Annotated in this window: 60 protein-coding genes and 3 pseudogenes (1 of these 63 only partly in view); 39 read left to right on the top strand and 24 right to left on the bottom strand. The window is 66.6% G+C overall.

What is annotated here, in order from left to right:
• Positions 1-44: 44 nt before the first annotated feature.
• The 6 genes and pseudogenes from CWS39_RS29535 to cobF all read right to left on the bottom strand — a co-directional run bounded on the left by CWS39_RS29535 (position 45) and on the right by cobF (position 3,284).
• Positions 45-407, bottom strand: a complete 363-nt coding sequence (locus tag CWS39_RS29535; RefSeq protein WP_102143282.1) for a hypothetical protein — start codon at positions 405-407, stop codon at positions 45-47.
• Between the two features lie 36 nt (positions 408-443).
• On the bottom strand, positions 444-1,193 hold the full coding sequence (locus tag CWS39_RS12685) for an SDR family oxidoreductase (protein ID WP_102143283.1): 750 nt from the start codon (positions 1,191-1,193) through the stop codon (positions 444-446).
• Between the two features lie 9 nt (positions 1,194-1,202).
• The gene (locus CWS39_RS29540; protein ID WP_233213497.1) at positions 1,203-1,670 is read right to left on the bottom strand and encodes a zinc finger domain-containing protein; all 468 of its coding nucleotides are present in this window, start codon (positions 1,668-1,670) and stop codon (positions 1,203-1,205) included.
• A 153-nt stretch (positions 1,671-1,823) separates the two neighbouring features.
• Positions 1,824-2,066, bottom strand: a pseudogene (locus tag CWS39_RS29545) (DNA-formamidopyrimidine glycosylase family protein); the annotation flags it as partial.
• A 13-nt stretch (positions 2,067-2,079) separates the two neighbouring features.
• Positions 2,080-2,457 (bottom strand): phage holin family protein, encoded by a 378-nt coding sequence (locus tag CWS39_RS12695; RefSeq protein WP_102143386.1) that lies wholly within the window; start codon positions 2,455-2,457, stop codon positions 2,080-2,082.
• 77 nt (positions 2,458-2,534) lie between these two features.
• Entirely contained in the window at positions 2,535-3,284 is a 750-nt protein-coding gene (cobF, locus tag CWS39_RS12700) for a precorrin-6A synthase (deacetylating) (RefSeq protein WP_199178098.1), read from the bottom strand.
• Positions 3,285-3,421: 137 nt separating this feature from the next.
• Between cobF and CWS39_RS12705 the strand changes: the two are divergent.
• A pseudogene (locus CWS39_RS12705) lies at positions 3,422-4,321 on the top strand (AurF N-oxygenase family protein); the annotation flags it as partial.
• A 2-nt stretch (positions 4,322-4,323) separates the two neighbouring features.
• The gene (locus CWS39_RS12710) at positions 4,324-5,076 is read left to right on the top strand and encodes a DUF4873 domain-containing protein (protein WP_142386842.1); all 753 of its coding nucleotides are present in this window, start codon (positions 4,324-4,326) and stop codon (positions 5,074-5,076) included.
• Here CWS39_RS12710 and CWS39_RS12715 read toward each other — a convergent pair.
• Together CWS39_RS12715 and CWS39_RS12720 are read right to left on the bottom strand one after the other, a co-directional pair.
• Positions 5,007-6,215: an MFS transporter gene (locus CWS39_RS12715; RefSeq protein WP_102143288.1), complete on the bottom strand. Its 1,209-nt coding sequence runs from the start codon at positions 6,213-6,215 to the stop codon at positions 5,007-5,009. The genes CWS39_RS12710 and CWS39_RS12715 overlap by 70 nt on opposite strands.
• An 18-nt stretch (positions 6,216-6,233) precedes the next feature.
• Entirely contained in the window at positions 6,234-6,524 is a 291-nt protein-coding gene (locus tag CWS39_RS12720; protein ID WP_199178099.1) for a DUF4235 domain-containing protein, read from the bottom strand.
• 48 nt (positions 6,525-6,572) lie between these two features.
• Between CWS39_RS12720 and CWS39_RS12725 the strand changes: the two genes are divergently transcribed.
• Positions 6,573-7,439 carry a TIGR03619 family F420-dependent LLM class oxidoreductase gene (locus tag CWS39_RS12725; RefSeq protein WP_102143290.1) on the top strand — a complete coding sequence of 289 codons (867 nt, stop codon included), beginning with the start codon at positions 6,573-6,575 and terminating at the stop codon, positions 7,437-7,439.
• Here the strand turns inward: CWS39_RS12725 and CWS39_RS12730 are convergent.
• On the bottom strand, positions 7,423-8,952 hold the full coding sequence (locus CWS39_RS12730; RefSeq protein ID WP_102143387.1) for a sensor histidine kinase: 1,530 nt from the start codon (positions 8,950-8,952) through the stop codon (positions 7,423-7,425). The genes CWS39_RS12725 and CWS39_RS12730 overlap by 17 nt on opposite strands.
• Before the next feature lie 2 nt (positions 8,953-8,954).
• Positions 8,955-9,725 (bottom strand): response regulator transcription factor, encoded by a 771-nt coding sequence (locus CWS39_RS12735; protein WP_102143291.1) that lies wholly within the window; start codon positions 9,723-9,725, stop codon positions 8,955-8,957.
• Positions 9,726-9,884: 159 nt separating this feature from the next.
• Between CWS39_RS12735 and CWS39_RS12740 the strand changes: the two genes are divergently transcribed.
• From CWS39_RS12740 to CWS39_RS12750, 3 genes are all read left to right on the top strand, one after another.
• Entirely contained in the window at positions 9,885-10,907 is a 1,023-nt protein-coding gene (locus tag CWS39_RS12740) for a chemotaxis protein CheB (protein ID WP_102143292.1), read from the top strand.
• A gap of 13 nt (positions 10,908-10,920) precedes the next feature.
• Complete coding sequence (locus CWS39_RS12745; RefSeq protein ID WP_102143388.1) at positions 10,921-11,658, top strand: STAS domain-containing protein; 738 nt, start codon at positions 10,921-10,923, stop codon at positions 11,656-11,658.
• 87 nt (positions 11,659-11,745) lie between these two features.
• The gene (locus CWS39_RS12750) at positions 11,746-13,557 is read left to right on the top strand and encodes a CheR family methyltransferase (RefSeq protein WP_233213498.1); all 1,812 of its coding nucleotides are present in this window, start codon (positions 11,746-11,748) and stop codon (positions 13,555-13,557) included.
• Here CWS39_RS12750 and CWS39_RS12755 read toward each other — a convergent pair.
• The 4 genes from CWS39_RS12755 to CWS39_RS12765 form a co-directional block, all read right to left on the bottom strand.
• Positions 13,544-13,912 carry a hypothetical protein gene (locus CWS39_RS12755; protein WP_102143294.1) on the bottom strand — a complete coding sequence of 123 codons (369 nt, stop codon included), beginning with the start codon at positions 13,910-13,912 and terminating at the stop codon, positions 13,544-13,546. The genes CWS39_RS12750 and CWS39_RS12755 overlap by 14 nt on opposite strands.
• A gap of 1 nt (position 13,913) precedes the next feature.
• A complete protein-coding gene (locus CWS39_RS12760; protein ID WP_233213487.1) occupies positions 13,914-14,690 on the bottom strand; it encodes a helix-turn-helix transcriptional regulator in 777 nt (258 codons plus the stop codon).
• Positions 14,687-14,914 carry a hypothetical protein gene (locus CWS39_RS29550; RefSeq protein ID WP_233213488.1) on the bottom strand — a complete coding sequence of 76 codons (228 nt, stop codon included), beginning with the start codon at positions 14,912-14,914 and terminating at the stop codon, positions 14,687-14,689. Before CWS39_RS29550 ends, CWS39_RS12760 begins: the two co-directional genes overlap by 4 nt.
• Positions 14,915-14,994: 80 nt before the next feature.
• Positions 14,995-17,310 carry an ATP-dependent DNA ligase gene (locus CWS39_RS12765; protein ID WP_102143295.1) on the bottom strand — a complete coding sequence of 772 codons (2,316 nt, stop codon included), beginning with the start codon at positions 17,308-17,310 and terminating at the stop codon, positions 14,995-14,997.
• Between the two features lie 34 nt (positions 17,311-17,344).
• Here CWS39_RS12765 and CWS39_RS12770 point away from each other — a divergent pair, with 34 nt between their 5' ends.
• Positions 17,345-17,563, top strand: coding sequence for a hypothetical protein (locus tag CWS39_RS12770; RefSeq protein WP_102143296.1), 219 nt, complete (start codon positions 17,345-17,347; stop codon positions 17,561-17,563).
• 138 nt (positions 17,564-17,701) lie between these two features.
• Positions 17,702-18,553 carry a hypothetical protein gene (locus tag CWS39_RS12775; protein ID WP_102143389.1) on the top strand — a complete coding sequence of 284 codons (852 nt, stop codon included), beginning with the start codon at positions 17,702-17,704 and terminating at the stop codon, positions 18,551-18,553.
• A gap of 73 nt (positions 18,554-18,626) precedes the next feature.
• Here the strand turns inward: CWS39_RS12775 and CWS39_RS12780 are convergent, their stop codons facing one another.
• The 5 genes from CWS39_RS12780 to CWS39_RS12800 are packed head-to-tail and all read right to left on the bottom strand — an operon-like array spanning position 18,627 to position 23,833.
• Positions 18,627-19,706 (bottom strand): ABC transporter ATP-binding protein, encoded by a 1,080-nt coding sequence (locus CWS39_RS12780; protein WP_102143297.1) that lies wholly within the window; start codon positions 19,704-19,706, stop codon positions 18,627-18,629.
• Positions 19,707-19,718: 12 nt separating this feature from the next.
• Entirely contained in the window at positions 19,719-20,567 is an 849-nt protein-coding gene (locus tag CWS39_RS12785; protein WP_102143298.1) for a carbohydrate ABC transporter permease, read from the bottom strand.
• Complete coding sequence (locus tag CWS39_RS12790) at positions 20,567-21,520, bottom strand: carbohydrate ABC transporter permease (RefSeq protein ID WP_102143299.1); 954 nt, start codon at positions 21,518-21,520, stop codon at positions 20,567-20,569. The genes CWS39_RS12785 and CWS39_RS12790 overlap by 1 nt, the downstream gene beginning before the upstream one ends.
• On the bottom strand, positions 21,517-22,854 hold the full coding sequence (locus tag CWS39_RS12795) for an ABC transporter substrate-binding protein (RefSeq protein WP_102143390.1): 1,338 nt from the start codon (positions 22,852-22,854) through the stop codon (positions 21,517-21,519). Before CWS39_RS12795 ends, CWS39_RS12790 begins: the two co-directional genes overlap by 4 nt.
• A 7-nt stretch (positions 22,855-22,861) precedes the next feature.
• Complete coding sequence (locus tag CWS39_RS12800) at positions 22,862-23,833, bottom strand: sugar-binding transcriptional regulator (protein ID WP_102143300.1); 972 nt, start codon at positions 23,831-23,833, stop codon at positions 22,862-22,864.
• Positions 23,834-23,932: 99 nt separating this feature from the next.
• Here CWS39_RS12800 and CWS39_RS12805 point away from each other — a divergent pair, with 99 nt between their 5' ends.
• The 6 genes from CWS39_RS12805 to ku all read left to right on the top strand — a co-directional run bounded on the left by CWS39_RS12805 (position 23,933) and on the right by ku (position 29,023).
• The gene (locus tag CWS39_RS12805; protein WP_102143301.1) at positions 23,933-24,934 is read left to right on the top strand and encodes an NAD(P)-dependent alcohol dehydrogenase; all 1,002 of its coding nucleotides are present in this window, start codon (positions 23,933-23,935) and stop codon (positions 24,932-24,934) included.
• Entirely contained in the window at positions 24,931-26,349 is a 1,419-nt protein-coding gene (locus tag CWS39_RS12810) for a mannitol dehydrogenase family protein (protein WP_102143302.1), read from the top strand. The genes CWS39_RS12805 and CWS39_RS12810 overlap by 4 nt, the downstream gene beginning before the upstream one ends.
• Positions 26,346-27,290: a carbohydrate kinase family protein gene (locus CWS39_RS12815; RefSeq protein ID WP_102143303.1), complete on the top strand. Its 945-nt coding sequence runs from the start codon at positions 26,346-26,348 to the stop codon at positions 27,288-27,290. The genes CWS39_RS12810 and CWS39_RS12815 overlap by 4 nt, the downstream gene beginning before the upstream one ends.
• Before the next feature lie 118 nt (positions 27,291-27,408).
• Positions 27,409-27,639: a ribbon-helix-helix domain-containing protein gene (locus CWS39_RS12820; RefSeq protein ID WP_102143304.1), complete on the top strand. Its 231-nt coding sequence runs from the start codon at positions 27,409-27,411 to the stop codon at positions 27,637-27,639.
• Positions 27,640-28,068 (top strand): TA system VapC family ribonuclease toxin, encoded by a 429-nt coding sequence (locus CWS39_RS12825; protein WP_102143305.1) that lies wholly within the window; start codon positions 27,640-27,642, stop codon positions 28,066-28,068.
• Positions 28,069-28,120: 52 nt separating this feature from the next.
• The gene (gene ku / locus CWS39_RS12830) at positions 28,121-29,023 is read left to right on the top strand and encodes a non-homologous end joining protein Ku (protein ID WP_102143306.1); all 903 of its coding nucleotides are present in this window, start codon (positions 28,121-28,123) and stop codon (positions 29,021-29,023) included.
• Here the strand turns inward: ku and CWS39_RS12835 are convergent, their stop codons facing one another.
• Positions 29,024-29,464, bottom strand: a complete 441-nt coding sequence (locus CWS39_RS12835) for a glucose-6-phosphate dehydrogenase (RefSeq protein ID WP_233213489.1) — start codon at positions 29,462-29,464, stop codon at positions 29,024-29,026.
• Between the two features lie 35 nt (positions 29,465-29,499).
• On the opposite strand from CWS39_RS12835, the gene CWS39_RS12840 reads away from it, so the two are divergent.
• The 14 genes from CWS39_RS12840 to CWS39_RS12905 all read left to right on the top strand — a co-directional run bounded on the left by CWS39_RS12840 (position 29,500) and on the right by CWS39_RS12905 (position 40,518).
• Positions 29,500-29,853, top strand: a complete 354-nt coding sequence (locus tag CWS39_RS12840) for a thioesterase family protein (protein ID WP_102143308.1) — start codon at positions 29,500-29,502, stop codon at positions 29,851-29,853.
• A 130-nt stretch (positions 29,854-29,983) separates the two neighbouring features.
• Complete coding sequence (locus CWS39_RS12845) at positions 29,984-30,775, top strand: SDR family oxidoreductase (protein ID WP_102143309.1); 792 nt, start codon at positions 29,984-29,986, stop codon at positions 30,773-30,775.
• A 10-nt stretch (positions 30,776-30,785) separates the two neighbouring features.
• A complete protein-coding gene (locus CWS39_RS12850; protein WP_102143310.1) occupies positions 30,786-31,862 on the top strand; it encodes an NAD(P)H-dependent amine dehydrogenase family protein in 1,077 nt (358 codons plus the stop codon).
• 30 nt (positions 31,863-31,892) lie between these two features.
• The gene (locus CWS39_RS12855) at positions 31,893-32,189 is read left to right on the top strand and encodes a hypothetical protein (protein WP_102143311.1); all 297 of its coding nucleotides are present in this window, start codon (positions 31,893-31,895) and stop codon (positions 32,187-32,189) included.
• Positions 32,190-32,199: 10 nt separating this feature from the next.
• A complete protein-coding gene (locus CWS39_RS12860) occupies positions 32,200-32,427 on the top strand; it encodes a hypothetical protein (RefSeq protein WP_102143312.1) in 228 nt (75 codons plus the stop codon).
• On the top strand, positions 32,424-32,705 hold the full coding sequence (locus CWS39_RS12865; RefSeq protein WP_199178100.1) for a hypothetical protein: 282 nt from the start codon (positions 32,424-32,426) through the stop codon (positions 32,703-32,705). Before CWS39_RS12860 ends, CWS39_RS12865 begins: the two co-directional genes overlap by 4 nt.
• A 65-nt stretch (positions 32,706-32,770) precedes the next feature.
• Positions 32,771-34,006 carry an Nramp family divalent metal transporter gene (locus CWS39_RS12870; RefSeq protein WP_255413010.1) on the top strand — a complete coding sequence of 412 codons (1,236 nt, stop codon included), beginning with the start codon at positions 32,771-32,773 and terminating at the stop codon, positions 34,004-34,006.
• Between the two features lie 10 nt (positions 34,007-34,016).
• On the top strand, positions 34,017-35,108 hold the full coding sequence (locus tag CWS39_RS12875) for a poly-gamma-glutamate hydrolase family protein (protein ID WP_102143315.1): 1,092 nt from the start codon (positions 34,017-34,019) through the stop codon (positions 35,106-35,108).
• Between the two features lie 42 nt (positions 35,109-35,150).
• Positions 35,151-36,458 carry an NAD(P)/FAD-dependent oxidoreductase gene (locus tag CWS39_RS12880; RefSeq protein WP_102143316.1) on the top strand — a complete coding sequence of 436 codons (1,308 nt, stop codon included), beginning with the start codon at positions 35,151-35,153 and terminating at the stop codon, positions 36,456-36,458.
• The gene (locus CWS39_RS12885; RefSeq protein ID WP_102143317.1) at positions 36,452-37,195 is read left to right on the top strand and encodes a DUF1365 domain-containing protein; all 744 of its coding nucleotides are present in this window, start codon (positions 36,452-36,454) and stop codon (positions 37,193-37,195) included. Before CWS39_RS12880 ends, CWS39_RS12885 begins: the two co-directional genes overlap by 7 nt.
• Positions 37,192-38,451, top strand: coding sequence for a class I SAM-dependent methyltransferase (locus tag CWS39_RS12890; protein WP_102143318.1), 1,260 nt, complete (start codon positions 37,192-37,194; stop codon positions 38,449-38,451). The genes CWS39_RS12885 and CWS39_RS12890 overlap by 4 nt, the downstream gene beginning before the upstream one ends.
• Complete coding sequence (locus CWS39_RS12895) at positions 38,448-39,233, top strand: DUF1295 domain-containing protein (protein ID WP_102143391.1); 786 nt, start codon at positions 38,448-38,450, stop codon at positions 39,231-39,233. The genes CWS39_RS12890 and CWS39_RS12895 overlap by 4 nt, the downstream gene beginning before the upstream one ends.
• Positions 39,230-39,811 (top strand): sigma-70 family RNA polymerase sigma factor, encoded by a 582-nt coding sequence (locus CWS39_RS12900; protein WP_102143319.1) that lies wholly within the window; start codon positions 39,230-39,232, stop codon positions 39,809-39,811. Before CWS39_RS12895 ends, CWS39_RS12900 begins: the two co-directional genes overlap by 4 nt.
• Positions 39,808-40,518, top strand: coding sequence for an anti-sigma factor (locus tag CWS39_RS12905; protein WP_102143320.1), 711 nt, complete (start codon positions 39,808-39,810; stop codon positions 40,516-40,518). Before CWS39_RS12900 ends, CWS39_RS12905 begins: the two co-directional genes overlap by 4 nt.
• Here CWS39_RS12905 and CWS39_RS12910 read toward each other — a convergent pair.
• Complete coding sequence (locus tag CWS39_RS12910; protein ID WP_102143321.1) at positions 40,515-41,618, bottom strand: glutamate--cysteine ligase 2; 1,104 nt, start codon at positions 41,616-41,618, stop codon at positions 40,515-40,517. The two genes, CWS39_RS12905 and CWS39_RS12910, sit on opposite strands and share 4 nt — an antisense overlap.
• A 122-nt stretch (positions 41,619-41,740) precedes the next feature.
• On the opposite strand from CWS39_RS12910, the gene CWS39_RS12915 reads away from it, so the two are divergent.
• Both CWS39_RS12915 and CWS39_RS12920 read left to right on the top strand, forming a co-directional pair.
• The gene (locus tag CWS39_RS12915; protein WP_102143392.1) at positions 41,741-42,562 is read left to right on the top strand and encodes an LLM class F420-dependent oxidoreductase; all 822 of its coding nucleotides are present in this window, start codon (positions 41,741-41,743) and stop codon (positions 42,560-42,562) included.
• A gap of 20 nt (positions 42,563-42,582) precedes the next feature.
• Positions 42,583-42,882 (top strand): ANTAR domain-containing protein, encoded by a 300-nt coding sequence (locus CWS39_RS12920; RefSeq protein WP_233213490.1) that lies wholly within the window; start codon positions 42,583-42,585, stop codon positions 42,880-42,882.
• 494 nt (positions 42,883-43,376) lie between these two features.
• Here the strand turns inward: CWS39_RS12920 and CWS39_RS12925 are convergent.
• Positions 43,377-43,544 (bottom strand): annotated as a pseudogene (locus tag CWS39_RS12925) (acyl-CoA dehydrogenase C-terminal domain-containing protein); the annotation flags it as partial.
• A gap of 291 nt (positions 43,545-43,835) precedes the next feature.
• Between CWS39_RS12925 and CWS39_RS12930 the strand changes: the two are divergent.
• Together CWS39_RS12930 and CWS39_RS12935 are read left to right on the top strand one after the other, a co-directional pair.
• Entirely contained in the window at positions 43,836-44,684 is an 849-nt protein-coding gene (locus CWS39_RS12930; protein ID WP_102143323.1) for an SDR family NAD(P)-dependent oxidoreductase, read from the top strand.
• A 23-nt stretch (positions 44,685-44,707) separates the two neighbouring features.
• Positions 44,708-45,496 carry an SDR family NAD(P)-dependent oxidoreductase gene (locus CWS39_RS12935; RefSeq protein ID WP_102143324.1) on the top strand — a complete coding sequence of 263 codons (789 nt, stop codon included), beginning with the start codon at positions 44,708-44,710 and terminating at the stop codon, positions 45,494-45,496.
• 16 nt (positions 45,497-45,512) lie between these two features.
• Here the strand turns inward: CWS39_RS12935 and CWS39_RS12940 are convergent, their stop codons facing one another.
• On the bottom strand, positions 45,513-46,838 hold the full coding sequence (locus CWS39_RS12940; RefSeq protein WP_158240340.1) for a PucR family transcriptional regulator: 1,326 nt from the start codon (positions 46,836-46,838) through the stop codon (positions 45,513-45,515).
• A gap of 115 nt (positions 46,839-46,953) precedes the next feature.
• Here CWS39_RS12940 and CWS39_RS12945 point away from each other — a divergent pair, with 115 nt between their 5' ends.
• The 5 genes from CWS39_RS12945 to CWS39_RS12965 all read left to right on the top strand — a co-directional run bounded on the left by CWS39_RS12945 (position 46,954) and on the right by CWS39_RS12965 (position 54,026).
• Positions 46,954-48,474 (top strand): WS/DGAT/MGAT family O-acyltransferase, encoded by a 1,521-nt coding sequence (locus CWS39_RS12945; protein WP_102143325.1) that lies wholly within the window; start codon positions 46,954-46,956, stop codon positions 48,472-48,474.
• Entirely contained in the window at positions 48,471-50,096 is a 1,626-nt protein-coding gene (locus tag CWS39_RS12950; RefSeq protein ID WP_199178101.1) for a long-chain fatty acid--CoA ligase, read from the top strand. Before CWS39_RS12945 ends, CWS39_RS12950 begins: the two co-directional genes overlap by 4 nt.
• Entirely contained in the window at positions 50,093-50,689 is a 597-nt protein-coding gene (locus CWS39_RS12955) for a hypothetical protein (protein WP_102143326.1), read from the top strand. The genes CWS39_RS12950 and CWS39_RS12955 overlap by 4 nt, the downstream gene beginning before the upstream one ends.
• A gap of 69 nt (positions 50,690-50,758) precedes the next feature.
• Entirely contained in the window at positions 50,759-53,089 is a 2,331-nt protein-coding gene (locus CWS39_RS12960; protein WP_102143327.1) for an arylsulfatase, read from the top strand.
• A 271-nt stretch (positions 53,090-53,360) separates the two neighbouring features.
• Positions 53,361-54,026 carry a TetR/AcrR family transcriptional regulator gene (locus tag CWS39_RS12965; protein WP_102143328.1) on the top strand — a complete coding sequence of 222 codons (666 nt, stop codon included), beginning with the start codon at positions 53,361-53,363 and terminating at the stop codon, positions 54,024-54,026.
• A 26-nt stretch (positions 54,027-54,052) separates the two neighbouring features.
• Here CWS39_RS12965 and CWS39_RS12970 read toward each other — a convergent pair whose 3' ends face one another.
• The gene (locus CWS39_RS12970; RefSeq protein ID WP_102143329.1) at positions 54,053-54,889 is read right to left on the bottom strand and encodes an SDR family NAD(P)-dependent oxidoreductase; all 837 of its coding nucleotides are present in this window, start codon (positions 54,887-54,889) and stop codon (positions 54,053-54,055) included.
• 83 nt (positions 54,890-54,972) lie between these two features.
• On the opposite strand from CWS39_RS12970, the gene CWS39_RS12975 reads away from it, so the two are divergent.
• Together CWS39_RS12975 and CWS39_RS12980 are read left to right on the top strand one after the other, a co-directional pair.
• Positions 54,973-55,284 (top strand): hypothetical protein, encoded by a 312-nt coding sequence (locus CWS39_RS12975; RefSeq protein ID WP_102143330.1) that lies wholly within the window; start codon positions 54,973-54,975, stop codon positions 55,282-55,284.
• A 341-nt stretch (positions 55,285-55,625) separates the two neighbouring features.
• Positions 55,626-55,755: the 5' end (the start) of a nuclear transport factor 2 family protein gene (locus tag CWS39_RS12980; RefSeq protein WP_102143331.1), read on the top strand. Its footprint extends 329 nt past the window's final position; 130 of the gene's 459 nt are visible here — the first part of the coding sequence; its start codon is at positions 55,626-55,628; the stop codon falls past the right edge of the window.

Here is a 55,755-nt window from a genome sequence, read left to right on the forward strand (position 1 = left end):
CGATACAGCCCGCTCACCGCGACTGCGCGCGCCGAAATCACCCGTTAGGGAGCGACGGTGGCACAGCCGACATTCGGAATGCAGCCGGTGGCACCCTCAGGCCCGGCCGTACCGCCCGGACCGCCTGGGACCGCGCCCGTGGCACCGCCCGGCCCGACTGCGGCTTCGGGCCCGCCAGGAATGTCAACAGTCGCGCCGCCAGGGCCGACCGCACCCTCTGGACCACCGGGAATGTCGACAGTCGCACCGCCGGGGCCAACCGTCCCGACGTCCGCGCACGGTGTGCCGTCGGCGTTCACGCAGGGCGGCGGTGGCGGATCAGCGATGGAAATGGGTGCAACGGCGATCGCAGCTGCCGCGGCGCCCGTGAACAACATGGGCATCGTCTTCGTCAGTTTCACGATCATGTAGTTCGGCTACCCACGATCGCCGGACGCCTAAACTCAGGCGAAGCGTTTGGTCATCCGCGGCGGCATTACCCGCATCACCTGCACCAACGGCGCCCACGGCCACCGCGGCACCACCGCGCGCCCCTTCTCGCGCTCGATTGCGTCGACAATCGCCTTCACGCCGGTCTCGTTGTCCACCATCAGCATGGTCGTGGCCGACTTGGCCGTCATCTCCGATTCGATGTAGCCCGGCTCGATCACCGTGACCCGGATCGGGCCCTTCGCGTATTCGGCGCGCAGCGATTCACCCAGCGACGAGACCCCCGCCTTGCTCGCGGCGTAGGCCGCCTTGACGCCGGGCACACCCTTGTTGCCGAGCACGGACGAGATCAGCACCAGATGCCCCGAACCCGCCTTCTTGAACATCTCCAGCGCGGTCTCGATCTGCACGAGCGCCGACACCAGATTGGTGTTGATGGTGGCTTTGTTGGCCCAAAGTTTGCCTCCACCAAGGTGATAGCCCTTGCCGATGCCGGCGTTGACGATGACGCGGTCGATGCCGCCCAGCTCGTCGGCCAGCTCGGCGAAGACCTTGGGCACCTGCTCGTGGTCGTCGACGTCGAGCGCTGCGACGGCAACCTTGATGCCGGGATGGCGCTCGAGGAGTTCGGCCTTGAGTTCGTCGAGCCGGTCGACGCGACGGGCGCACAATGCCAGGTCGCGGCCCTTGGCGGCGAAGGCGCGGGCCATGCCGGCGCCCAGGCCGGAGCTTGCACCGGTGATGAGGATTTTCTGCCGAGTCACACGTGGAGCTTATTTGAGCAGCCGCGACAGCCGACGGTCGGCCAGCACTTTGCCACCGGTCTGGCACGTCGGGCAGTACTGGAACGACTTGTCGGCGAACGACACCTCGCGCACGGTGTCCCCACACACCGGGCACGGCAGTCCGGTGCGAGCGTGAACCCTTAAGCCGGAACGCTTTTCGCCTTTGAGCGTGGCGGCCTGCTGGCCCACGGAGCGGGTCACCGCGTCGGTCAGCACCGAGATCATCGCGTCGTGCAGCGCCGCCAGCTGCGCGTCGGTCAGCTTGCCGGCGGTGGCGAACGGCGAAAGCTTTGCCACATGCAGGATTTCGTCGCTGTAGGCGTTGCCGATGCCGGCGATGACCTTCTGGTCGGTGATGACGGTCTTGATGCGTCCGGTCTGGCCCTTGAGCGCGGCCGCCAGCTCCTCCGGTCCGAGCGACAGCGCGTCGGGACCCAGCGCCGCGATGCCCGGCACCTTGACAGGATCGTCGACGAGCCACACCGCCAGCCGCTTCTGCGTGCCCGCCTCGGTGAGGTCGAAACCCGGTGCGTCACCGGGTGTTCCGAGATGAACTCGCAACGCGATCGGGCCCTTGCCCGGTTTGAGCGGGGCCGCGGACAGCTTGTCCGACCAGCGCAGCCAGCCCGCCCGCGACAGATGGGTTATCACCGACAGCTCGCCGGCCTGCAACCCGAGGTACTTACCCCACCGCGCGGCACCGGTGACGGTCTGACCGTGCAGGGCCGAGATCGGCGGGTCGAACGTCTTCAGCACCGACAACGCGGCGACGTCGACGCGACCGATCGGCAGACCGACCGCGTGCCGACGCAGGTGGTCGGCCAGGGCTTCGACCTCGGGCAGCTCGGGCATGAACCCAGTCTGCCTAAGCCCGCACCACCAGCGACAGCGCCCAGCTCACAATCGACAGCACGATCGCGGCCCAGATCGCCGTCCACCAGAAGTCGTCGATGTAGAGGCCCCAGTGTGTGGTGTGCTCGGTGATCCACGACGTGATCCAGAGCATCAACGCGTTGATGACGATGTGGATCAAGCCGAGGGTGAGGACATACAGCGGAATCGAGATGATCTGCACGATCGGCTTGATGATCGCGTTGACGAGCCCGAAGATCACCGCGACGACGAAGATGATGCCGATCTTCTGCCACGTCTCCTCCCCGCCGACGAAGCGGATGCCGTCCACCACGAGGGTGACGATCCACAGAGCGAGTCCGGTCAACGCGGCGCGCAGCAGAAAGGCCATGCGGCTGATGTTGCCATGGCGCGCAGTCATTCATCGAGATTGCGTACAGGGTTGCGAATTCGGCCGGAGAGCGACCGTCAGCGCAATCTCAACAGGTAGGTGTCCATGATCCAGCCGTGCCGGGCGCGGGCCTCGGCGCGCATCTCGGCGATCTTCTCGCCGACCTCGCCGACGCTGCCCGCCGCCAGCAGCTCGTCGGGCGTGCCGAGATATGCGCCCCACCAGATCCGCGTCTGCGGCGGGCAACCGAGAAACGAGCACTCCCCGTCGAGCATCACCACCGCGGTGCCGGACAGCCCGTGTTCGCGCAGTTGCCGACCGGTCGTGATGAGCACCGGTTCGCCGACGTCGTTGAGCGGGATGCGATGGCGCGCGGTCAGCGCCTGGATGGCGGTGACACCGGGGATGACGTCGTAGTCGAAGTCGACGTGCGCGGCGACGGCGTCGAGGATGCGCAGCGTGCTGTCGTAGAGCGACGGGTCGCCCCACGCGAGGAAGGCGCCGACGCCGTCGTCGTCAAGTTCCGTGGCGATGGCGTCGGCCCACACCCGCGCCCGCGCGGCATGCCAATCCGCGACGGCCTGGCGGTAGTCGCCGTCCTTGGCGCGCGGCGGGTCGGGCAGTTCGACGAAGCGATAGTCAGACCCGTCGATGAACCGCTCGCAGATCAGCCGGCGCAGGGCCACCAGATCGTCCAGATCGTCCTTGAGGCCACCCTTGTCCATCGCGAAGAACACCTGGGTGTGGTTGAGCGCCCGGACCGCTTCGGCGGTCACGTAATCGGGGTCGCCGGCGCCGATGCCGATGACGTGGATGCGTCGGGTCACGCAGGTGAGTATGCGCCGCCATCCCCCGTGACGTGGATCACAAGCCATACCCCAGGTATGCGGTACCCTGAGTATTGACTCTTCACGTAGGGCTACTTACCTTCAAGAGCACAGCGGCAACGGAGGGAACGTCAAGGATGACTGCTTCGGCTACGACGGGCACCACGCACGCGGAATTCTCCGAGCGGCTGCTGAAAGGCTCGGTCAAGAAGTCCTACGCGCCGATCGTCGACATCGACTGGGACGCGCCGCTGGACCCCGACAAGTTCTTCCTGCCGCCGAAAGCGGTCTCGCTGTACGGCACCGAACTGTGGGACAAGATGTCTCGCGAACAGCAGATCGAGCTGTCCCGCCAGGAGTTCGTGAACACGCTGTCGGCCGGTATCTGGTTCGAGAACATCCTCAACCAGGCCCTGCTGCGCAAGATGATGCACCAGGATCCGACCGCGCGGGCCACCCACTACGAGCTGACGGAACTGGGCGACGAGACCCGCCACATGATCATGTTCGGCAAGGCGATCGAGTACGTCGGCGCCAAGCCGGTGCGGCCGCGGCTGTATCAGCGGCTCATCATCAACCTTCTGCCGCTGGGCTTTTGGGGTTCGGTGATCTGGGTGGCCGCCCTCATCGGTGAGGAGATCTTCGACTCCATCCAGCGCCAGATGATGGACGATCCCGAGCTGCAGCCAATGGTGCAGCGACTCATGCGTATTCACGTCACCGAGGAAGCCCGCCACATCCAGTTCGCCCGCGACGGGCTGCGCAAGCGAGTGCCACATATGCGGCGGCTCAACAGGATCTGGGTCTCCAACCTCAACGGCGCCGGTGGGTTGTTCTTCCGCTACCTGTTCACCAACAAGGTGCCCTACGCCCGCGCCGGGCTGAACCCGCGTGAGGCGCGCCGCATCGCGCGTAACAGCCCGCACCGCCGCGAAGTGCAGGTGGCCGGTTTCGCGCCGCTGGCCGCCTTCCTCGAGGAGGTGGGCCTGATGGGTCCGATCGCGCGACGGCTGTGGCGGCGCACCGGCTTCTTGCCGCAATGACCTACGACGTCGCCGTCATCGGGGTGCCGCGCGCCGAAAAGGCTTTGCGTGATGCCGGATTCGCCATCGTCGTGGCCGACGCCGCAGAGGGCTTCGACGACGACACGCACACCTGGGCGCTGAGCACCGGCGACGACGCCCGCGTCGTCATCTCCGATCAGCCCGTAACCGGCCGCGATAACCTGACGCCCTACCTCGGCGTCGCCGTGCACGGCGTGCCCAACTACTTCATGCTCACCGGCGACGACGCCCTGGCCGACGCTCGTCTGCACTACATCATCGAGTGCCTGAAACTCATGCGTCGCAGGGAAAGTACCCGCATCGAGGTGCGCTACAGCACCCAGCGGACCTTCCACGACCGCGGCGGCCGCGAACGCGAGACGCCGGCCTTCTGGCGGCGGATGGAAAAGCTCGCGCGCTCGGCGTTCGACCTGAGCTCGCCCGTCGCCGTCGAGAACGAGGTGTACGACGGGCCGGCCAGCGTCCGCATCGGCGACGACGAGCACTCGGTGCGTGTCCGACTGACCGGATACCTCGATCCCATCGACGGCCGATACCACTGGCGGGGAACGGTTTTCGAGATGCTGCCCGAAGACGTACTCAAGCAGTCGCAGCCGGTCCAACTGACCATCGACGGCACCGCGGAGGGCCGGATCACCGAGCGGACACCGTGGGGCACCTACTCGGTTGCCGGCGTCGGCGCACCACCCTTTGCGCTTGACGACGACGTCGCTGTGCCCACGCGATAGCGCCAGCCGAGCACCACGATCGCCAACACCGCACCGGCAACGCCGGAGATCAGCAGCGGCAGGCTGCCGTCGTCACCCCACATGAACCCGGCCCACAGGCCGGCCGCCAAGATCGCGAACCCGCTGAGCCCCTGGAACACACCCTGCGCACTGCCCTGTAGATCGGCGCCGACTAGCGACGAAATCCACGCCTTGCCAACGCCATCCGTGCAGCCGGTGAACAACCCGTAGGCCCCGATCAAAAGCCAGGCCGTCAGCGCGTCCGTCGTCAACCCCAACCCGGCGTAGCCGATCGCGAAGAACACCAACCCGACGCCGAACACCGCCGACCGACCAAACCGATCGGCCGCCAACCCCGCCGGGTAGCTGGACAGCGCGTACACCGCGTTGTATCCGACATAGGCCAGGATCACCTCGGCGACGGAGAAGCCGATCTCGTTGAGCCGCAACAACAACAGCGCGTCGGGGAAGTTCACCAGGCCGAAGCCGACGACCAACGCCGTCACCCGCCAATAGCCGCCCGGCAGGTCACGCACCCGCGCGAAGACCGCCCGTCGCGCGCCCCGCGGCACGACGCGTCGCTCGCGCACCAGGAACACCAGCGCCACACTGAGCACCGCCGGGACCACCGCCACCCACAGCAGCGGCGCGATCTGATGGTCAAGCAGCTCGTAACCGGCCAGGCCCAACAGGGGCCCGACGACCGCTCCGAGCGTGTCCATCGCGCGGTGGAAGCCGAACACCCGCCCGCGGGCGGCCTCGTCGACGTCGGCCACCAAGAGCGCGTCGCGCGGCGCGCCCCGAATGCCCTTGCCCAGCCGGTCGACCACACGACCGGCCAACACGCCCGGCCATGCGGTGGCCGCCGCCACCATCACCTTGCCGAGGGCGGCCATGCCGTAGCCGGAGGCGATCAGCGGGCGACGGGCAAACCGGTCGCCCAACGGCCCGGCCGCGAGTTTGGTCAACGACGCCGCGCCCTCGGCGGCGCCTTCGACGGCGCCCACCACTGCGGCGGGAGCGCCGAGCACCGTCGTCAAATAGATCGGCAGCAGCGGGTAGAGCAGTTCGCTGGCGGTGTCCTGCAGGAAGGAGACCGCCGAGAGCACCCGCACATTGCGAGTCAGCCAGCTGCGCACCCGGTCATCATGTCGGGTTCATGCCGGCGAGCGCGCGCTACTCCGGCTCTCCCCCTTGACCGCGCGATAGCCGTGCGCGCCGGCCCGGTCGACGGCGGCGCGCACCAATCCGAACAGCAGACCCTGCAGCGCGGCGGCGGTGATCGCCTCGCGGGCGGAACGGTCGAGGTCCTTGGGGTCGGGTGGTTCGCGGTCGGTGGGGCTGACGCGCTGCCACACCTCGGTGAAGACTTTGCCCGCCAACAGTCCACCGCCGACGCTGGTGGCGATCTGCAGGGGCAGGTACAAGGCTTTCGAAACCGCGCTCACAGCCATCAGGTTCCCGGTGGCGCGTTCGGTAAACCTAGTATTCGACCCATGCGATTCACTTACGCCGAGTCCATGACCGACCCGACGTACTACATCCCCCTCGCCAAAGCCGCCGAAGCGGCCGGCTACCACGCCATGACGATCGCCGACAGCGTCGCCTACCCGTACGAGTCGGACGCGAAGTACCCCTACACCCCCGACGGCAGTCGTGAGTTCCTCGACGGCAAGCCGATGATCGAGTCGTTTGTGTTGGCCTCGGCGCTGTGCGCGGTCACCACCACATTGCGGTTCAACTTCTTCGTGCTCAAGCTGCCGATCCGGCCGCCGGCGCTGGTGGCCAAGCAGGCCGGCTCGCTGGCCGCGCTGTTCGACAACCGGCTCGGCCTCGGCGTGGGCACCAGTCCGTGGCCCGAGGACTACGAGTTGATGGGCGTGCCGTTCGCGAAACGAGGCAAGCGGATGGACGAGTGCATCGAGATCATCAAGGGCCTCACCACTGGCGAGTACTTCGAATTCCACGGCGAGTTCTACGACATCCCGAAAACGAAAATGACGCCGGCGCCGACGAAACCGATCCCGATCCTCGTCGGCGGCCACGCCGAGGCCGCCCTGCGGCGCGCCGCGCGATGCGACGGCTGGATGCACGGCGGCGGCGACGGGGAAGAACTCGACCGCCTCATCGCCCGCGTCAAGCAGTTGCGCGAGGAGACCGGCCGCACCGATCCGTTCGAGATCCACGTCATCTCGATGGACGCGTACACCCTCGACGGCATCAAACGCCTCGAGGACAAAGGCGTCACCGACGTCATCGTCGGTTTCCGGGTGCCCTACATCATCGGCCCGGACACCGAACCGCTGGACGACAAGATCCGTCACCTCGAAAGGTTCGCCGAGAAGGTCATCGCCAACCTGTGACGACGCCGGCTGCCCGTATGGTCGCGGGTTCGACGCGGACCGTGGGCAGGCGCACCTTGAAAATCGTAAGTCCCGCAACGGATTCGGCGGCGATCGTGCCGCCATGCGCCTCGACAATCGACGCGACGATCGACAAGCCCAACCCGAAGTTGCCGGCCTGACGTGATCGTGACTTGTCGGCGCGGACGAACCTCTCGAACAGATGCGGCAGCACCTCGCGGGGGATGCCCGGCCCGTTGTCGGTGACGGTGAGTTCGGTGTAGGCGCTGCCGTTGTCGCCTCCCCGGGTGAAGATGGCCGTTGTCACGGTGGTGCCCGGTGGAGTGTGCACCCGCGCATTCGACAGCAGGTTGGCCAGCAGCTGGTGCAGCCGGGCCCGGTCGCCGCGGACCCACACCGCACCGTCGGGGACCTCGGTCAGCCACCGATGGGTGGGCGCGGACACCTTGGCGTCGTTGACCGCGTCGATGACGATGTCGGTGAGTTCCACCTCTGCGGTGTTGAGGTCTTCGCCCTCGTCCAGCCGTGCCAGCAACAGCAGGTCGGAGACCAGTGAATTCATCCGGCGCGATTCGGATTCGATTCGGGCTAGCGAGTATTCGGTGGTTTCGGGCAGCACTGAGCTGTCCTGGCGGGTCAACTCGGAGTATCCGAGGATGGCCGCCAGCGGCGTGCGCAGTTCGTGGCTCGCGTCGGTGATGAACTGGCGCATCCGCCGATCCGATGCCGCGACCTCGGCCAGCGCGCGCTCGACATGTGCCAGCAGCCGGTTCAGTGTGTCGCCGACAAGCCCGACCTCGGTGCGCGGATCGGTGTCGCCGTCCGGCACCCGCGGCGTGATCGCGTGGTGGTCGCGGTCCAGTGGCAGCGTCGCCACTTCTGCCGCTGTCGCGGCGACCCGGCTGAGCGGACGAAGCGCGAATCTGACAAATGCGACCGTGCCGAGCGCGGTGACGAGAACGGCGAGCGCGGTCATGGCGGCGACGATCGCCGTCTCCTGCATGACGGCTTGCACTGCGGGCTCGAGCGATACCGCCGTCACCATCAGCTCGTCGCCGTCGCCCGGTCGGCTCTCCATCAGGTACTCGCCGAGCCCCGGCAGGTCGACCTCGCGTTTTCCGCCGGCACCCTCGGCGAGGGAGGAAATTTTCGCGGCGACAGCCTCGGGCGCCGGGCTGGCCTCCCCGTCGCTGAACAACGCGGAGTCGACCACCTCGCGGTTCTGGATCAGCGCGATGACGTTCCCCGGCGCCTGTCCCACCACCTGGGTCAACGGCTTCATCGCGCCGGGCGGCGGTTTGTCGCCGGTGTCGGTCGGCGTGATGCGGAACTTGGTGACGCTGTAGCTGAATCCGTCAGCCGATGCGGTCAATTGCGTGTCGATCACGCCGGACAGCGAATGGCGCAGCGTCACCACCGACATCACGCCCACCGCCACCAGCACAGCGATCACCACGGCGGATACGCCCACCACCAGCTGGCGGGTCAGCGTCCATGTACGCCATCGCCGCATGATCACTCTGCCGGCCGCAGCATGTAGCCGACGCCACGCACGGTGTGGATCATCGGCTCATGGCCGGCGTCGATCTTCTTGCGCAGGTACGACACGTACAGGTCGACGATGCTGGAGCGTCCACCGAAGTCGTAGTTCCACACCCGGCGCAGAATCTCCTGGCGGCTCAAGGCACGTCGCGGGTTGCGCATCAGGAACCGCAGCAGTTCGAACTCGGTAGACGTCAGCGCGACCGGAACGCCCGCGCGGGTCACCTCATGGCTGGCGCCGTCGAGTTCGAGGTCGCCGACGGTGAGCGTCTCATCCTCCGCAGGAGTGAGATACGCCGACCGGCGCAGCAGCCCGCGCAGCCTGGCGACAAGCTCCTCGAGCGAGAACGGCTTGGTCATGTAGTCGTCGCCGCCGGCGGTCAGCCCTGTGACGCGGTCCACCACCGAGTCCCGTGCGGTGAGGAACAGCGTGGGGGTGTAGGTGTCTGACTCGCGGATCTGCTGCAGCACACCCAGGCCGTCCATATCGGGCAGCATGATGTCGAGAACCAGGATGTCGGGTTTGTCGGCCTGGTATTTGTCGACGGCCTCGGCGGCGTCGTGTGCGACGTCGATCACCCAGCCTTCGTACTCCAGAGCCATCCGGACAAGATTGGTGAGCGAGGGTTCGTCGTCGACAAGCAACACCCGGATGGGCGACCCGTCGGCCCGGTACATACGCGGCAGCTGGCCAAGGATGGCGCGACGGGGCGCCACCTGGTCGCTGACCGGCACAGTGGTCATTAGGCCATTGTCCCGATCGCCTGACCGGCCGCGAGGTTACTCATAGAAAATTCATATACGGGGCCGCCACAAATGGCTTCGGATACCGGCGCCGATTCCACGGCGTAGCGTCGTCCTCGGAAAGGGTTATCTGCCCAGGGCGCGGGTAACCAATTCGCGATGGCTGGAATCGATGGGATGCCGAAGGGCATCGTGGCGGTGGGCGCCTCTGCCGGAGGCGTCGAAGCCCTCGGCGAGATGGCCGCCGGGCTGCCCGCCGATCTGCCCAATGCACTGCTGGTCGCCCTGCACCTGCCCGCCAACGCGCCGAGTGTGCTGGCCCGCATCATCGATCGCAGCGGACCGCTGCCCGCGATGCCCGCCAAGGACGGCGCCCCACTGGAGGCCGGCGTCATCTACGTCGCGGTGCCCAACCACCATCTGCTCGTCGCGGATCATCAGGTGCTGTTGTCGGAGGGCCCGACGGAGAACGGTCACCGCCCGGCGATCAATGCGCTGTTCCGTTCCGTCGCATTGCATTTCGGGCCGCGGTCGATCGGGGTGCTGCTGTCGGGTGTGCTCGATGACGGTGTCCTGGGCATGGCCGCGATCCGCTCACGGGGCGGCATCACCATCGCCCAACATCCCGACGAGGCGGTATTCGCCGCCATGCCCACCAATGCCATCCAGGCCGGTGTCGTCGACCACCGCGTTGCGGCGGCCGACGTCGGCAACCTGCTCGCGCAGCTGGCGGACCGAGAGCTCGAGGAGCAGGACATGGACAAACACATGCAACCCGACGACAGTATGGAACTGGAGAACCGCATCGCGATGGGCCGACGGTTCTCGACGTCGTTCGACTCGGAGGCGCTCGGCCCGCACTCCGGCTACACCTGTCCCGACTGCAACGGATCACTGATCATGGTGAGCGAGAAGAACTATCGCTGCCGGGTCGGCCACGCCTGGACGGCCGACGCGTTGCTCAAGGCGCGCGACGACGAGATCGAGGGCGCCCTGTGGGTGGCGCTGCGCAGCCTGCAGGAGAAGGCCAAGCTGTCGAGGAAGCTGGCGAGCAACGTCAGCCCCGGCATGCTGTCGCAGCGCTACACCGAGCTGGCGAACGAGGCGGAACACGCGATGTCCGTTCTGAGCAGACGATTATCGGAAGCGGCGTCCGTCGCGGGTGAACGCGGTGCCGACTGACCATGCCAGTTCCTTGACCGTCTCCGCGGAGGCGGTCGGAGACGTCTGCGTGCTCGCCGTGCGCGGAGTTCTCGACAGCACCACCTATTTGTTCCTGCGGGACCGGATCATCAAGGCCGCACTCGACGAGCCCATCGCGGTCGTCGTCGACGTCAACGAGCTCGGCGTCCCGGCGCAGTCGGCGTGGGCAGTGTTCACCAGCGCCGCCTGGCACGTCGGGCGGTGGCCGGAGATCCCAATCTTCTTGGTGTGCAATGATGCTGCTGCGCGCCGGACGATCGTCCACAACGGTGTCGCCCGCTATGTACCGGTCTTATCGACGGTCGACGAGGCGCTCGGTGTGTTGCGACACGCCGGCCCGCCGCCGTATCGCCGCAGAGCGCGCGCCGAGCTTCCGGCCAGCATCGCCAGCTTGCGACGCTCACGCGAACTGGTCACGGAATGGCTCTCGGCATGGGGCCAGGACGATTTCATCCCGATCGCGAAAGTGATCGTGACCGCCTTCGTCGAAAACGTGCTGCGGCACACCGACAGCTCGCCCAACGTGCGCGTGGAAGCCGCCGGCGACACGGTGACCATCGCTGTCGCCGACGGCAACCCCAGCCCGGCCGGTGTGCGCGAACCCCGCTCGTCGCATGAAACGCCGACGGGCTTGCGGATGGTGACCGCGCTGTGCCGCAACTGGGGCAACGCCCCCACCCCGGCGGGCAAAACGGTGTGGGCCGTCATCGGACCCGAGAACCGGCCGTAGCCGGGAGTATGTTCAGTCCATCGAGACGAGGCGGACGGACACGGTTTGAACGAGACGGACGAATCATTCGAAGCCCTACTGCGCTATATGCGGGATTCGCGTGGCTTCGATTTCACCGGCTACAAGCGCACTTCGCTGATGCGGCGGGTGCGCCACCGGATGGACCAGGGCGGTTACCACACCTACGAGCAGTATCTCGATGTGCTGCAGGCCAGTTCCGACGAGTTCGCCGCCCTGTTCAACACGATCTTGATCAACGTCACGGCGTTCTTCCGGGATCCGGAGTCGTGGGACTTCCTCCGCGACGAGGTGCTGCCGTCGCTGCTCGCCGCTCGCGCGCCGACCGATCCGATCCGGGTGTGGAGCGCCGGCTGCGCGTCCGGGCAGGAGGCGTATTCGCTGGCGATGGCGATGGCCGAGGTGCTGGGGCCCGAAGACTTCCGGCAACGGGTCAAGATCTACGCCACCGACGTCGACGAGGACGCACTGACCGAGGCGCGCGCCGCCACCTATGACGCCAAAGCCGTCGAATCTGTTCCGCCGGATCTGCTCTCGAAGTACTTCGACGCCGCCAACGGCCGGTACGTGTTTCGCAAAGACCTGCGGCGGGCGGTCATTTTCGGCCGCAACGATCTGGTGAAAGACGCACCGATATCGCGGGTGGACCTACTGGCCTGCCGCAACACGTTGATGTACCTGAACGCCGAGACACAGCGAACAGTGTTGGGCCGCTTGCATTTTGCCCTCGCACCACACGGCATCCTGTTCCTCGGCCACGCCGAGATGCTGCTGAGCCACTCCGACCGTTTCACGCCGATAGACCTCAAGCACCGGGTGTTCCGCAAGGCCGCGGGCTCGCACGCCGGGATGGGCGGATTCGACGCCGCGGCGGCGATGGCCGACCGGCACGGCGACTTGCCCGCCATGGATGCGCTGCGCGAGTTGGCGTTTCGCGCCAGCCCCGTCGCCCAGATCGTGGTGACGGGCGAGGACACCGTCGCGATGATCAATCAGCAGGCCGAACTCACCTTTGGGCTGTCGGCGCGTGACATCGGCCGGCTGTTGCGTGATCTGGAGGTGTCGTTCCGGCCGGTCGAGCTGCGCGCCTACCTCGAGCAGGCGAAGGTCGAACGCCGCGCGGCGATGATCCAGGACGTCCACTGGCAGCGGCCCGGCCTGGACGCGGTCTGGTTCGAGGTGCACATCAATCCGCTGGTCGACGCCGAGAACGGGCTGCTCGGGGTATCGGTCGTGTTCTTCGACGTGACGGCCACGAAGGCGTTGGTGGAGAAGGTCGTTCAGACCAATCGCCAGCTCGAGGCCGCCTACGAGGAATTGCAGTCCACCAACGAAGAGCTCGAAACCACCAACGAGGAACTGCAGTCGACGGTGGAGGAGCTGGAGACCACCAACGAGGAACTCCAGTCCACCAACGAAGAACTCGAGACGATGAACGAGGAGCTGCAGTCCACCAACGACGAATTGCAGACCATCAACGAGGCGGTGCGGGACCGCAGCATCGAACTCGACGAGGCCCGCGCGTTCCTCGGGTCGCTGGTCAACTCGCTGCACGTCGGGCTGGCGGTGGTGGACCGGGAGATGCGGGTGGTGCTGTGGAACCGCGGCTGTGAAGAGCTGTGGGGTTTGCGTGCCGAGGAGACCACCGGCACCGCCCTGACGGCGTTGGATATCGGTCTGCCCGTCGACGAGGTCAAGCCCTTGATCGGGCGCGCGTTTGTGGAACCCGACACCAGCGCGGTGACGACCCTCGACGCGGTCACCCGCCGCGGGCGTGCGGCCCGGGTGCGGGTCAGGTGTTCGGCGTTCCGGTCGCCGGATTCGGTGCAGGGCGCGCTGCTGTTGATGGAGGTCGCGCCCGACGGCGCTAGCCCTGCTTGAGCTGGTCGGCCGCCCAGCCGTCGTGGCGGTGAGCGGCGTCGCGATGCTGTTCCGCGGCGTCTTGGTGGGCGTTGCCGCCGTCGTCGCCTTCACGGATCGCGGCCTCTTCATGCGCCGCGGCGGCGCGCAGATGGGCGGCGCCGGCCTCGGTGTGGCGGTCGGCGGAGGCCCGGTGCGCGCGCTTGGCCCGCGCGAGCGCCTCCCCCGCGCGGCGTTGGGCCCGCTCAGCGGATTCGGCGGAGGACCGCACGCCGCGGGCCATCTCGTCGAGGCGGTCGGCAAGTTCGTCGGCGCGTGCGCGGGCCAGTTCCGCCCGCGCGGCGGGCGAGCTGGTGGGACGTTCTGGTGTACTCATGTCAACGCCGCAGTGTGGCGTGGGGGCTTTCTCCGAAGGCTTGGCGGTACATCACGGCAAACCGGCCGGTGTGCAGGAAGCCCCACCGGGCGGCGATGTCGGTGACGGTCTCGCGTGCCCGGTCGGCGTTCAGCAGATCCCGGCGGGCGTACTCCAGGCGCTGGCGCCGCAGATATTGCAGCGGCGTCACGTCGAGGTGGCGGCGGAACATGTACTGCACCGCACGCGGGGTGACGTGCACGGCCTGCGCGATGTCGGCCAGCCCAATGTCGTTGGCGACGTTGGCTTCCATGTATTCGACGGCGCGGCGCAGCAACGCCGGGTGGGTGTCGGTGGCGTCGAGCGACGTCGGCTCCGTCATCGCCGAGTTCGGGAACGCCGTCAGCGTCACGGCGGCCAGTAGGCGCCCGGCATGCCCGAGAACCAGCGAATTCACCAGGTCGTCGTCAACCAACACGCTGTTGTGGACGTAGCGCACGGTGTCCTGCCACAACCGGCCCGCCGCCGTGTCGACGGGCTCGAAGCGGAAGAACCGGATGGGCTTGGCATCGCTGTCGGGCGTTCCGGTGGCGACGCTGGCGACAAGCCCGGGGTCCATCACCACCGAGGTGACCGAGAGATCGCGGGCCTGCACGTCGTGCGGGAGATCGGGCTGGGTGACCAGCGAGACGTCGCCGGGGCGTGCGTGCGCCTCGATGCCGTCGCAGCTGCCGGCCAGGCGTCCGCCCTTGGCCCAGACCGCGATGACCTTGTTGAGCGGATCGGGTGAGGCCCTCAATTCGCCGGGATCTGCACCTGGTCGATGGCGAACGGGCCGGCATCGGTGCGGGTGTGGGTGAGCAACGGCTTGTCGCGGCGGCGCGCCACGCCCTTGAGGGACAGATGCAGGCGGGCGCCGTATGTGGACTCCAGGAACTCGCACACCGCGTCCGGGTCGCACAGCTCCACGTGCGAGCGGACGGGCCGCTCGAGATATGTCGCCGTGGTACCGATCGTGATCACCTCGTAGCAGGTGGCCTTAACCCTACTCGCGAAGTCCTTTGCGGAAGCTGCGCATCAGCGAAATTGCACTCCTGGTGGCGTTACGACTCCCAGCGGACCTCGTCGGGCGACTTGTCCGGGCGCAGACCGCGCCAACTGGGTTGGCGTAGTCGATTGTCAGTGGTGCGTTCGCTGTAGCGGACTTCGCCGACCAGCTCGGGCTTCACGAACGTCACGCCCTTGGCGTCCTGCGTGGGAAGCCTTGTGTTGAAAGGGGATTCGTCGGTGTGCAGGGGTTTGAGAATGCGCTTGAGTTTGGCGAGCTCCTTCTCCGTGAACCCGGTGCCGACGCGTCCGACGAACTGCAGACCGCCCTCGTCAGGGATGCCGAGCATCAACGCGCCGATGCCGCTGGTGCGCCCGCCCGTGCCTTCACGCCATCCGCCGATCACCACTTCCTGGGTGTTCCAGATCTTGTCCTTGATCCACGACGACGACCGTCGGCCCGGCTGGTAAGTGGAATCCCACTTCTTGGCGACCACACCTTCCCAGCGGTGCTTGCGGGCGTACTCCAACGCCTCCTGCCCGTCGCCGGGCAGCAAATCGGGGACGATGAGTCCGCCACCCTCCGCGAGGGTTTCCAGTAATTTCCGACGGTCGCGGTACTTCGCCTTCAAAAGCCAGCGACCGTCGAGCCGCAGGATGTCGAATGCCCAGAACTCGACGCGGGTGGAGCGCGCCCGGTTCTGCATTTCACCGAAGCTCGGCACGCCGGACTCGTCGAGCGCCACCGCCTCACCGTCGAGCACGACGTGGTGGTCGGCAAGATCGGCGGCCAGTGCCATCAGTTGCGGGTACTCGTGGGTGACGTCACGGCCGCTGCGTGACTGCAAGCACAGCTTGCCGTGGTCGGCGTCGACCAGCAGGCGGTAGCCGTCCCACTTGCCCTCGAACGCCCATTCGCTGGCCTTGAACTTCTCGATCGAGCCCTCCGTGGCCAGCATCGGCGCGAAATCGCCTGGCTTCGGCCCAATGTCGCCGCCGTGGCGGCTCCGGGGTTGCGTTTGCTCCTTCATCCGGTGCGCCAGCCAGTTCTTGCCGTCGGTCTGGATCAGCGCATAGCGGCCGTCGATCTTCTTGCCGTGCAATGTGACGATCACCTCGCCCTTGTTGCCGTTGCCCTCGGCGTCGGGGGGTACATCGTTGAATTTCTCGGTCTCGTAGGTGCCGGTGTCCCAGACGACCATCGTGCCGGCGCCGTACTCCCCCTGCGGGATGGTGCCGTGAAACGTCAAGTACTCCAACGGATGATCCTCGGTGTGCACGGCGAGATGGTTGACCGACGGGGTCTCGGGCAGATTCTTGGGCACCGCCCAGCTCACCAGCACGCCGTCGCGCTCCAGGCGCAGGTCGTAGTGGAGGCGACGGGCGTGGTGCTCCTGGATGACGAACCGGTCGTTGTTGCCTGTTTTCGGAGGCGTTTTCGGGACCGGCTCGGGCGTCTTGCTGGCGTCGCGCATGCTGCGGTACTTGGTCAGCTTGTCATCGACCGGTACGTCGGCATCGAGCTCCGCCAATAGGTCACCATCTTTCTCGACGCGGTCGAGGACTTCGTCGAAGTTCAGATGCCGCAGCTCGGGGTCGTCGATTTCGTCCCAGGTGCGGGGCGCTGCGACGGTCGGATGTTCGCGCCCGCGAAGCGAATACGGTGCGATGGTGGTCTTCGACGCGTTGTTCTGGCTCCAGTCCAAGAACACCTTGCCCTTGCGCAGGCTCTTGGTCATCGTCGCAGTGACGAGCTTGGGCATCATCGATTCCAGTTGCTGTGCAACGCGTTTTGCGAGGGTGACGGCGCCTTTAGAGCTGATCGGGTTCGCCAGCGGGGCGTAGAGGTGCAGGCCCTTGCTGCCGCTGGTGAGCGGGTGCGTCGTCAATCCGATGTCAGACATCAGATCGCGGACCTCGCTCGCCACCTTGCAGAGTTGGGGCATCGTGACGCCCTCGCCGGGGTCGAGGTCGAACACGATGCGGGTGGCGGGGCCCGGTTTCTGGTCGATGAAGCGCCACTGCGGGACGTGCACTTCCAGCGCGGCTTGCTGGGCGATCCAGGCCAGGCCCTCCTGGGTGTCGATGATGGGATAGGTCGTGGTGCCTTCGCGGTGAGAGACGCTGGCGCGGTTGAGCCAATCGGGGGCGGAGCTGGCGAGCTGCTTTTCGAAGAACGACGACTCTTCGACGCCGTTGGGCCAGCGCTTGCGGGTGGCCGCGCGGCCTGCGATGTGCGGGAGCATCACCTCGGCGATGGTGACGTAGTACTCGAAAACTTGTGCTTTTGTGACGGCCTTTGGCCGTCCGCCCGTCGCCGGGTACAGCACCTTGTCGGGGTTGGTCAACCGCACCCGGCCGCAACGATCCACGGTTCAAACGTATACCCGCTGCTACGGTGGGTTAATGAGGCGAATTGCGGCGTGTGGGGTGGTGGCCGTGTCGCTTTTCGGCGCCCCACCCGCCGCTGCCGATCCGCAAGACCTCGTGCCGTATTGCTCTGGCGATCAGACACCGATGGACCACAACTGCCGTGAGATGGCGCATCAGGTGTTCACGCACGGGTCGGGCCTCGATCCGGACCTGCCCAGCGGCCTCGACCCCGCCAACGAGCCCGTCACTTAATTCGTCTAATTCGTCGCGAAATTGCATTCCGGCAGGTCTCTACTCGCACTTTCGCTGCCTGCACGCAATCTCGCGGTGCTTGTCGGTGCTTGTCGGTGCTTGTCGGTGCTTGTCGGTGTCGCCGAGCACTATCTGGCCATGGGGGAGATCATCATCATCGGCTCCGAGGCAATCGCCCAGGGTGTCGTCACGAAACACGAGCTACAGCGCTGGTACCGCCCGCTGCTTCCGAATGTTCACGCGCCGCGGGGCAAAGAGTTGACGCTGCGAGATAGAACGCTCGGCGCATGGTTGTGGTCGAACCGCGAAGGCATCATCACTGGCGCGGCCGCGTCGGCGTTGCATGGTGCCCGATGGGTCGACGGCGATGTGCCGATCGAAATGATCTTCAACTGCGGCCGTCCTCCGCGTGGCGTCGTGACCCGCAACGAGCGCATTGCCGACGATGAGGTGACATGGGTCGGCGAACTTCCGGTGACCACACTGGCCCGCACCGCCTTCGACCTCGGCCGCCACTTGCCAAGGGGTCGGGCGATCGCCCGCCTCGACGCACTCATGAACGCCAACCCATATTCGATCGAGGACGTGCTATTACTCGGCAAGCGCTATGAGGGTGCGCGTGGCGTGAAGCAACTGCGGGCGCGACTGCCGCTCGTGGACGGCGGTGCCGCGTCGCCACCGGAAACGCGACTGCGATTGCTATACATCGACGCAGGATTGCCCAGACCGACAACGCAGATCCCCGTCTACGACGAGAACGGCTGGTTGGTGCGCATCCTGGATATGGGCTGGGAAGACTTTATGGTCGCCTCCGAATACGACGGCGATCAACATCGCACCGATCGCCCCCAATATGTAAAAGATGTGCGAGTCATGCGAAAGCTCGCACGTCTTGGCTGGGACGTTGACCGAGTAATCAAAGAAGACCGCGATCCCGCGGTGATCGCGCTGGCCCGCTCAGCGCTGATTGCTCGCGGCTGGAAACCGTGAGCGCCGCGAAATTGCATTCCGGCAGGCCTCTACTCGCACTTTCCCTGCCTACATGCAATCTCGCGGCGAAGGACTAGAGGCGTTCGCCCGTTTCCGGGTGGAAGAGATGCACCACGCCCTCGGGGATCTTGCGCAGCTCGATGGTGTCGGCGAGACGCGCGGGCGCCCGCGATAGCGAGCGGGCGACCAGCTGCACACCCGGTCCCGCATGGGTATACACGTAGGTTTCGCTGCCCAGGTCCTCGACAAGGTCGACGACGACGTCGATGCCGCCGCTGTCGGAGACCTGCAAATGCTCCGGCCGTACCCCGACAGTGACCTGCTCGAGCCCGGCGTCGTGCAGCAACGTCATCTGGTCGCGCTCGAGCTCCAGCGTCGAGTCGTCGCCGATGCGCACACCCTGCGCCGTGATCGGCGCCGTCAACAAATTCATCGCCGGCGAGCCGATGAACCCGGCGACAAACGCGTTGGCCGGCTTGTCGTAAAGCTCTGCGGGCGAGGCGAATTGCTGCAGTTTGCCGTTGCGCAGCACCGCGACGCGATCGCCCATCGTCATCGCCTCCACCTGATCGTGGGTGACATAGACGGTGGTGGTGCCCAGCCTCCGTTGCAAAGCGGCGATCTGCGTGCGGGTCTGCACCCGCAGCTTGGCGTCGAGGTTGGACAGCGGCTCGTCCATGCAGAACACCTGCGGCTCGCGCACGATCGCGCGGCCCATCGCGACGCGCTGGCGCTGCCCGCCGGACAGTTTCGCGGGTTTGCGGTCCAGAAAGTCCGTCAGGTCAAGCAGTTTGGCGGCTTCTTCGACCTTGCGCCGCCGCTCGTCACGCGGCACCCCGCGCAGCTTCAACGCGAACCCCATGTTCTCGGCGACGGTCTTGTTCGGGTACAGCGCGTAGTTCTGGAACACCATCGCGATGTCGCGGTCCTTCGACGGCACACCGCGCATGTCGCGGCCGCCGATCTCGATCGTGCCCTCGTCGATGTCCTCGAGGCCCGCCAGCATCCGCAGCGCCGTGCTCTTACCGGACCCGGACGGGCCCACCAGCACCACGAACTCACCGTCGGCGATATCGAGATTCAGCGAATCGACCGCCAGCTTGTCAGAGCCCTCGTAGATGCACGAGGCGCTGCGGTAAGTGATTGTCGCCATTGGTGATTCTCCTTACTTGATGGCGCCGAAGGACAGTCCACGAACCAGCTTGTTCTGCGCTATCCAGCCCGCGAGAACAACCGGCAGCGCGGCCATCGTCGCCGCCGCGCACAGCTTGGCCCAGTACAGGCCCTGGCCGGCGATGAAGCCGACGAGGAACACCGGAATCGTCTGCGCCTGAACGGCGGTCAGGCTGACCGCGAAGAAGAACTCGTTCCACGCGAAGATGACGCAGATCAACGCGGTGGCCGCGATACCCGGGGACACCAGCGGCAGAATGACTTCGCGCACCGAGCGCCATGTGCTGGCGCCGTCCAGCGCCGCCGCCTCCAGCAGCTCACCGGGCACCTCGAGGAAGAACGACCGCATCATCCACACCGCGATGGGCAGATTCATCGCGGTGTACAGGATCACCAGCGCCCAGATGTTGTCCAGCAGACCGATATTCGAGACGATCACATAGAGCGGGATGATCGCGGCGACGATCGGAAGCATCTTGGTGCTGATGAAGAAGAACAGCGCGTCCTGCGTCTTGCGCACCGGCCGCAGCGACAATGCGAACGCCGCCGGGACGCCGAGCAGCAATACCAGGATGGTCGAAACCGTCGTCGCGAACAGCGAATTCAGCAGCGCAGTGCCGACACCCTGGTCGAATACTGCCTTGAACTCGTCGAGAGTGGGCACGAAGAACAGCTTGGGTGTCGTCGTATACGCGTCGACTTCCTGCTTGAACGCGGTGAGCACCATCCAGAACACCGGAAAGAAGAACCCGAGCCCGACGATCCACGCCACCGCACCCCACGGATCGAACCTGCGGCGCTTGACCTTTGGCTTGACGGCGGTGGTAGCAGTAGTAGTCATCAGGATGCCTCTTGTTTGCCGGTGAACGTCTTGAAGATCAACCGCAGCGCGAAGGTGGCGATGATGATGGTGAAGATCACCACGATCACGCCCATCGCGGCCGCCTGGCCGATGTCGAAGCCAAGGAACGCCCGTTGGTAGATGTAGAACGGCAGGTTCGAGCTCGCGGTGCCCGGCCCGCCCTGGGTCATCATGTAGATCTGGTCGAACGTGTTGACCAGGTAGATGGCACCGAGCACCACACCGAGTTCGATGAACCGCCTCAGGTGCGGCAGCGTCAGTTCACGGAACAGCTGGAACGGGCCCGCCCCGTCGACTCGGCCGGCCTCCAGGATGTCGCGAGGCATCGACTGGAGGCCGGCGAGAATCAACAGCATCATGAACGGTGTCCACTGCCATATCAGTGCGACCATCACCGACGCGAGCGGGAAGCGGCTCACCCAGTCGATGCCCTCGCCGGGCAGCACCCAGTTCACCACGCCGAACACCGGATCGAGCATCGCGGTCTTCCACATCAGCGCTCCCGCAACGGGTGTGACGAGGAACGGGGTGATCAGCAGCGTGCGCACCACGCCGCGACCGAGGAACACCCGATCGAGCAGCAGCGCCAGCAGCAGCCCCAGCAGCGCCGCGATCAGCACCGTGCCGACGATGATGATGACGGTGTTGATGGCGACCTGCCAGAACGTGCTGTCGCCGACCACATCGACGTAGTTCTGGAAGCCGATGAACCGCCGCGACCCCGGCCGAACCAGGTTCCACGACAGCAGCGAGTAGTACAGCGTGAATAGGAACGGGATTTGGGTGACGACGATCATGAAGATCAGCGCCGGCAGCAGCGGGCCGCGTCGCCGCCACGCCTCCGCCCGTGACACTCCCTGGTCTTGCGCCTTCTTGATGCGTGCGACGTGTTCGGCTTCGGTCTCGACGACCGCAGGGGCGGTGGTGGTCATGGCGTCTCCCGGTACGTCCTGCCGACGACCTCGGCGTACTGCTGCGATTGCTCCAGCGCGTCGGCGACCGACTTCTGGCCGGCGACGGCAGCGCTGATCTGCTGGCTGACCCGTGTTCCCAGGTCCTGGAACTCAGGGATGGCCAAGAACTGAATCCCGGTGTAGGGCACCGGATCTACGGTCGGCTTCAGCGGGTCGGCGTTCTCGATCGATTCGAGTGTCACCTGCCCGAACGCCTTCGACGCTTCCTTGTACTCGGGAATCTGATACGTCGACAGCCGGCTGCCCGGCGGCACCCGCGCCCAGCCGAGTTCCTCACCGACCAGCCGGATGTAATCCTTGTCGGTCATCCACGAAATGAACTTCCACGCCGCGTCTTTCTTGTCACTGCTCTTGGGGATACCCAGCGACCAGGTATAGAGCCAGCCTGAGTTCTCTTTCTCGACGACCGGCGCCATCGCGTAGCCGACCTTGCCCACCACATTCGACGACGCGGGATCCTCTAGCACCGACACCGCCGAGGTGGCGTCGTACCACATCGCGGCGCGGCCCTGGGCGAACTGCGTGGCGCATTCCTGGAAACCCGCTGTGGCAGCGCCTGGTTCGCCGTGTTCGCGGACCAGGTTGACGTAGAAGTTCACCGCGTCGGCCACCTCAGGGCTGTTGAGCTGGGCTTTCCACTCCATGTCGTACCAGCGGCCGCCGAAGGTATTGATCACCGTGTTCAGCGGGGCCAATACTTCACCCCAGCCAGGCTTGCCGCGCAGGCAGATGCCCACCATGTCGGGCGTGTCGAGCTTGGCGGCCGCGTCGGCCACCTGCTGCCAAGTTGGGTTGCGCGGCATAGTGATTCCGGCCCGATCGAACAAGTCCTTGCGGTACATCAGGAACGACGATTCGCCGTAGAACGGCACCGAGTACATATCGCCCTCATATGACAGGGACTCCCGCAGCGACGGAATGAAGTCCTCTTCGTCGTAGCCCGGCGTCTGGCGGGCGTACTCGGAGAGGTTGACCAGCCACCCATTGGCGGCCCATTGCGGGGTTTCGTAATTGCTGATCATCACCACGTCGAACTCGCCGCCGCCCATCGCGGTGGATGCGGTGATCTTGGCGCGGGCCTGGTTCTCCGACAGCGTGATGAATCGCAGCTTGATACCCGGGTTTTCGGCCTCGAAGCGATCGGACAGGTCACGGGCGTCCGTCATTTGCGAGTTCGACACCATCGCGATGGTGACGGTGTTCTCTGTCGCGCCGAAGGTGCCGGCGCCGGCACAGCCCGCCGTCAACATCACCCCCGCGGCCGCGGCGCAGAATCGCTGTACCAGTTTCATCGTCACCTCACTTGTCCTGAGCCAGAAGCCATCGGGCGCAGTCGATGTCGCAGACCAGCAGTCGGGCGAGCTTGCCCCGTAGCGCGGCCAGCGTGGCGTGGTGCTTGGCGGGCCCACTGGAAATCAGGATCGTCTTCTTGCACCGGGCGATGTCTTGCAGCGGCACCGAAACCGCGCGCTGTTGGAGTTCGTGGTGCACCGGGCGGCCGTCGGCGTCGAAGAACCTGCCGCCGATCTCGCCGACGGCCCCCAAGGCGATGAGGTCGTCGATCATCCGGGTATCCAGGAAGCTGCCCTCGAACAGCGTGGTCGACGTGGAGACCGCGCCGACACCGAACAGCATCACGTCGGCCCGTCGACCGGCCTCCAGCGTCCGGGAAATCACCGAGTCGCTGCGCATGGACGTCACCGTCGCGGCGTCGGCATACAGCGGCGCAGGCAGCCGGATGATGCTGGCCCGCAACGTGTCTGCGCATCGTCCGAGGATGAACTCGGTGCCCGTCTGATAGGCGGCGGTCGACATCGCGCCGTCGAGTTGGACCACCGCCTTGCAACTGGCCACCCCCGGCGTCAGCGCCGCCGCGACCGCGGCCTGCTCAGGACCCCAGGTAATGCCGAGCACGTCGTTGGGCGCGAGGCGGCGCATCACAAGCGCGGCGGCCGCCCGACCCAGATTGCCCGCGACCACCGCCTCGGTGAGGCCGTAGCGCTTCTCGAGTTCACGTTCCTCGTCGGCGTGCAGGTCGTCGCGCATGTCCGGCGGCACGACGACGTCGATGCGGACCAGTCCCCGGGCTTTGGCGCGCGCGACCAGCCGTCCCGCCGTCGGACGGGACACGCCGAGCCGCGACGCGATCTCAGCCTGAGTCAGGCCGTCAAGGTAATAGAGCGTCGCCGCGCGCAGGGCCAGCCGAAGATCCTCGGGCGTGGCGGCACTGACCGTCCCGGCGACTTGGCCGTTCGACGTCGTTGTGCCCATCGGTGCCCTTTCTGTGAGCAAATGCTCAGGGGTGCGAGTAGATGCTCATCACGTTAGCATGGGAATGTGACGCACACAACACTCCCGCCGGACGCCACGATGCGGGCCGCCGTGCTGACCGAACCCGGGCGAATCGAGTTGCAGCAGCGGCCGATCCACACCCCGAGGGCCGGTGACGTGCTGATACGGGTCTCCTCGGTGGGGGTCTGCGGCTCGGACACCCACTACTATCGCGAGGGCCGCATCGGCAGCTTCGTCGTCGAAAAGCCACTGGTGCTCGGGCACGAGGCGGCCGGCACGATCGTCGGCGTCGGCGACGCCGTGGACCCGGACCGCATCGGCCAACGTGTCTCCATCGAACCGCAGCGGCCCGACCCCGACAGCGACGAGACCCGCCGCGGCCTCTACAACCTCTGCCCGCACATGGAGTTCTACGCCACGCCGCCGATCGACGGGGCGCTCTGCGACTACGTGACCATCGGCGCGGCGTTCGCACATCCGGTGCCCGACACCATGTCCGACGACGCGGCGGCGCTGTGTGAGCCGCTGTCGGTGGGGATCGCCGCGGTGCGCAAAGCTGGAATCGACGGCGGTGCAACGGTATTGATCGCCGGCGCTGGGCCGATCGGGATCGTGATCGCGCAGCTGGCGCGGGCCTACGGCGCCACCGAGATAGTGGTGAGCGACCCGTCCGAGCCGAGGCGCGAGCAGGCCTTGGCGTTCGGGGCGACGACGGTGCTCGACCCGCTTTCGCAGCCGATCGGCGATCTCGGCGTCGACTGCTTCATCGACGCATCGGGCGCGCAGGCCGCCGTCGTCGCGGGCATCGGGGCAGTGCGCCCGGCGGGGCGGATCGTCCTGGTCGGTTCGGGTGCCGAATCGATGGAGTTGCCAACGCAATTGATCCAGAACCGCGAGCTGGTGTTGACGGGCGTGTTCCGCTACGCGAACACCTGGCCGACGGCGATCGCGCTCGTGGAATCCGGGCGGGTGGATCTGGATGCGATGGTGACGACGCACTTCCCGTTGGAGAAGACCGCCGAAGCGCTCGATTCCGATCGCACCCCGGGCAGCATCAAGACGGTGGTGACGGTGTCATGAAGCTCTCCAACGCCACACTGGCCCAGATCCCGATCGCGAAGCCGGCCTACGACCGGTCCGAAATTACCGTGGGCATCGTGCATTTCGGCGTCGGCGGATTTCACCGCGCGCACCAGGCGATGTATATCGACCGCCTGCTGGACAAGGGGCTGGCGACCGAGTGGGGCATCTGCGGCGTCGGTGTCATGCCGTCGGACCGCAAGATGGCCGACGTGATGGCCGCCCAGGACGGGCTCTACACGTTGGTGCTGGAGAACCCCGACGGCAGCCGCGACGCGCGAGTGATCGGCTCGATCGTCGACTACCGTTATGCGCCAGACGATCCCGACGCGGTCATCGAGCTGTTGGCCGCGCCGAGCACCCGGATCGTCTCGCTGACCATCACCGAGGGTGGCTACGACATCGAAGGGTTGGACCGCATCAACGTGTTCGGCTTGCTCGCCGAGGCGCTGGCGCAGCGACGGGACCGCGGGCTCGCGTCGCCGACGATCGTCTCGTGCGACAACATCGAAGGCAACGGTGAGGTCGCGCGGCAGGCCGTCACCGCCTATGCCGAGCGGTTGCACCCGGGGCTGGCGGAGTGGATCAACGAGAACACCCGGTTCCCCAATTCGATGGTCGACCGCATCACACCGGTGACCACGCCCGACGTGATCGCCTCGGTGGAAAGCGATTTCGGCATCTCCGACGCGTGGCCGGTGGTCGCCGAACCGTTCACGTCATGGGTGCTGGAGGATTCGTTCTCCGACGGGCGGCCCCCGCTCGAAGACGTCGACGTGCTGCTGGTCGACGACGTGACACCGTACGAGCTGATGAAGCTGCGGCTGCTCAACGCCAGCCACCAATGCCTGTGCTATTTCGCGTATCTGGCCGGCTATCGGCTGGTGCACGAGGCGGCCGGCGATCCGCTCATCGCCGAATTTCTGCGACGGTACATGGATTCCGAGGCGACGCCGACGCTCAAGCCGGTGCCGGGCATCGACCTGCCGTCCTACAAACAGACATTGATCGAGCGGTTTGCGAATCCCGGCGTGCGCGACACCATCGCGCGGCTGTGCTTCGGCTCGTCGGACCGCATCCCCAAGTGGCTGCTGCCGGTGGTGCGGGCGAACCTCAAGACCGGGGCGCCGGTTCGGCTGTCGGCGGCGACGGTGGCGAGTTGGGCGCGCTACGCGGAAGGCGTCGACGAGGAGGGCCGGCCGATCGACGTGCAGGACCAGCTGGCGCAGATGCTGGTGCCGCTGGCCCGCTCCCAGCACGAGAACCCGCTGGCGTTCATCCAGAACACCGCGGTATTCGGCGATCTGGCGAGCCATCCGCGGTTTGTCGAGGCGTACTTGTGGGCATTGGAGTCGTTGCACACCGACGGCGCGCGAGCCACATTGCAGCGGTTGTTACGGGAGGACGTGCCATGACTCAGCGGGCGCTCGTCATCGGCGAGGCATTGATCGACATCGTCGAACGAGACGGCCGAATCATCGGCGAGCACGTCGGGGGCAGCCCGCTCAACGTCGCGGTCGGACTGGCGCGGCTGGGCCGCAGCGTCGACTTCCTCACCCACATCGGCTCCGACGAGCGCGGCCGCCGCATCGTCGACTACGTGGAACAGTCTGGGGTGCAGCTGGTTTCGGGCAGCACCAGTGCCGTGCGGACACCCACTGCGCTGGCGACACTCGACGCCTCCGGTTCTGCGAAGTACCTGTTCGATATCGACTGGCAATTGGCGGGCACGCCGGAGGTGGCGCCGCCGTTGGTGGCACACACGGGGTCGATCGCGTCGGTATTGGAGCCGGGTTGCCGAGCGGCGGCCGCGCTGCTCGACGCGTATCACGTATCGGCGACGATCACGTTCGATCCGAATGTGCGCACCGCGTTGATCAAGGACGACGACATCGCGCGCGGGCGCATCGACCGGCTCGTCGAACGGTGTGACGTCGTCAAGGCCAGCGACGAGGATCTGCGGTGGATCGACCCGCACCATGGACCCGAACAGGTCGCGCGCACGTGGCTGGGGCTTGGCCCGTCGATCGTCGCGGTGACCATGGGCGACAAAGGCGCATTCGCGATGTGCCGGGCCGGCACGGTGCGCGTCTCTGCCCAGCCGGTGAAGGTGGTCGACACGGTCGGCGCGGGCGATGCGTTCATGAGCGGGTTGATCGATGCGCTGTGGTCGATGGACCTGCTGGGCGCGGATCGGCGTCCGGCATTGGCGCGGATCAATGTGGACGCATTGGAGCAGGTGGTCCAGGCGGCGGTGTTGTCATCGGCGCTGACGGTGTCGCGCGCCGGCGCGGATCTTCCCGATCGCGCGACGCGTGACGCGGCGGCGGCGGGGGTGTCTGCAGCGCGCGGCTGATTGTCGAACGTACGGGTCGCGGAGTTGGACACCCTCGATCCGGCTGCCCCGAGATCACGAGATCACATGTTGACATGTAGATGCTTAAACTGTCGCATCAAAGTGCTAGATTTGACTCATGCGTACGACGGTCGAGTTCGATGATGACACCGCCAAGGCCGTCGAGCAGCTGCGTCAGGAGCTCGGCATCGGCGTCAGCCAGGCGGTGAACGAGCTGATCCGCCGTGGCCTGATGCCTCGACCCGAAGCACCTCCGTTCCGCCAGCGCACCCGGCGGCTGGGCATCCGGATCGATGTCTCAAACGTGGCCGCAGCTCTGGAGGACCTCGAAGGCGTCGAGGCACGCTGAGTGCTCATCGACGCCAACGTGCTGCTCTACGCAGTGGACACCGACAGCCCGTTCCACGAACCTGCCCACGCCTGGCTGGAGAGCACACTCAACGGCAACCGCCGGGTCGGCATCCCCTGGTCGTCGCTGACGGCCTTCGTCCGAATTGCCACCCACCCGCGTGCCCTCCGCGAGCCGATGACGGCGCATGAAGCGTGGTCGTTCGTCGACGACTGGCTCGACGCGCCCACCACCTGGATTCCGCAGCCCGGCCGAGCGCACCGGGAAGTTCTCGGCCGGCTGGTACGAGACCTCGACCTGCGGGCCAACTTGGTCTCCGACGCCGTGCTGGCGGCACTCTGCATAGAGCACGGGCTGGTGATGGTGAGCGCTGACAGCGATTTCGCCCGCTTTACCGAAATCAGCTGGCTGAACCCGGTCCAGCGCTGAACGCCCGCCCAACTGCGGCGACCCGACCCTCCCCGTAGGGAATACTGGCCATATGCGATCCATCTGGAAGGGTTCGATCGCCTTCGGCCTGGTGAACGTGCCGGTCAAGGTCTACAGCGCGACCGAGGACCACGACATCAAGTTCCACCAGGTCCATGCCAAGGACAACGGGCGCATCCGCTACAAGCGGGTCTGCGAGGTCTGCGGTGAGGTGGTCGAATACCGCGATATCGCCCGGGCCTACGAATCCGACGACGGCCAGATGGTGGTGATCACCGACGAGGACATCTCCACGCTGCCGGAGGAACGCAGCCGCGAAATCGAGGTGCTCGAGTTCGTCCCGGCCAGCGACATCGACCCGATGATGTACGACCGCAGCTACTTCCTGGAGCCGGAGGGCAAATCCACAAAATCCTATGTGCTGCTGGCCAAAACGCTGATGGACACCGACCGCGTCGCCATCGTGCACTTCGCCCTGCGCAACAAGACGCGCCTTGCGGCCTTGCGGGTCAAGGACTTTTCCAAACGCGACGTGATGGTCATCCACACCCTGCTGTGGCCCGACGAGATCCGCGATCCTGATTTCCCGGTGCTGGACAAGGAAGTTGAGATCAAGCCCGCCGAGCTGAAGATGGCCGGTCAGGTCGTCGAGTCGATGACCGACGACTTCAACCCCGACCGCTATCACGACGACTATCAGGAGCAGCTGCACGAGCTGGTGCAGGCCAAACTCGAAGGCGGCGAAGCGTTCCCCGTCGAGGAGCAACCCGCCGAGCTCGACGAAACCGAAGACGTCTCCGATCTGCTGGCCAAGCTCGAAGCCAGTGTGAAGGCGCGACGGGGCGGTGGCGACACCGACGGCGAGAAGCCCGCCAAGAAAGCACCCGCCAAGAAGGCCGCCGCGAAGAAGGCACCCGCCAAGAAAGCGGCCAAGAAAGCCGCCGCCAAGAAATAGCTAGACCGGCAGACCTACCCTCAGCGCCAGATGTTCGTCGAGGATGTGACGCAGTGCGGCGTCCATCGGATGCGCAGCGGCGAGGTCTCGACCCAACCGGCCGTCCACCGCGACCACCGTCCCCTCACGCTGTGCGGCGTCGACCTCATCGACGAACTTCTCGAACAGCGCCGGCGGCGTGGCCAGGTAGTAGAGCCGCCGGTGCATCCCGGCGCCGTACACCAGCCCCTGCTGGGTGATGACGAAGAACTCCGAGGTGATGCGGGCGTTGCGGGCTTCTGTGCGACCCCACACCACTGCGGCCCGGCGGCTCGGCGTCAGTCGATCCGCCAGGTCGCTCAGGGCAAGCAATCTCTCGACGAGCTCACCACCCGCCGCGGGATACGCCCCGATCGCGGGCCCGAAGTGTCGCTCGATGATCTCGTCGAAGAACCCGTTCACATTCTCGATTGTGCGCGGCCGGATAGCTTGGTGTCGTGCGTTTCGAAGTGACCGAGGCCGATACCGCCGCGAGCCTCGGCAGCGGCGACGTTCCGGTGCTCGCGACCCCGCGATTGATCGCCTGGCTGGAGGCCGCGACGCTGCAAGCCGGCGCGCACTTCGCCGGCCCGGGCCAGACGACCGTCGGCACCGCGGTGCGCATCGAGCACCGCCGCGCGACCCGAGTGGGCGGCGCCGTCGACGTCTTCGCAGAGGCGGCGCCCGCCCCCACCGGCCGACGTCTCACCTTCCACGTCCGGGCCGTCGACGACGCGGGTGAGCTTGTCGCAACCGGTGAAATCGACCGCGCAATCGTCGACCGCCAGCAGTTCCTCGAGGGGTCGAGCTAGCCGCCGCTAGGTGCAGGATTGCGGTCAAATAGTGGCTTCAATCCTCTACCTAAGCGCCGCACGGGCCGAAACTAGAACGTGTTCCAGCTCGGCCTGTTACGGTGACGCGGGCAAGGAAGAGAGGGTGCGCGTGATCCTTGACAGATTTCGGCTCGACGACCACGTCGCGATCGTGACCGGCGCGGGCCGTGGACTCGGCGCGGCGATGGCGCTGGCATTCGCGGAAGTTGGTGCAGACGTGGTCATTGCGTCGCGCACCCGGTCCCAGCTCGAGGAGGTGGCCGAGCAGGTCAAAGCGACTGGCCGCAAGGCCCACATCGTCGTCGCCGACCTCGCCCACCCCGAGGACACGGCCAAGCTCGCGAGCGAAGCCGTCGAGGCGTTCGGGAGACTAGATGTCGTCGTCAACAACGTCGGCGGCACCATGCCCAACGCGCTGTTGAACACCTCGACCAAAGACCTGCGCGACGCGTTCACCTTCAACGTCTCCACCGCCCACGCGCTGACGACCGCGGCCGTACCGCTGATGCTGGAACACTCCGGCGCCGGCAGCATCATCAACATCACCTCGACGATGGGCCGACTGGCCGGGCGCGGCTTCGCCGCCTACGGCACCGCCAAGGCCGCGCTCGCCCACTACACGCGACTGGCCGCGCTGGACCTGTGCCCGCGGATCCGAGTCAACGCCATCGCGCCGGGCTCGATCCTGACGTCGGCGCTGGACATCGTCGCCTCCAACGACGAACTGCGCGAGCCGATGGAAAAGGCAACGCCCCTAAGAAGACTCGGTGATCCGGCCGACATCGCCGCTGCCGCAGTCTATCTGGCGTCACCTGCGGGTAGCTACCTGACAGGCAAGACGCTCGAGGTCGACGGAGGCCTCACCGTCCCGAACCTCGACCTGCCCATCCCGGATCTGTAGAGAGGACACCGTGGCCATACGAGTCGCCGCGATCGGCACCGGCAATGTCGGCCGTCACGCGCTGAACCAGCTCATCACCGACCCGCAGTACGAACTGACCGCCGTCTGGGTGTCGTCGCCGGAAAAGGCCGGCAAGGACGCGGGAGAGCTTGCCGGACTTGAGGATTCGACGGGCGTCACCGCGACCAACGATCTCGACGAGGTGCTGGGTACCAAGCCCGAGTGCGCCGTCTACACCGCGATGGCCGACAATCGGCTGCCTGAAGCGCTCGAGGACTACCGGCGCCTGCTGGCCGCCGGCATCAACGTCGTCGGCAGCGCCGCGGTGTTCCTGCAATACCCGTGGCAGGTGTTGCCGGAGGAGCTCGTCAAACCCATCGAGGAAGCGGCGGAAACGGGCTGTTCGACCCTTTTTGTCAATGGCATCGATCCCGGTTTCGCGAATGACCTTCTGCCGCTTGCCCTTGCGGGCACCTGCCAACGCATTGAGCAGATCCGCTGCATGGAGATCGTCGACTACGCCACCTACGACAGCGCCACCGTGATGTTCGACGTGATGGGGTTCGGCAAGCCGCTCGACGAGATCCCGATGCTGCTGCAGCCCGGCGTGCTGAGCCTGGCGTGGGGTTCGGTGGTGCGCCAGCTCGCAGCGGGCCTGGGCATCCAGCTCGACGAAGTGACCGAGACCTACGTCCGCGAGCCGGCGCCCGAGGACTTCGACATTGCCGCCGGCCACATTCCGAAGGGCAGCGCTGCAGGTCTGCGATTCGAGGTGCGCGGCATGCTCGACGGCCGGCCCGCCGTCGTCCTCGAGCACGTCACCCGGCTGCGCGACAATCTGTGCCCGGACTGGCCGCAGCCCGCGCAGGAGGGCGGCTCGTATCGCGTCGAGGTGACCGGTGAACCGTCGTACGCCCTGGACCTGTGCCTGAGCAGCCCGAATGGCGATCACAACCACGCCGGACTGGTCGCGACGGCCGCCCGCGTCGTCAACGCCATCCCCGCCGTGGTGGCCGCGGCGCCGGGTATCAGGACGACGCTGGACCTTCCCCTCATCACCGGAAAAGGGCTGTACGCTAAGGGATAAGGCGGGGGGACCGGAAGAAGGACACGCCCTATGCGGATCCTGCGTTATCTCTCACCGCTGATCGCCGCCGCGGGGGTTGCGGCCGCGATCCTGACGGCGCCCACGGCCATCGCCCAACCCAATGACCCCACGTTGCCCCAGTGCACCGACACCGGCGGCGCCGCGGCCCTCGGCGGCTCCACCACCGAATGCGTGACGCCGGGCAACGTCCAAATCAACGCCACTCCAGCCGAACCCACGTACGTGTACCCCTGGGATGACGAATTCTATGGTCCCGCACTGATATTCGGCGGCGCGGGTGGATACCACGGCGGCGGCCGCCGCTAGGAGGCGCATCATGCGCAGCACAACTCGATATCTCACACCGCTTTTCGCGGCCGCCGGGACCGCCATGCTGTTTGCGCCCGTCGCCGCGGCGGTGCCCGAATGCACCAATACCGGCCCGACGACCACGCAATGCGAAACCAACGGCAGCACCCAGATCATCACCTCTCCCCCGGCGATGAACTACAACCCGTGGTTCGGCACACCGTTCGGCGGCATTGTGTTCGGTATCGGATGGTGAAAGTCCTCATTGCGGTGCTCGCGGCTGTGGCTGCGGTCCTCGGCGCGCCGACCGCGTCCGCGGATCCGCAGTGCACCGAAGTCGCCGCGGGCACCACCCGATGCGGCAGCCCCGGCAACGTGCAGATCAACACCTCGCCGATACAGACGGGTCCGGCGCTGCCCTACGGCTGCGACCCGGCCTACGCCGCCATGTGTTACGACAACCTGCCTGGCATCACCATCGAATTCGGCGGCGGAGACCGCCACGACGGAGGCGGTCGACACCCCCGGCGCTAGCCCCGCGACTGGGTTTCGGCTACCCTAACTTTTCTATTCGAGATACCGGATAGAAAGTGGGGGCTGTGCTACAGGACCGTCAGGACACCCAGGTACGCATGCGGCCGAGTTGGTATCTGCTCGGACCGGCATTCGTCGCGGCCATCGCCTATGTCGACCCCGGCAACGTCGCGGCCAACATCAGCGCCGGCGCGCAGTTCGGTTTCCTGCTGGTGTGGGTCATCGTGCTGGCCAACGCCATGGCGTGCCTGGTGCAGTACCTGTCGGCCAAGCTGGGCCTGGTCACCGGGATGTCGCTGCCCGAGGCCGTCGGCAACCGCATGCGCCGCCCCACCCGGCTTGCCTACTGGGTGCAGGCCGAACTGGTCGCGATGGCCACCGACCTGGCCGAGGTGATGGGTGGCGCGATCGCCCTGTACCTGCTGTTCGATCTGCCGCTCCTGACGGGTGGCGTCATCACGGGCATCGTGTCGCTGCTGCTGCTCGTGGTGAAGGACCGCCGCGGGCAGCGCGTGTTCGAGCGCGTCATCACCGGTCTGCTGCTCGTCATCGCCATCGGGTTCCTGACGAGCCTGTTCGTCGCGCCGCCGCCCGTCGGCGAAGCGGCCAAGGGTCTGGTGCCGATGTTCGCCGGCACCGAGAGCGTGCTGCTGGCGGCGGCGATGCTGGGCGCGACGGTCATGCCGCACGCGGTGTACCTACACTCCGGGCTGGCCCGCGACCGTCATGGCCATCCGGACGCGGGCCCGATGCGCCGGATGCTGCTGCGCGTCACCCGCTGGGACGTCGGCATGGCGATGCTCGTCGCGGGCGCGGTGAACCTGTCGATGGTGTTGGTGGCCGCGACCAATCTGCAGGGCCTCGAGGGCACGGATTCGATCGAGGGCGCCCACGCCGCGGTCGCCAACACGCTCGGCCCAACGGTGGCGCTGTTGTTTGCTATCGGGCTGCTCGCCTCCGGGCTGGCGTCGTCGTCGGTGGGCGCCTACGCCGGCGCGATGATCATGCAGGGCCTGCTGCGGCGTTCGATCCCGCTGGTGCTGCGCCGGCTGATCACACTGATTCCCGCGCTGCTGATCCTCGCGATCGGCCTCGATCCCAGCCGTGCGCTGGTGTTGTCGCAGGTCGTGCTGTCATTCGGCATCCCGTTCGCGCTGATCCCGCTGATCCGGCTGACCAGCGACCGGCCCCTGATGGGCGACGACACGAACCACCGGTTGACCACCACGTTTGGCTGGGTGGTCGCCGGATTGATTACCCTGTTGAACGTTGTGTTGATTTATTTGACGGTTGCTGGATGACTCGGGCCTGATGTCGCCGGCCGAGCGGCTCCGAGGCAGCCACCACTACTTCGCGTACGGGTCCAACCTGTGCGTGAGGCAGATGGCTCTCCGTTGCCCCGGCGCCGTCGACCCGCGGCCCGCGCGGCTGCCCGACCATGACTGGCTGATCAACGAGCGCGGGGTGGCCACCGTCGAACCCTTCGACGGCTCACACGTCCACGGTGTCGTCTGGCGCCTGACCGATCACGACCTCAAAGTCCTCGACAGCGCCGAAGGCGTGCCGGTGCGATATCGCCGCGACCGCCTCACCGTGCACACCGACGACGGCCCGTCCGAGGCCTGGGTGTACATCGACCACCGCGTCGACCCCGGCCCGCCGCGACCCGGTTACCTGGAGCGCATCATCGACGGCGCCATCCACCACGGGCTGCCGCACCGGTGGATCGAGTTTCTCAAGCGGTGGGATCCTGCGCACTGGCCGCGACGGGCCGACAAATCGAGTTCGCCTGCGCCGCGGTCACTTTCGGAATTGCTGGCCGATCCCGGCGTGATCGAGGACAGCACACTGCGATCGCGGTTCGGGTTCATGGCCATCCATGGCGGTGGCCTGGAGCAGATGACCGACGTGATCGCCGAACGCGCCGCCGAGGCCGCCGACGCGTCGGTGTACATCGTGCGCCATCCCGACCACTATCCGCACCATCTGCCGTCGGCGCTGTATCGCGCGCAGGAATCCGAGCGGCTGGCCGAATTCCTCGAACATGTCGACGTCGCGGTGTCGCTGCACGGCTATGGCCGCATCGGGCGGAGCACGCAGCTGCTGGCCGGCGGACGCAACCGCGCGCTGGCCGAACACCTGAAGCGTCACGTCGACGTGCCCGGCTACCGCGTCGTCACCGACCTCGACGCGATCCCCCGCGAGCTGCGCGGCCTGCACCCCGACAACCCCGTCAACCGCATGCGCGACGGCGGCACGCAGCTCGAACTCACCCCGCGAGTGCGGGGCATCAGCCCGCGCAGCCCGTTGCCCGGCGACGACGGCCTGTCCCCCGCGACATCCCAGCTGGTTCAGGGCCTCATCGCGACCGCGCATTCCTGGGAGTCGCCGATTTCGGCGTGACCGCCGGAAGATCCACGACGGCGTCGGCTCCGAATAAGAGATGTGGAACGCATACATCCCTACGGGCGCTCGATCGCGGTGATCGGCAGCGGCGTCGCCGGCCTGACCGCGGCCTATCTGCTGTCGGCCCGCGACCGGGTCACCCTGTTCGAGGCCGACACCCGCTTCGGCGGCCATGCGCACACGCACTACGTCGACCGCGGCGACGGCAACATCGTCGGCATCGACACCGCCTTCCTGGTGCACAACGACCGCACCTACCCGACGCTGTGCCGGCTGTTCGACGAACTCGGGATCGCCACCACGGACACCGACATGTCGATGTCGGTGCGCGACGACGCCAGCGGCCTGGAGTACGCCGGCGCCCGCGGGTTCGGCGGCCTCTTCCCGTCCTGGTCGACGCTGACCCGCCCGCGGTATCTGGCGATGCTGGCCGAGATCACGCGCTTCCACCGGGCGGCGACGCGGCTGCTGGACTCCGACGGCGATGACACCGAGACTCTCGACGCGTTCCTGGATCGGCACGGGTTCTCGCGATACTTCCGCGACTACTTCATGACGCCCCTGGTCGCCGCAGTGTGGTCGAGCCCGCCCGGCGCCGCGCTGCGTTACCCCGCCCGCTACCTGTTCGTCTTTCTGCACCACCACGGCATGCTGTCGGTATTCGGCTCGCCGACGTGGCGCACGGTGGTCGGCGGATCGGCCACCTACGTCGAGGCGATCCTCAACCGGATCGACGAGGTCGCCGCGGGCCTGCCCGTGCGCTCGGTGCGGCGGGTACCGGAGGGCGTCCTGATCGGCGTGGGCAGCGGTCGCCCAAGGCTGTTCGACGCCGCCGTGATCGCCACCCACCCGGACCAGGCGCTGTTGATGCTCGACGGGCCCACCCCCGCCGAGCGCTCGGTGCTGGGCGCAATCCACTACTGCAGCAACCACGCTCAGCTGCACACCGACGAATCGCTGCTGCCCCGCCATCACCGCGCCCGCGCGTCGTGGAACTACCTGATCACCCCGAACGACGACACCGTCGCCGTCACCTACGACATCACCCGGCTGATGCGGCTGGGCGGACCGCGACGGTTCCTGGTGACGCTCGGCGGCCGCGACCGCGTCGATCCGCGCACCGTGCTGGCAGAGATGACCTACAGCCATCCGGTGTACACCCCTGAATCCGTTGCTGCTCAGCGGTTTCTGCCGCAGCTCGACGACGATCGGGTGGTGTTCGCCGGCGCATATCACGGCTGGGGTTTCCACGAGGACGGCGCGGCGTCGGGTCTGCGCGCGGCACGCCGACTCGGTGCCGACTGGCCGGCCGCCGCGCGGCCGCGACTGCGGGCGGTCGCATGTTGACCCCGGCGCTGTACCGCACGCGGATCACCCACCTGCGCCGCGCACCGGTGCGGCATTACTTCGAGCACCGAGGCTACAGCTGGTACGTCGACGTCGACGACCTTCCGCGATTTCCGCTCTGGCTACGGCCGTTTGCGCGGTTCGACGCACGCGATCATCTGTGGGCAGACCCGGCCCCCGGGTCGAATGACTCACTGCGGCAACGCATCGACGCGTTCCTGGCCAGGCGCGGCATCGACCTGGAGGGCGGCACGGTCACCGCGCTGCTGCAGGCCCGCGTGCTGGGTTACGTGTTCAACCCCCTGAGCCTGTACTGGTGCCACGACGCCGACGGCGTGCTGCGCCACGTCATCGCTGAGGTGCACAACACCTATGGCGAACGGCACGCCTACCTGCTGCCGCCCGACGGAATTGCCCCGGTGTCCAAACAGCTGTACGTGTCGCCGTTCAACGACGTCGACGGGTACTACCGGGTGCGGGCGCCGAGGCCGAACGGTCAACTGGACGTGGCGATTTCGCTGCACCAGCAGAATCGGCCCGCGTTCGTTGCCACCATGCGCGGCACCCGAAGGCCGGCCACCGTCGGCGAGCTGCTGCGCCTGCAGATGGTCGCGCCGATGGCCCCGTTGATGGGCGCGTTGGGCATCCGCAGACAGGGCATCACGCTGTGGCTGCGCCGCGTTCCGGTGGTGCCACGGCCGAAAACACCCGCACAAGAGAGGATTTCGCAAAGGTGAGCATCGACACCGCCGCGCTTCACACCGTCGACCCCACGCGCTGGCCGGACGTGGCCGCCACACCGACCGGACCCGTCAGCGTGGCGGCGGGTGCGGTCGCGGACCGGCTGCTGCGACGGGCCGTCGCGCGGCTGCCGGTGCGCCTGGTCTACCCGGACGGTTCGGTGGTTGGCGCGGCCGATCCGACGCTGCCGACCATGGTGATCGAACGACCGGATGCGCTGGCCCGCAGGATCGGCCGCTACGGGCTGATCGGCTTCGGCGAGTCCTATATGGCCGGCGACTGGCACAGCGACGACCTCGTCGTCGTGCTCACCGAATTCGCAAAGTCACTTCCGCAGTTGGTTCCTCCTGCGCTGCAACGCCTCCGGCCGTTGGTGGTGCTGCGGCCGCCACGCTCACCGCGCAACAGCCCGGCGCAGGCGCGAAGCAATATCGCCCACCACTACGACCTGTCCAATGAGCTGTTCGCCGAGTTCCTCGACGAAACCATGACCTACTCCAGCGCGCTGTTCGACGCCACGACCACCAGCCTCGCCGACGCCCAGCGCCGCAAGATCGACCGCCTGCTCGACGCGGCGCGCGTGGGCCCCGGCACCCGCCTGCTGGAAATCGGCACGGGCTGGGGCGAATTGTGCATTCGGGCGGCAGCGCGGGGCGCGCAGGTTCGCTCGGTGACGCTGTCGGCCGAGCAGCTGCGGCTGGCCCGACGGCGCGTCGAGGAGGCCGGGTTGGCCGACCGCGTCTCGATCGAATACCGCGACTACCGCGACATCGGCGGAAGCTACGACGCGGTGGTGTCGGTGGAGATGGTCGAGGCGGTGGGCTACCGCCACTGGCCCACCTACTTCGACAAGCTGGACCGGTTGGTGACGCCCGGCGGTCGGGTGGCGATTCAGGCGATCACGATGCCGCACGACCGAATGATGGCCACCCGCAACACGTATACCTGGATTCAGAAGTACATCTTCCCGGGCGGCCTGCTGCCGTCAACAGAAGCGGTCGCGGCAATCACCGAGCGGCACACCCGGTTACGCACCGTCGACATGATCTCGCTGCGCCCGCATTACGCCGAGACACTGCGACGGTGGCGGGAGCGGTTCCTTGAGCGCCGGGATGCGGTGGCGGCGTTGGGTTTCGATGAGGTCTTCCAGCGGATGTGGGAGCTCTACCTGGCTTACTCCGAGGCGGGGTTCCGGTCCGGATACCTTGACGTGTACCAGTGGACCTTGGCGCCGAGGGAGGGCGGCCGATGAACTTCGTCGTCGTCGCCTCGGCGTCGCTCGCGGTCCTTGTCGTGGTGCACGGCGTCACGTTCCTGATCGGCCGTCGGATCGGCCGCTACAACGTCGTCGACGTGGCATGGGGTGTGGGTTTCATCGCGGTGGCCGTCGTGGCGGCCGTGCTGGGTGACGGCGATCTGTTCCGTCGGCTGTTGCTCCTGGCGTTGGTCGGCATTTGGGGTGTGCGGCTGGCCTGGCACATGGTCGTCAAGTCCGCGGGCAAGGGTGAGGACCCGCGCTATCGCGATCTGTTGGGCGGCGACTTCTCCGCCGGCCATGTGCTGCGCAAGGTCTTCGTGGTCCAGGGCGCCGCCACCTGGTTCGTCTCGTTGCCCGTGCAGCTTTCGGCGGTGCTGGGGCCGACGCCGGCGCTGTTGCGCCCGGTGCTGATCGCGGGCGTCGCGCTGTGGGCCGTCGGGTGGGCGTTCGAGGCCCTCGGCGATTACCAGTTGCGCCGCTTCAAGTCCGACCCCACCAACAAGGGCGCGATCATGGATCGCGGACTGTGGGCATGGACCCGCCACCCCAACTACTTCGGCGACGCCTGCGTGTGGTGGGGGCTGTGGCTGGTCACCCTCACCGGCTGGCTGTCGCTGGTAACGGTGCCCTCGCCGCTGCTGATGACGTACTTCCTGGTGTACGCCACCGGCGCACGGCTTGCCGAGGAATACATGGCGGACAGACCTGGCTTCGATGAATACCGTTCGCGCACATCGTTTTTCGTACCGCTACCACCTAGATCGCGAATACCATGACGGCATTGGCCGCGGTGGCTAGGCTACCGATCGTGACCCCCGACCTCGACGTGTTGCTGCGCCAGGTGGCTCAACGCGACGTCGACGCGTTCGCGACGTTCTACGACCAGACGCGGGCCAGGGTCTACGGGCTGGTCACCCGCGTGCTGCGCGATCCCGGCTACAGCGAGGAAACCACCCAGGACATCTACTTGCAGGTGTGGCGCAACGCGAGCAGCTACGACCCCGGCTCGGGGTCGCCGCTGGCGTGGCTGATGACGTTGGCGCACCGGCGGGCGGTGGACCGGGTTCGCTCCGAACAGGCCGCCAGCCAGCGCGAGTCACGCTACGGCGTCGCCAACGTCGACCCGCCGAGCGATCATGTCGCCGATGCCGTGATCACCTCGGACGAACGCCGCCGGGTCGCCGACTGTCTCGACTCGCTGACCGACACCCAGCGTGAATGCATCCAGCTCGCCTACTACGAGGGATTGACGTACGTCCAAGTGTCCGAACGGTTGTCGGCGAATCTCGCGACGATCAAATCGCGGATGCGTGATGCGATCCGCGGTCTACGCAATTGTTTGGGGGTGGCATGACAGAGCCGCTTGACCCCGAACTGATGGACCTGGCAACGCCTTACGCGTTGCACGCCGTCACCCCGGATGAACGAGACGAGATCGAGCGACGCCTGGCCGCGGCGCCCCCCGAGGTGGCGCGGGCGTTCGCCGACGAAGTGCGCGCGGTGCGCGAAACCATGGCCGTGGTCTCGTCGGGCACCGCCGCCGAGCCGCCAGATCACCTGCGGGACCGCCTGCTTGCCGAAGTGACACCCAACGTGCGCGAGCTGCGACCCAAGGCGTCCCGCTGGCGCACCGCCGTGCTGGCCGCCGCGGCGGCCCTCGTGGTCGGGTTAGGCGCGCTGGGCGTCGGGTTGGCGCTGCGGCCGCCGGCGACGCCGTCGACGGCCGAGCAGGTGTTCGCGGCACCGGACGTGCGCACCGTCTCCGGCGAGTTGCCCACCGGCGGCACCGCCACTGTCGTGTTCTCCCGCGAGAAGAACGCCGGTGTGCTGGTGATGAACAACGTCGACCCGCCCGCACCCGGCACCGTCTACCAGATGTGGCTGCTGCGCGACGGCAGCCCGGAATCGGCGGGCACCATGGACGCCGAAGACGTCGCCCCGTCGACCACCGCGGTGCTACCCGACCTCGGGGACTCCTCGGCGTTGGCGTTCACCGTCGAGCCGGGCGACGGGTCCGAACGGCCGACCACGCCGATCATCGCTGAGCTGCCATTGGCTTAAAGCGTGTCTTCGAGCGTCGCCGCGGCCAGTTCCTCGATGACGTCACCAACGAGCTCGCGGCGCCGCCACACCCGCCGTTGCCGCATTGCGCCGTTGCCCGCCAAGATGATCCGCGCCAGCTCCGAGCGCACCATCTCGTAGTCGCCGAGCGCCTCCAGCGCGGGCCGGACATGGTCGACGAATCCGGACAGCAGCGCCCGCGTCGGCGCCGAGGCGTGGGTTTGGACCAGATCGATCGCCTCACCGTCGAGGCCGTCGCGCGCCGATTTCCAATACGCGGCTTTCAGCGCGTGCGGCGCCAGCCGCGGGGTACCCTCGCCGTCGCGCTCGGCCTCCAGCGCCGTCATCACGGCCGCCCGGATCAGCGTCGCGAGCAGTACCGTCTCCGCGACCGTCGCGGGGATGTCGGCGACGCGGACCTCGACTGTCGGAAAGTTGGCCGACGGGCGGACGTCCCAATAGATCATGCCGTCGTCGAGCACGGCGCCGGCGTCGCGCAGCATCCGGACCACCGCGTCGTACTCGTCGACGGAATCGAAATGCGGTGGCGGACCCGAACTTGGCCACCGCGTCCACAGCATGCTGCGGAAGCTGGCGTATCCCGTGTCGGTATTGCGATAGACGGCCGAGTTGGCGGTCAGCGCCAGCAGCAGATGCAGCCACGGACGAAGCCGGTTGCTGACCCGGATCGCGGCCTCGCGGCTGGGCACGGCGACGTGCACGTGGCAGCCGCAGATGCCCTGCTCGTGGGCGATCATGCCGAACTTGTCGGCGATCATGCGATAGCGCGGGGTGTCGGTGACCGGGAATTCGTGCGGCACGGTCGGCGGCAGCGCGACGGCGAGCAGTCGCGTGTTGTTGACCTCTGCGGCCTCGGCGGCGACACGGCGCAGCCGCGAGAGTTCCGAGCGCAGTTTGTCACTGCTGCTCATCACATCCGTGGTGGTTTCGATTTGGCAGCTGGTCAGCTCGAGCTGAAGTTTGACGCCGTGAGTCGCGGCGTGGTCGGCGACCGCTTTGTTGCGGGCGGCCGGCTCGCCGTTGTCCGGGTCGATGAGCAGGAACTCCTCCTCGACGCCCACGGTCGGATGGCAGCCCATAATTCATGGTCTCCAAGAACGATCCGGCCCGTCGGGAGATCTCGCAACGGGCCGGATCCGGTGATGGCTGCCGGGAGGAATGCCCACGCGGGAGCCGGTCCAAACCTGCCTACGATCAGATGATGGCCAAGAATTTTCGCTTTGGTTTGGGACTGCACGACGCGCGGTCACGGTCCCGGGTCGAGGAGGTGGCGCGTCGCGCAGAGTCCCTCGGTTTCGACGTACTGCACGTGCCCGACCACCTCGGGGCGCCGGCGCCGTTTCCGGTGCTGATGACGGCGGCCGCGGCGACGACGACGCTGCGGGTGGGCACGTTCGTGCTCAACGCGGGGTTCTACCGGCCGGCGTTGTTGGCGCGCGACGTCGCGGCGATGCAGGACCTGACCGACGGGCGCTTCGAACTGGGGCTGGGCGCGGGATATGTGCGCGAAGAGTTCGAGGCCGCCGAGCTGCCGTATCCGACTGCGGGGCAGCGCGTCGAGCATCTGCGCCACGTCACCGCGTACATGCGCGAACACGTGCCCGAGGTGCCGATCATGATCGCGGGCAACGGCGATCGGCTGCTGACGGTGGCGGCGCGACACGCCCACATCATCGGGTTGACCGGGGGTGACCCGGCCGACGGCGTCGACGACCCGCTGGCCGAACGGATCGCATTCGTGCGGGCGGCCGCCGGGGACCGGTTCGTTGAGCTGGAGCTCAACATCGCGATCACCGCGATGCCCACCGACGGCTCCCGGATGCCCGATCTGTCGATCACCCGCCGTTTTCTCCCGACGCTGACCGACGAGCAGTTGCTTGCCACGCCGGGCGTGCTGTCGGGCTCACCGCGCGATATCGCCGAGCGGATTCGCGGCTACCGCGACACCTACGGCGTCAGCTACGTCATCGTGCAGGCGCCGCACGCCGAGGCATTCGGCAAAGTCATCGAGGAATTGCGATAGTCCGCGTTTGATATCGCGCTGTGCGGGAACAACAGTCGATTATGCGGGGCAGCCCCACCGTCGAAGATTCCACCCGCACCGACGCCCGGATGCTCGACAGGGCCGAGGGCATATTAGTGGCGTTGCGGCGGTGCACGATCAACGCCGCGTTCGACGAGATCGTGGGCGCCTCGAAGCGGCACCGGGTTCCGACATTGTGCATCGCCCGGGCACTCGTCGCGCTGGCGGAAAACTCCGAGATGCCCGAGACGCCTGACGACGACGCGACCGCCGCCGCGCGCTACGAATGGGGCTCGCTGTTGGACACGCCGGCACGATGATCCGCCGCGCGGGCATGTGGCGTTGATCGCTTTGTGTGGGCGCGACGACGAGTCGACTAAGCTGCGACCCGTCCCGCCCTCGGGGACCTGACGAAAACTCTTTCGCTGCTGGTCGCTGGTGGTAGGCGCGAAGGGTTGGGAACGTCGTCCCAGGGATTCGGGAACGCGTCCGCCGTTCAAACCGCGTCACTCCTCCCGGTTCGAGGCGGCTGTCGGTGATGGCTTGTCGCACGTTGTCGGGGCGCCACAACTGACGACCACGTTGGCGCTTTCCTACAATCCGCTGGGCGGACATCGCCAGTCAAACTGTGCATTCGCTGCAGACCCGGGCCAGGGGCTGACGAGGGCACGGCGCGCGCCGTGCTGGCGGCAGTCCTGGATCCTGCGGGAAAGCAGAAGTCCATCCCGCTGGTGCAGCGGGCGCGGCAGAGTGGAAGCGTGAACTCGCCTAGCAGGAGTCCTAACCCGAACCGTGAGCGTGAACTCGGTTCGGGTCAGAACCAGCCGGGCTGAGCCTCCACGGTGGTGCGATCGAGGCTGGCCAGCAAGTCGAGCTGTGGACCGACCTTTGGCAGCGCGTAGGCGTAGAAGTACTGTGCCGCCGCGCGCTTGCCGTCGTAGAAGTCGCCGTGGTGATCACTGGCGGCGATCAGCTGCTCGAGAGCGGGCTGACGCGCTACACGGGTCGCATTCGGCGATTACCAGCTCGAGATCTACCTACAGACAGGGATTGTCCTGCTGCCATTTTGTTGAACCACGAGTTCACCAGGTCAGACACTGTTACCGCGCGTGGTCATGAACTCGGTCGGGGCCCACCTCGTCCGGTACTGACACGGGTGGTGGCGCAGCGGGGCCCACATCGATGGGCCGTTGTCGCATCGCCACAACGGACGCCGGCCGCGTTGGCGGGTTTGCACGAGCAATGCAGCGCATCGCGGCCCTAGCTTGCTCGTATGCCTAGATCTCGATCGCGACTCAAGACCGCAGACCTCATCGGCCGGGTGGTGGTCGTGACCGGCGCGGGCAGCGGCATCGGCCGCGAAGTTGCGTTGTTGTGCGCGCAACGCGGCGCCTACCTGGCGCTGTGTGACATCAACGACGCCGGCATGGCCGACACCGCCGAGGCGGCCCGAGCCCGTGGCGCGCAGGTGCTGACCTCGCGGGTGGACGTATCCGACGCCGAGTCGATGACCCGCTTCGCGCAAGCCACGTTCGACGGGTTCGGCAGGGTGGACCTGTTGGTCAACAATGCCGGTGTTGGCTTGGTCGGCGGATTCCTCGATACCAGTGCCAAGGACTGGCAGTGGTTGATCGACATCAACATCATGGGAGTGGTACACGGCTGCAACGCCTTCCTGCCCACCATGATCGAGTCCGGGCACGGTGGCCACGTCGTCAACCTGTCCTCAGCCGCGGGCCTGCTGGCCAACCCACAGCTGACCGCTTACAGCGCCACGAAGTTCGCGGTACTCGGGTTGTCCGAAGCGCTGCGCATGGAACTGAAGGCCCACGGCATCGGTGTCACCGCCGTGTGCCCCGGCATCATCAACACCGCCATCACGCAGAACACCCCCATCCGCGGCGACGGCGACGGCGACGAGCGTCGCAAACGCCTCGCATCGTCCTACCAGAAGCGCGGGTACACGCCAGAGCGCGTCGCGCGCAACATTCTGCTCGCAGTCGACCGCAACCGCGCCGTGGCGCCTATCGCTGCCGAGGCGCACCTGATGTATGTGCTCTCCCGCGTCGCGCCGCCCCTGGCCCGGTGGATCGCAACTCGAATGGCCGAATTCTCCAAGTGAAGAAACATAGTTAAGGACGTGACATGCAATTGAAGGGTCGCAGCGCGCTGGTCACCGGCGCGACGGGAGGCATCGGTCGCGCCATCGCGCGCGAACTGGCCGCGCGGGGGTGTGACTTGACGGTCACGGGTCGGCGCGAGTTGGAGCTTCAGCGGCTGGTCGGCGAGCTCGGACCGGCCGCCCGAGGGTTGACCGCCGACCTCACCAACCTTGGCGAAGTGCGCGATCTGATGGATAGCGCGGGCGCGGTGGATGTGCTCGTCGCCAATGCCGGCATCGGTATCCCGCAGGATCTCGCGATGCTCAGCGACGACGAGATCGAGGAAGCGGTCCGCATCAATCTGTTGGCCCCCGCGGCGCTTGCGCGTGCAGCGGTGGCGCCGATGAAACAGCGCGGCCAGGGTCACATCGTCTTCATGTCGTCGGGGGCCGGACTCATTGCAACACCTGGAAACGGCACCATATATACGGCCACTAAATGGGGTCTGCGCGGGCTCGGGCTGGCCCTACGGCAGGAGCTGCACGGCACGGGTGTCGGCGTGTCCACGATCTTTCCCGGACCGATCCGAGACGCCGGGATGTTGGCGGACACCGGTGTTACCCTTCCCCGCGGATTCGGTACGAGTTCGCCCGAGGACGTCGCACGCGCGGTAGCCGAAGCCATCGAGCGAGACAAGCCGGAGACGACGGTCGCGTCGGCCGGCGTGCGTCTCCTCGTTGGGATTGCCGCTGTCGCACCGGTACTCATCGGTGAGCTCGCCCGGCTGGCCGGAGTGGGGCGCGTCCGAGATGCGATGCTCGGCCGCGTTTGACCGGAGCAAGCTGACGCTAGTTGGCCGGCCGCAGAGAGCCGACGTCGGTGAGGGCCGCCGCTCCTGAATCGGACGCCTCGGTGACGAGTTCGGCGAGGGTCAGCGCGACGCGCAGTTCGAGGGTGCGCTTGTCCAACGACCGTCCAAGCAGCTCTTCAGCTTGGCGGATCCGGTAGGCGACCGTGTTCTCGTGAATGTGCAGTCGCTTGGCCGTTCGGCCACGGCTGCAGTTCTCGTCGAGATAGGTGCGCAGCGTGGCCGCGAGCCGACGAGTGGTTTCGTCTGTCGACCCCAGTCGGCCGAGTTCGCGTTGCACGAACACGCGCGCCTGGTCGATATCGACGGTGGTGATGGCGCGCAGCGATACGGTGTCGTAGCGGGTGACACTACCGACCGGGCGGCCCACAAGCCGCGCGATTCGTTGCGCCTCAACCGCTTCCAGATAACTGGAGCGAAAGCCCGCGATGCCGCGCGCAGGCTCGCCGATCGCGACCCGCACCCCAGGTGCATTCGCCGTCCGAAACCGCAACTCGTCCAACACTTTCGACGGTATGTCACTGTGAGAGCTGATCCAGGCCGCGGCCGACAGTATCCCCATCGGGTGCACGAGGGGCTTCTGATTACCGATCGCGGCGGCGATATCGCGGATGGCCGCTTCAAGGACGGCTTGCGTGTTGCGCCCTTCTTCGTGGGACTCGAGCCAAGCGATGGCGGCGACGTGCACACGACGGACGTCGTGGCGAAGCCGCCGGCTGGCCACGTCGATATCGACGGGTTGTCCGGCCAGGATGGCGCCGACGGTCTCGGCCTGGCTGGCGGCCGCGCTGCGCAACCACCGGTCGCGTTCGGCGGTGTACACCTCCTCGACCTGACACAGCGCGGCGTCGACGTAGGCGAACATCCACGCCGAACACAATTCGGTCGCGAGGTTGAGTTCCGCGGCGTTGCGTGCGTGGGCTTCCAGGATCGCGTTGACGTGATGCGACGTCGCGGCGTGCCCCAGTCGATAGCTGCGCATCAGCGTGGTGAGCGGTATGCCGTGTTGTGCACCGTCCTGTGCGTAGGCCAAGGTCGGCGACTGCAGGCGTGCCGCGTGGATGGGGTCGGCTCCGGCCAGCAGCACCTCGGCAAAGTCGCAAATGCTGGCTTCGGTGCTCGCGCGGTTGACTTCGAGGGCCTCCTCGTTGACAAGCAGGTCGGGCAGCCGCTCGCTGGTGTATTCATTCACCGCGACCGAGATCTCACCGGCGCGTTCCGCGAGTTCTACGGCAGCGGGCCGCAGCACCGCCGCCCACACGCGCCGCTGGTCATCGCCCTGAGCGCCTGTCCAGGCCGGCTCCATGCACTGGACGGTATCGCCGCGCCGATCAGACGGTGGGCATATTGGACAAGGGGCGGGCACAACGTTGGCGCACACAGACAAGAGAAGGACGGCGTCGACGACGGACGATCTTCGCATGCGACAACTGACCAGCCTCGACGCCCAGTTCCTGGCCATGGAGAACGATCGGGTCCAGGGCCACGTCAGCGTGCTCGGCGTCTACGACTCCCACACGACCTCGGGCGAGCCGCTCGATGCGGAGCTCGTTCGCCGGGTCATCAGCGAACGCCTGCACCTGCTGCCGACCTTCCGCTGGCGGCTCGCGCAGGTGCCGTTCGATCTCGACTACCCGTACTGGGTCGACGACGGCACCTTCGACATCGAGTACCACGTCCGCGAGCTCGCCCTGCCCGCGCCGGGCGACCAGCGCCAGCTCGCCGAACAGGTAGCGCGCATCATCGGTCGGCAGCTCGACCGGGCGCGGCCGCTTTGGGAGGTGTACGTCATCCACGGACTCGCCGACGGCGGTGTGGCGGTGCTGACGAAGATGCATCACGCCGCGGTCGACGGGGTCTCCGGTGCCGAGGTCATGAGCATCCTGCTCGACGACACCACCGGCCGGGAGCCGGAACCGTCGACGAAGGTGGTCTCGGAGAACTACCCGTCGGAGCTCGAAATGCTCGGCCGCGGCCTGGCCGGTCTGATGAGCCAGCCGCTGCGGATCCTGCGCGCGGGCCCCACCGCCCTGCCGCATCTCGACGACGTCCCGACGATCCGCCACCTGCCCGGCGTGAAATCGATTGCGCGCGGCAGCCGCCTGGTCAAACGCGCCCTGAAGGCCGGTCGGGGTGGAGCGGCCTTGCGGGGCAGCGATGTCACCGCACCCCGGACCCGATTCCAGGCGCGCGTGTCGCCACACCGCCGCGTCGCGTTCGGCTCGGTGTCGCTGGCCGAGGTCAAGACCATCAAGAACACCCTCGGCTGCACCGTCAACGACGTCGTCCTGGCGATCTGCACCGCAGGGCTGCGCACCTGGCTCGACAAGCAAGGTGAGCTGCCCGGCGAGCCCCTCGCCAGCTTCATTCCGATGTCGGTGCGCACACCCGAGCAGAAGGGCACATTCGGCAACCGGGTCTCGGTCATGATCACCCAGCTGCCGACCGACGTCATCGACCCCGTGGAGCGGCTGCACCGAATCAACGAAACAATGAGCACCGCCAAGGAGCGTCACCGTGCGCTGCCGGCGTCGTTGCTGCAGGACGCCAACCACTTCATCCCGCCCGCCTTGTTCGCGCAGGCGGCGCGGGCCACCTCCCGGTTGGCGGGCGTGCGCGGACTGAATCAGCCGGCCAACGTGATGATCTCGAATGTCCCGGGACCGTCGACACCGCTGTATCTCGGCGGTGCCCGGCAACGCGCGCAGTTCCCGGTCTCCGGGGTGCTCGACGGGATCGGCATCAACATCACCGTGATGAGCTATCAGGAGTCGCTCGAGTTCGGCATCGTCGTCGACCGCGAACTCGTCGACGACCCGTGGCCGATCCTCGATGCCCTGCACGCCGGATTGGATGAACTGCGTAACGCCGCCCAGGCTGCAGCCATACCCGTGACCCCGATCCGCCGTAAGACCGCTCGCGTACGAAAGGCCAACTCATGAACATGTTCAGCAACAGCATGGACGATTACCCGCTCACCCTGACCAGCATCGTCGAGCGCGCCGAGCGGTTCCACGCCGACCAGGAAGTCGTCTCGCGTCGCCCGTCGGGAGCAGTCTCGCGCACCACCTTCGGCGAATGTGCTACCCGCGCAAGGCGTCTCGCCGGTGCGCTGAGCGCCCTGGGAGTACGCGAGGGCGATCCCGTGGCCACGCTGTTGTGGAACCAGAGCGAGCACCTGGAGCTGTACTTCGCCGTGCCCGCCATGGGCGCGGTCATCCACACGCTCAACCCGCGGTTGTTCCCCGACGAACTGGCCTTCATCGTCGACGACGCCAAAGACACCGTGATCGTCATCGACGAGTCGCTGCTGGAGGTGTTCGAAAGCTTCCGTGGCGGACGCGATTTCACCCACGTCATCGTGGTCACCCACGACAGAGAGGCGCCAGCGGGCACGCTGGACTACGAGTCGCTGATCGCCGGCGCCGAGCCAGTCACATGGCCCGCGCTTGACGAGCGTCACGCGGCAGCGATGTGTTACACCTCGGGCACGACAGGCCGGCCCAAAGGTGTGGTGTACTCCCACCGGGCCCTTGTCCTGCACTCACTCGTCGCGGCCCTGCCAGATCAGCTGGCGGTATCGGCAAGGGACACAGTCCTTCCCGTCGTACCGATGTTTCACGCCAACGCCTGGGGGCTGCCGTACGCCGCGGCCCTGGCCGGAGCGCGGCTGGTCCTGCCGGGGCCACGCCTGGACCCGGAAAGCGTGCTCAACCTGTGCGCCGACGAGCGGGTCACCATGACGGCGGGCGTGCCGACCGTATGGATGGGGATGCTCGCCGCGCTCGACGCCGAGCCGAGCAAGTGGGATCTGTCGGAGCTCAACAGGCTGATCGTGGGGGGCGCCGCCGTGCCGCGGTCGATGTTGGAAGGGTTCGATCGCCATGGGCTGACCGTCGTGCAGGCCTGGGGTATGACCGAGACCGCTCCGCTGGGCGCGGTCTGCCGGCTGCCCGCGCGCCTTTACGAGGGCGAGCGCGACGAGCAGTACGGCTTCCGCACCCGGCAGGGTGTCGCGACCCCGTTCTTCAACATCCGGGCTCGCGACGAGAACGGCGAGATCATCGCCTGGGACGACGCCGCGATGGGCGAACTCGAGGTGCGTGGCCCGTGGGTGGCGGCCAGCTACCACGGCGGTCGCGGTGCCGACAGTTTCACCGCCGACGGCTGGTTCAGAACCGGCGACGTGGTGCGCATCGATGCGCACGGTTGCATCCGGATCTGCGACCGCTCAAAGGATTTGGTGAAGTCCGGCGGCGAGTGGATCTCCTCGGTCGACTTGGAGAACCAGCTCATGTCGCATGCCGCCGTCGCGCAGGCCGCGGTGATCGCGGTGCCCGACGAGCGTTGGGGTGAGCGACCACTGGCCGTCGTGTCGCTGTGTGACGGTGCCGAGGCGACGCCCGACGAGTTACGCGAGCACCTCGCCCAAGAGTTCGCCAAGTGGCAATTGCCGGACCGCTTCGAGTTCATGGAAGCGCTTCCCTGCACCGCCACCGGCAAGTTCAAGAAATCCGAACTGCGAACCCAGTTCGCAACGCCCCTGAAAGGAAACCGAATATGAGTCGCTACGACATCACCAAGACCAACCGAGCCGTGGAGCGGTTGATCGAGACGACGGAGAACCCGCGTCATCTGTACATGCTGCACGCCTACAACCGGCACCGGTACCTGGAGATGGCCGGCCGCTACGAGGAGATCTTCGCGCCGGAGATGACGGTCGAGAAACCGGTCTACCACTTCAACATGCTCGGCAAGAGCATCACCGTGGAGGGCACCGAGGCGGTCAGGGGGCTGTACCACGCCTGGAAGGAGACCGCGCAGTGCGTCTTCTACTCCGACGACGAGAAGCTGGCCGTCAGCGACGACATGATCGTGTCGACGTCGTTCATCTACCAGCAGACGCCGGGCGTCATTCTCGCTGCCGAGGGGCTGCCGGTCGACCCCGACGCCACCTATCTGGTGAAGACCGCCGAGCACATGATCTGGCCGTACGACAACGGCCGGCTGGTCGGTGAAGACGTCTGGGAATACGACGAAACGGCGCGCGAGTTCATCCAGCTCGACCCGGCCGACGTCTTGACCGTTGAACAGTCCGCGAAACTGCTCGAGCCGCTGATAAAGCCTCTCCCCGAGCATAATCCGTTCCTCGCATGACACTCATGGGCCGACTGCGGCCCCTAGAGTGACAGGGCAGGCCAAACCGTTGAAAGGATCGAATCGGTCATGGGCGTAGACGACATCGTGTCCCCGAAACTGCCCGGCGGCGAAACGTTGCCGTTCGCACCCATCCCGTCGGCGAGTATCGCCGGGCGCACACTGCAGGAATCCACCTACGCCCAGCGGGTCATCCCGCCGCGGCTGCACGACGATGCGCCCAACATCGTCATTGTTCTGATCGACGACGCCGGTCCGGGCCTGCCAACCACGTTCGGCGGAGAGGTCCGCACCGAAACGATGGACCGCGTCTGCGCGCAGGGAGTCTCCTACAACCGGTTTCACACCACCGCGATGTGCTCACCGACGCGGGCGTCACTGCTGACCGGGCGCAACCACCACGAGATCGGCAACGGCCAGATCGCCGAGCTGGCCAACGACTGGGACGGCTACTCCGGCAAGATCCCGCGCAGCAGCGCGACCGTGGCCGAAGTTCTCAAGCAGTACGGCTACGCCACCTCAGCGTTCGGCAAGTGGCACAACACCCCCGCCGAGGAGACGACCGCAGCGGGCCCGTTCGAAAATTGGCCCACCGGGCTCGGATTCGAGTATTTCTACGGATTCCTCGCCGGCGAGGCGTCACAGTACGAGCCGCACCTGGTTCGCAACACCACCGTCGTCGCACCGCCCAAAACGCCCGAAGAGGGCTATCACCTATCCGAGGACCTCGCCGACGACGCCATCTCCTGGCTGCGAAGGCACAAGGCGTTCAACGCCGACAAGCCGTTTTTCATGTACTGGGCCAGCGGCTGTCTGCACGGCCCGCACCACATCATGAAGGAATGGGCCGACAAATACGCCGGCAAGTTCGACGACGGATGGGACGCCTACCGCGAACGCGTGTTCGCGCGAGCCAAAGAAAAGGGCTGGATTCCGCAAGACTGCGAACTCACCGAGCGCGACGAGACACTGGCGTCCTGGGACAGCATCCCCGAGGACGAGAAGCCCTTCCAGCGGCGCTTGATGGAGGTGGCCGCCGGCTACGCCGAGCACGTCGACGTCCAGGTCGGCCGGATCGCCGACGAACTCGACCAGCTCGGCTACGGAGACAACACCCTGTTCCTCTACATCTGGGGCGACAACGGATCCTCCGGCGAAGGGCAGAACGGGACGATCGCGGAACTGCTGGCACAGAACGGCATTCCCACCACCGTGCGCCAGCACATCGACGCCCTCGACGAACTCGGCGGCCTGGACGTGCTCGGCTCACCGCTGGTCGACAACCAGTATCACGCGGCGTGGGCGTGGGCGGGCAGCACACCCTACAAAGGCATGAAGCTGCTGGCATCCCACCTCGGCGGCACCCGAAACCCGATGGCGGTCAAGTGGCCCAAGAAGATTGGGCCCGACGCGGCGCCTCGTGATGTGTTCCTGCACTGCAACGACGTCGTGCCGACCATCTACGACATCCTCGGCATTGCGCCGCCGCGGGTGGTCAACGGCGAGCCGCAGATTCCGATCGCCGGTGCAAGCTTTGCTCGCACGCTGGTCGATCGCTCCGCCGACGGCGGGAAGAAAACACAGTACTTCGAGATCATGGGCAGCAGGGCCATCTACCACGACGGATGGCTGGCATCCGCGCGCGGCCCGCGACTGCCCTGGGTTACCGGCACACCCGAGGGCATCGAATCCTGGACACCCGACAACGACCAGTGGGAGCTCTACCACCTCGACGAAGACTGGTCGCAGGCAAAAGATCTCGCCGAGCAGCACCCCGAGAAGCTGCTGGAGATGCGCGAGATGTTCGCCATCGAGGCCGCCCGCAACTCAGTCCTGCCCGTCGGCGGCGGCCTATGGGTACCGGTCTATCACCCCGAACTGCGGATCGCACCGCCGTACCGCGAGTGGGAGTTCTCCGGCGACATGGTGCGAATGCCCGAATTCTGTGCACCGGCGCTGGGTAATAAGAACAACGTGGTAACCATCGACGCCGACATACCCGCCAACGCCAACGGGGTGCTGTATGCACTCGGGTCGGGCGCCGGTGGTTTGACGTGCTACCTCGACGAGGGCTACCTGTGCTACGAGTACAACCTGTTCATCTTGTGGCGCACCAAGATCCGCTCCGCTGACAAGCTGCCGCCAGGACGCGCCACGGTGACCGTGACCACCCGGTACGCCGAACAGCGGCCCGCCGGACCACTCGACATCACGCTCGCGGTCGCCGGTGAAACCGTGGCAACCGGGCAGGTGCCGGTCAGCGCGCCGTTGCTGTTCACCGCCAACGACTGCCTCGACATTGGCACCTGCCTGGGTTCCCCGGTGTCCCTGGACTACCGCGAACGTGCGCCATTCCCGTTCGAAGGCCGCATTCATCGCGTCCACGTCACCTACGGCTAAACCCGGCAGCCGGGCGTGTCCTATGCGGCAGGTTGGCTGCTCGCAACCAACCAGGAATCCGACAACCTAGAGGGAATCGCCGACCGACAGGTCACTGAGAACACCGAGGTGGGAGCAGTCAGGGTTCCGACAACCGACTGGCTTCGTAGGATGACGCCGCCAGGCTCTGCTGGCCGGCGATGGCGCCAGGCCCCCAGACGGTCGCCAACACCGATGCGGACAAGCGACTATTGTCGTATCACGTCTCGACTCGTCCAGTGAGGGCTCACTCATGCGCGCACCTGATGATCACGAATCGGCGGCGCACGGTGTTAGCGCGTCTGCCGATATGCCCGAATCCCGCGACGATTCCGGTCGCGTCGATCAAATCCGGAACCGGGTCCTCGATGGCGCCGAAGCGTGCCTGGCCCGTTATGGGCCCCAAAAAACAACAATCGACGACATCGCCAAGGCCGCGGGTATGTCGCGCGCGACGATCTATCGATACGTGGAGGGTGGCCGCGACGCGATCATCCTCGAGGTCCTGCTTCGCATCTGCATTCGGGAGATGGGCCGGCTGGTCGTCGAGCTGCCGCGCCAGCAGACGTCGATAGCGGGCCAGCTCACCGAGGGCATCGTGCAATGCCTCGGGCTCGCTGAGACCGACGAGCGACTCGCCTTGCTTTTCTCTCCCGAAGTCCTCGGGTTCGCCGGCGGGATCCGTGGCGCCGCCGACGCACTGATCGACGGCTTGGCCAAGATGCTGCAACCACTAGTCGAGACCGCGCGCCTTCGCGGCGAGGTTCGCCACGACCTCGGCGACCGCGACATAGCCCAGTTCGTCTGTCACCTCATGGTCGCATCGCTCGTGCTCCGGACCCGCCACACGCAGGGCGAGAACGAGTTGCGGTTGATGCTGCAGAACTTCCTGGTGCCCGGTCTCGCTCCTGGGCGTTAGCCCTTTTCGGCCGAGCGCAATCCACATCACGACTTTGTCGCGCCGCTTTTGGTGTCCGCTGCGAGCAGTATCCTCGCGTAAGCCATCGCAAGCAGACGACGTACGAGGCCTGGGCTCAGCCGTTGCAGGAGCGAGAGAGCCCTCACCATCGTCGAGTCGAGAATGATCGCTCGATTAGTAGCGACGCCTCTAAGAATGGCCCGCGCGCATTGTTCGGGACTGATGCCGACCCGGTTCGCGACGCGGGTGACCTTCTGGAAGTCCCAGTCGATGAGTTTCGCAGTCGTATAAATCGGCGTCCGGACACCACCAGGGCACACCACGCTCACCTTCACATGATGGCGCGCGGCTTCGATTCGTAGCGCGGTCGACAATCCGACCACGGCATGCTTGCTCGTCGTATAGGAGATGTATCCCGGCGTCGGAATCAGCCCGGATCCCGAGGCGACGTTGACGATGTGGCCGAAGCCTTGCTTCACCATGATCGGGTAGACCGCCCGCACGCCATGAATCACGCCGAACAGGTTGACATCGATCACGCTTCGCCAGTCTTCGTACGAGAACCGCCTAGCTTCTCCCGAGACGGCTATGCCGGCGTTGTTGAACAGGAAATCCACATGCCCGCGCCGGGATACGACGCACGTCACGAAGGCCTCGACTTGAGCTCGACCGGTTACGTCGACTTCGCAGGTGAAGGCACTGACCGCGTCGCCAAGCAGCGCCTTGGTCTCTTCGACCGACTTTCTATCGATGTCGCACAGGGCCAGCTCGCAGCCTTCCAACGCCAGCTTCTGGGCGAGCGCGCGGCCGATGCCCGAACCCGCGCCGGTGACGATGGCGACCTTCCCACGGAAGTCTCGCATTCTTGTCTCCTCTCGACAGACTTGACTCGTGGTGATACGTGAGACATGATTCGTCTGTCATCTCAACCATATGAGGGGGGCTGATGTCAACGCCAGACGGCAGCTGGAAGATCTTGGTCAAGACTCCACTGGGATCTCAGGCCGGCAGGTTGGACTTGGCCACTGAGGGCACAACGCTGTCAGGCAAGGCAACGATGCGCGACGGCGAACTCGACATCGTGAATGGCACCGCGGATGGCAATGACCTCAATTGGGAGATCAAGGTGAAGCGCCCGCTACCCATGACCGGACACTTCTCAGCCACGGTGGCTGGAGACAGGTTGTCCGGCAAGGCCAAGCTGGGGCCGATGGGTGAAGCCACGTTCGAGGGCTCGAGGATAACCGGCGACGACTAGCAATCCCCGGCCGGCGACGCTCGATTCCGCGGCCACGGAGACTCAGATGGCCCATGTGAATATCCGCTGCACCACGCCCGAGCACCGCCCTGCGCCTTGCCCATCCGGCTTTGGCCTCCAGGTTTTGCCAGCGCTGTGGAACGGCTCGGCTACTCCGCCATCTGACGCGACCAAGGCAATACCCCGCACCGATCACCATCAGTCGCGGCCGCTTGTCCTGGGCGACTGCTGCGGGCCTCCCCCGGGGGCAGTGCGCCGTTGGGCCGCCCTAGGTTGACTTCAACTGATACGTGAGACAGTATCCGTCTATCATCTCAAACATCACTCATCAGGAGGATCGAATGTCAACGCTGCAGAACAAGAAGGTGGCACTCGGCTTCTTCGAAGCCATTCTCTCCGGAGACAACGAGTCCGCCGCGTCGATGCTCACTGATGACTGCGAGTTCTTCTTCGCCGGAGATCTGCCGCTGA

The organism is Mycobacterium hubeiense (genome assembly GCF_002838065.1).
Classification (GTDB): Bacteria; Actinomycetota; Actinomycetes; order Mycobacteriales; family Mycobacteriaceae; genus Mycobacterium; species Mycobacterium hubeiense.

Bases quoted from the DNA above. Each gene is read 5' to 3' on its own strand.
- CWS39_RS29535 (WP_102143282.1), bottom strand. From the start codon at position 407: ATGATCGTGAAACTGACGAAGACGATGCCCATGTTGTTCACGGGCGCC.
- CWS39_RS12695 (WP_102143386.1), bottom strand. From the start codon at position 2,457: ATGGCCTTTCTGCTGCGCGCCGCGTTGACCGGACTCGCTCTGTGGATC.
- CWS39_RS12710 (WP_142386842.1), top strand. From the start codon at position 4,324: ATGACCTACGACGTCGCCGTCATCGGGGTGCCGCGCGCCGAAAAGGCT.
- CWS39_RS12725 (WP_102143290.1), top strand. From the start codon at position 6,573: ATGCGATTCACTTACGCCGAGTCCATGACCGACCCGACGTACTACATC.
- CWS39_RS12730 (WP_102143387.1), bottom strand. From the start codon at position 8,952: ATGCGGCGATGGCGTACATGGACGCTGACCCGCCAGCTGGTGGTGGGC.
- CWS39_RS12735 (WP_102143291.1), bottom strand. From the start codon at position 9,725: ATGACCACTGTGCCGGTCAGCGACCAGGTGGCGCCCCGTCGCGCCATC.
- CWS39_RS12740 (WP_102143292.1), top strand. From the start codon at position 9,885: ATGGCTGGAATCGATGGGATGCCGAAGGGCATCGTGGCGGTGGGCGCC.
- CWS39_RS12750 (WP_233213498.1), top strand. From the start codon at position 11,746: ATGCGGGATTCGCGTGGCTTCGATTTCACCGGCTACAAGCGCACTTCG.
- CWS39_RS12755 (WP_102143294.1), bottom strand. From the start codon at position 13,912: ATGAGTACACCAGAACGTCCCACCAGCTCGCCCGCCGCGCGGGCGGAA.
- CWS39_RS12770 (WP_102143296.1), top strand. From the start codon at position 17,345: ATGAGGCGAATTGCGGCGTGTGGGGTGGTGGCCGTGTCGCTTTTCGGC.
- CWS39_RS12775 (WP_102143389.1), top strand. From the start codon at position 17,702: ATGGGGGAGATCATCATCATCGGCTCCGAGGCAATCGCCCAGGGTGTC.
- CWS39_RS12780 (WP_102143297.1), bottom strand. From the start codon at position 19,706: ATGGCGACAATCACTTACCGCAGCGCCTCGTGCATCTACGAGGGCTCT.
- CWS39_RS12785 (WP_102143298.1), bottom strand. From the start codon at position 20,567: ATGACTACTACTGCTACCACCGCCGTCAAGCCAAAGGTCAAGCGCCGC.
- CWS39_RS12790 (WP_102143299.1), bottom strand. From the start codon at position 21,520: ATGACCACCACCGCCCCTGCGGTCGTCGAGACCGAAGCCGAACACGTC.
- CWS39_RS12795 (WP_102143390.1), bottom strand. From the start codon at position 22,854: ATGAAACTGGTACAGCGATTCTGCGCCGCGGCCGCGGGGGTGATGTTG.
- CWS39_RS12800 (WP_102143300.1), bottom strand. From the start codon at position 23,833: ATGGGCACAACGACGTCGAACGGCCAAGTCGCCGGGACGGTCAGTGCC.
- CWS39_RS12805 (WP_102143301.1), top strand. From the start codon at position 23,933: ATGCGGGCCGCCGTGCTGACCGAACCCGGGCGAATCGAGTTGCAGCAG.
- CWS39_RS12810 (WP_102143302.1), top strand. From the start codon at position 24,931: ATGAAGCTCTCCAACGCCACACTGGCCCAGATCCCGATCGCGAAGCCG.
- CWS39_RS12815 (WP_102143303.1), top strand. From the start codon at position 26,346: ATGACTCAGCGGGCGCTCGTCATCGGCGAGGCATTGATCGACATCGTC.
- CWS39_RS12820 (WP_102143304.1), top strand. From the start codon at position 27,409: ATGCGTACGACGGTCGAGTTCGATGATGACACCGCCAAGGCCGTCGAG.
- ku (WP_102143306.1), top strand. From the start codon at position 28,121: ATGCGATCCATCTGGAAGGGTTCGATCGCCTTCGGCCTGGTGAACGTG.
- CWS39_RS12855 (WP_102143311.1), top strand. From the start codon at position 31,893: ATGCGGATCCTGCGTTATCTCTCACCGCTGATCGCCGCCGCGGGGGTT.
- CWS39_RS12860 (WP_102143312.1), top strand. From the start codon at position 32,200: ATGCGCAGCACAACTCGATATCTCACACCGCTTTTCGCGGCCGCCGGG.
- CWS39_RS12875 (WP_102143315.1), top strand. From the start codon at position 34,017: ATGTCGCCGGCCGAGCGGCTCCGAGGCAGCCACCACTACTTCGCGTAC.
- CWS39_RS12885 (WP_102143317.1), top strand. From the start codon at position 36,452: ATGTTGACCCCGGCGCTGTACCGCACGCGGATCACCCACCTGCGCCGC.
- CWS39_RS12895 (WP_102143391.1), top strand. From the start codon at position 38,448: ATGAACTTCGTCGTCGTCGCCTCGGCGTCGCTCGCGGTCCTTGTCGTG.
- CWS39_RS12900 (WP_102143319.1), top strand. From the start codon at position 39,230: ATGACGGCATTGGCCGCGGTGGCTAGGCTACCGATCGTGACCCCCGAC.
- CWS39_RS12905 (WP_102143320.1), top strand. From the start codon at position 39,808: ATGACAGAGCCGCTTGACCCCGAACTGATGGACCTGGCAACGCCTTAC.
- CWS39_RS12910 (WP_102143321.1), bottom strand. From the start codon at position 41,618: ATGGGCTGCCATCCGACCGTGGGCGTCGAGGAGGAGTTCCTGCTCATC.
- CWS39_RS12915 (WP_102143392.1), top strand. From the start codon at position 41,741: ATGGCCAAGAATTTTCGCTTTGGTTTGGGACTGCACGACGCGCGGTCA.
- CWS39_RS12930 (WP_102143323.1), top strand. From the start codon at position 43,836: ATGCCTAGATCTCGATCGCGACTCAAGACCGCAGACCTCATCGGCCGG.
- CWS39_RS12935 (WP_102143324.1), top strand. From the start codon at position 44,708: ATGCAATTGAAGGGTCGCAGCGCGCTGGTCACCGGCGCGACGGGAGGC.
- CWS39_RS12940 (WP_158240340.1), bottom strand. From the start codon at position 46,838: ATGGAGCCGGCCTGGACAGGCGCTCAGGGCGATGACCAGCGGCGCGTG.
- CWS39_RS12945 (WP_102143325.1), top strand. From the start codon at position 46,954: ATGCGACAACTGACCAGCCTCGACGCCCAGTTCCTGGCCATGGAGAAC.
- CWS39_RS12950 (WP_199178101.1), top strand. From the start codon at position 48,471: ATGAACATGTTCAGCAACAGCATGGACGATTACCCGCTCACCCTGACC.
- CWS39_RS12955 (WP_102143326.1), top strand. From the start codon at position 50,093: ATGAGTCGCTACGACATCACCAAGACCAACCGAGCCGTGGAGCGGTTG.
- CWS39_RS12960 (WP_102143327.1), top strand. From the start codon at position 50,759: ATGGGCGTAGACGACATCGTGTCCCCGAAACTGCCCGGCGGCGAAACG.
- CWS39_RS12965 (WP_102143328.1), top strand. From the start codon at position 53,361: ATGCGCGCACCTGATGATCACGAATCGGCGGCGCACGGTGTTAGCGCG.
- CWS39_RS12970 (WP_102143329.1), bottom strand. From the start codon at position 54,889: ATGCGAGACTTCCGTGGGAAGGTCGCCATCGTCACCGGCGCGGGTTCG.
- CWS39_RS12975 (WP_102143330.1), top strand. From the start codon at position 54,973: ATGTCAACGCCAGACGGCAGCTGGAAGATCTTGGTCAAGACTCCACTG.